The organism is Winogradskyella alexanderae (assembly GCF_020166335.1).
Classification (GTDB): domain Bacteria; phylum Bacteroidota; class Bacteroidia; order Flavobacteriales; family Flavobacteriaceae; genus Winogradskyella; species Winogradskyella alexanderae.
On record NZ_JAIUJR010000008.1, the window covers coordinates 1 to 57,671 of the forward strand.

The following is a 57,671-nucleotide window of genomic DNA, read 5'->3' on the forward strand; positions in this document are numbered from 1 at the left end:
TCCAAATTTATTTTGAAAATATTTTCCAAAACAACCACCGGACAACTTTTCCGGGGCGCAAAGATATAAACTTATTAGACTATTTGGAGAAAAATAATTCAATATTTTTCATATAATTTTCCTTTATGTAGTAAGGTGCTACATAACAAGGACTTATAATGCTACGAATGTAATTATTTCAAGCGCCATTAATTGAACGGGTACGAAAATTGAAGTATATCATTTGAAGATTTATACCAAAAAAACAAAAAGAAAGTCAGTTTACTCGGTCCAAAACTCACTAAAGAAAGAAATCCCAAACTAAACCAAAACGTATTGTAAAATCTCTGAACGGATGATTTGGTGCAGAATAAAAATTAAAACCAGTAAAGGAGGAATTGAAATGTTCGGCAATAAAGAAGATTCTTGTTTGCCTTACTTTTGCATTAACAAAGAAATCTAAACGTGGAAAGCCTCCATATTCAGTCTGGTTTTGCGTATAAAATTCTGCAAGCAAGGGGTCATAACCATTCATGTTATATTTGGTAAAATAATTAAACGAAACACCTGTTTGTAATTTCATAGCCCTATTGAATATTTCGTTTGAGTAGTAGAGTGTGTTTCTTGTAATTAAATTGGGTACATTTAACACATCCTCATCGCTAACCACATTTTGATACATAATTGTATTATCTAGAGCAAATTTTCCGAACTTAATCTCTCTTCGCAACTTTAATCTCAGGTATTGAAGAGATCCGCTAAACTGTACAGGTTTTACAACTCTAACCTTATCCACTACATTTTCTAAATTAAAGTATGTATAGTTATCGATATTAGTTAAATCTAGTGACGCATTCAGATATTTCTCTGATTTTAGCCTAAATGAGAATTGTTGAGAATTGACATTATTGAACTTCTCCAAATTGTACCAATTATAATTGATATAATCAGATTGATACAAAAGAAAATTATAATTAGGTAACCTTGAACTAATATTTAAACCACCTCCGAGATTAATATCCTCATTAATATTAATGGATAAGTTTGCATCTATAAAATTTCCACTAAACTCTTCTGATAAATTTATACCTGCACTTCCCTTAAGCAAAAACTGACCAATTTGTTTGGAATAGCCTGTGTTTGCACTAAGAAAATTTGCCTTGATTCTATTTGGTATCAATTCAGAAGCGGTTAAAACCACACTATCATAACCATAATTAATATCTGTAAAACCTAGATTAAAATCTAACTGCCCTAGTAAATCATTTTGATAAACAAATCCTAGTTCTGTGTAAAAATGTTCGATTGTAACCTTATCTTTTATTTGATTTGAAAATGAATCCCCGAAATATCCGGCTACAGCCGTTTGCTGTGTATAGTCATAAAATTTATCTTCAAATGAAATTGTGTTAGTAAGGCTTAATACATTCGAGTCTAAGGAATCTTTCTTTCTTATTAAATCATAAGCATGTTCTAGGTGAAACCGTTTCCCAACTAAAATATTTTCGGCATTTTCAAAGTTTGGATCAAATACAGATCTATCGATAAACTCTTCGTTGCCCGATTCAAAATTTACAAGGTCCTCATCCCTAAGTCCGCCATTTTCTTGATTTAATAAATCTTGCATTACAATATGACCATAGGATCTATATCTATCATTTTTTGACTTATAGTTAGATGTAAACCTAAAATTACCAGTACTAGTAAGTGCGTTTTGATAATTACCTAAAGATCTCAATCCTTTATATGCAATAGAAAAGTTAAACTGTTTTGATAAATTAACGGTTAGAAAGGCATCTAATAACTGGCCTTGCTGAAATGCAGTTTTATAAGTTAACCGCGTCCATGGTGTTGGCACTTCAAAATACTTTATGTCCTTAACTTCAAAATAATTAAAGTGTCTAGCTCGCGCACCAAACAAAGGGAGCGCACTAGTACTTCTTTGATTGAAAGTTAGGGTGTTATATGCCTGACCGATGTTAGCAAAAGGCATTAAGCCAAAATTATCTTTTTGCAAATAATTGAACTTATAGTATTTATCAATTATTAAAGTGGTATCTACTAATGAGGTATCTAATTCCTTATTGTATTGAAGATACATATCTATAGTTGCGACATTTTTAAAGCCCTTTGCACGTCTTACTGCAGAAGTATCCTCTCCAAAAGGATTATCTGGTCTTTGTGAGTTACCAGTACTAAGTTTTGTCTGTGCTATACTATTAGTAACAAAGAAGAAACCAATGAGAAGTAAAACCAGGTATTTCCGAATCATTATACTAATGAACTACAATTCTTTAACGTGCTGTAAATTTAATTATTTAATTAAAGAGACACCTACTCGTGGTCTTAAATAAAGCACAAAAAAAAGACCGCTATAAAAATAACGGTCTTTTAATATGTAAAGTATTATGTATACTAAATACTAAATCCTCCTGATACACTACCTCCAAAGTTAAAGCCACCATCAGATGCTAAAACTTGATTACATCCATTGATTACGCGGAAGGCACTTCCACCGTCACCATATGAATCATTAAGAGTCATGGTGTAAGATCCTGCTCCTAAGGTTACATTTACCACGATTGTAGTAAAGTCATCAGCCGGATTGTTGTAAGGTCCACCAGAAGCAACCACAGCGCCTGAAGAATCTGTTACCGCCCATGACGTTTCGTCTGGCCAGTTATCAGTATCTATTTCAATTGTTACGTTTCCAGCAGTTGCAGGAGGACATAACAATGCAGCGTTGATTGATACTACCGCAGTTTCTGCTATAGTGTCAATATCAGTAGTTGGAGAGAATTCTAAACGAATCTCTTGGAAATCAAAGGTTAAACCAGCTTCATTAACTGTAACCTGAACAGTAGCTGCGTTAGTACCAGCTTCTATCGTAACAGAGCTCGGCGCTGAGTAAGCAGCCGGATCTGCAGTAGAATTCGCTGTAGTTAAGCTAAATGTTCTGTCCGTACCTACTTTGTTTCCAGTAAAAACATTTACTTCTATGGTCTTACTACCTTCACCTACATCAACAGTCTCAGTGATTTCGTTAACACCGAAAGTAATGTAATTTGGTGTTCGGAGTTCTGCTTCTTCCTCACAACCGTAAGAAAGAACCAGTAACCCGATTATTAATAATTTAAAAATTTTCTTCATTTGAGATAAGTCTTTGATTAATTTTAGTTTTGCGTGTTGATATTAGGATTATCTTGGATTTCCCTTGCAGGAATCTCAAAAGTTAATCTGTTATCGTTCCAAGGAATTGGCTGACCAACAAATGATAAGTGGTTAGCACCTCTCACGATAGTTGCCTGATTTCTCTTCATTGCGAAGTAAGACTTACCTTCACCCCACAACTCCCATCTCGTTTGCATGTAGATCTCGTCTTGTAACGCAGCGCCACTTAATGCATCGATGTAAGAAGTATCAGAAATTCTGTTATCAGCTAACAACTTCAATGTAGTTCTTGCTTGAGCATCTAAACCTTGCTTAGCTTCAGCTTCAGCTTGTAACAAAATCATTTCAGCATGACGCATGTAAACGTAATCTGCTTTTACAAGTGTTGATGTACCAAATGGCACACGGTCTGCATCGTACTGCTTAAATAATGGCTGTAAGTAGTTACTACCAGGTGTAGAGAAGAACTGATCTCTTCTAACGTCATCTGCTCTCATACTTAAATAAAGATCTTCATCCATTACTTTTGTGTCACCTACTGCAGCATAACTATATGAGAAGAAGTCAACTTGTCCCCACCAAGATACTAAACCAACTCCAGAGTTTTCGTTGATGTCTACACCCCACATCCAAGATGGGTTGCTTACCTCATTAAAACCACCTAAGATACCGAAAGTATCAGATGTTGGTGGCATTAATACAGTACCTGACTCAACTCTTGCTTGTTGTGCTAAAGTAGCTACTTCATCCCAACGACTTCTCTGTGCAGCAATAGCATACGCTAATATACCTTTTGCAACAGATTGGTTGATTTGAGATTTAGAAGATCTGTTGTAACCGTCTAATAACTCGATTGCTCTATTTAAATCTGCCTCGATTTGAGCATAAACCTCAGCTTGAGTAGATTTTGGTTGCGAACCTGCAGTGTCTGCTAAATAAATAGGTACACATGGTGCATCTGGTGTATAATCATCTCCAAATAACTGCACTAACATAAAGTATGAGTGTGCTCTAGATGCTAATGTTTGTCCTAATAAACCTCTTACATTAGCTCCTTCTGGATCTGCACCTTCACCACCTAAGGTGTTAATTGCTAAGTTAGCATTTAGTACCTGTCTGTAATAGTACGACCATACCTGGAAGTTATCTCCAAAGGTAAAATCCTGTGTACCTTGCATTTCAGTTATTGATGCTCTATACCAGCCATAAACACTATTAGACAATGCCATGTCACTACATAACATATCACTAAATATGTCATAAGCCTTCTGACCAAAATCATCATGGCCACCAGTACCACCAGAACCACTGGTAAACATTACGGTATAGATACCGTCAATAGAACCAGCTACTAAGTCTGGATTTAGCTCCGCCACATCTGCAATCTGATCTGCAGTTATGAACTGACTCGGCTCTCTTTCTAAGAAATCATCGTTACAGCTCTGGAATCCTAAAACCAACATTCCTAAGCCAATAAATTTTAAAACATTTTTTTTCATATCGCTTTTTTTTAAATTAAAATTTCATTCTTAAACCAACTGTGAAAGAAGATAATGGTGCATAGATATTTCTAGCTGTAAAACCACCTTCTCTAACACGTGGATCATATCCTTGTCTTGAAGAGAATAAGAATAAGTTATCCCCTGACAAGAATAAGTTAACATTATCAATTCCTGTCTTGTCTAAAAACTTGCTTGGTAAATTGTAACCAATATTTAAAGAGTTTAAAGCAAAGTAATCTGAACTAATAATAAATCTATCACTCTCACCAACATCCTGAGGTACAGAACCGTTACCTAATAATGGTACATTGGTTATATCTCCAGGCTGTTGCCATCTGTCTCTAATGTCTGCGTGTAACGAACCACTAGCAGTATTAAATCCTCTTTCGAAGAATTCTCTGTAGTTGTTGTCGTATGCGTAACCACCAAACTGATAGGTAAACTGCGCTGCATACGTAAAGTTATGAATGCTACCTTGTAGTCTAAACGCACCTTGTAAATCAGGAATTACAGACTTACCTGTATAGCGTTGCGTTGCTTCATTAAAGTTCTTAGTTACTTGCTTACGAATATTTGCTGTACTACCGTTTGCATTTAAATACGGTGTAAGTGTGTGATCAGGAATACCCTGCTCATTACCTTCTCCATCAAGGAAAGAGTTATTTACAAGTTCTTCTCCTGGATCTAATGCACCATTATCATTTAAATCATCATAGTACTGGTACCACATTGGGAAACCATCTGCTGGATCTACACCAGCATATTCTCTCATGTAGAAATCGAAAATTGATCTTCCAACTTCTAAACCACGAGTTCCGAAGTTTACGAAATCATTTGGAGCACCATCAAACAGCTCTAATAATTCGTTTTGGTAGTGTGCACCATTTACAGCTACATCTAATTTAAAGTTCTCTTTGTTGAAAATGTGGAAGTTTAAATCGAATTCTAAACCTGTATTTCTTAATTCACCGTCATTTACTAACAAATTGGCAGAACCTGTTGAAGGCGATACCGGAATATTAAAGAATAAATTCTCAGTATCGTTTCTATACCAGTCGATACTACCATCTAAGAAATCACCTAGTGTAAATTCTGTACCAAACTGTAATTGTTTCTTTCTTTCCCAAGTTAAATCCGGATTCTGTCTGTCTCCTAATAAAGAGACTGAAAATGCACCATCCAAGTTATCAACTGAGAACTGATCTACACCACTATAGTAACCTTGAGCAGCAACTACACCAGCCTCATCACCAGCTAGACCAACAGATCCTTTTAGCTTTAAGTATCTAATAAAGTCATTATCAGCTAAGAAATCCTCATTAGACATAATCCAAGCACCACCTACAGACCAGAATGTATCCCACTTGTTGTCTGGATCAGAAAATACTGAAGATCCATCACGACGAATAGAACCTGTTAAGTAGTATTTATCATCAAAGTCATAATTTACCTGTGCGAAGTAAGACTCTAAAGATCTACCTTCTTCATAACCACCCGGTAATGACTGATTTATAATGTATTGTGAAAGCTCTAATGCAAATGGCACAACGGCTTTTTCTTTGTTAGCAAAGATAAACTGGAAACTTTGGTCGTTAATTTCGTGTGCTGCTAGAGCCTCGATAGAGTGCTTACCAAAATCTTTTCTATAACGCACAAGCTGCAGTAAGTTTAATGTTTCAAATGTACTGTTTGTTTGACCTAAAGTACCACCTGCAGATAAACCAGGTCCATAGAACTGGTTTGACATTGTTTTACCAATGTTCCCTCTGTACTGGTAACTAAATGCATTTTCGAATGTAAGTCCTTCAGCTATAGTAAAATCTAAATTGAAGTTACCCAAAAATTCATTTCTATCAGAACCATTAAAATCATAAAGCATATTGCCAAATGGACTAACACCATCAGAAGCTGGTCTACCAGGCACTGCACCACCAAAAGTGATTGCACCATAATCAGGAACAAAGCCTCCTAATCTTTCGTCTGGAATTAAGTTACCATCATTGTCTCTTGCGTAAACACCAAATAATGTCGGTGTTTTATCTATAAATTCAAATACCGCAGATGCACCACCAAGCGTTGTACTGTTTCTTGACTCAGCATATAAGTAAGATACATTCGCACCAACTTTTAACCAATCTTTCACTTGTGAAGATATATTAGTTCTTACAGTATATCTTTTATAAGATGAATTCCGGATGATACCATTGTCATCAAGGAAACCACCAGAAACGAAGTATCTTGTCTTATCGTTACCGCCACCAAATCTCACATTAGCTTCGTAACGCTCACCTTCTCTAATTAATAAATCCTGGAAGTTTGTTGGTGTAAACTTTCTTGAAACGCCAGTGAATTGACCAGTTGCCGGATCAATTAATTGATCACCAGGTGCATTCCACATATTATAACGTACAGGAATAATTCCCGTAGGCGCATCAGAGAATAAATTAGCAGATGCAAAAGCATTTGCCTCATCCATACTAAGACCATTAAGAAGCATTTGCTGGTTTCTTGCACCTTCCCAAATCAACTCAATATTCTCCTCTTGATTTCTAATTAATTCGTAACGCGGAATTAGCTGTGCGTTAACACCAGTTTTAACATCCACCTCGATATAGCTCTCAGCAGAAGATCCTGACTTAGTTGTAATCAATACAACCCCATTAGAACCCCTAGAACCATAAATCGCAGTTGCTGTTGCATCCTTCAGGATTACTGTACTTTTAATATCGGTTGGGTTAATAGCATTCAACGTTTCAGTTGCTGTAATTGGCACACCATCTACTACATATAATGGAGAACGGTTACCACTAATAGAACCAAAACCACGAATACGTACAGCTGACACTGTACCTGGTTGACCCGTTGTATTGATTACCTGAACACCAGATGCCTCACCAGCTAACGACTGTGTTACGTTGGCAAAGTTTTTATCTTCAATGTTCTCGGCATCTACTGTGGTCACAGTACCCGCGAATGCTTTTTTGGTTGTAGTACCATAACCTACTACTACAACTTCTTCTAACGCATTCTCTGAAAGAGCTACGTCATATACGTTGCTTGCACCAACTGTAACTTCAGTTGCGTCCATAGCAACATAGGAGATTACTAATACGTCTCCTACTTTAGCTTGAATAGTATATTTACCATCAAAATCTGTTTGAGTACCTCTCGCCGTACCCTTTACAACTACTGTAGCACCAGGAAGGGGTAAACCATCTGAAGCTGTAGTAACTGTACCTGTGACAGTTTTCTCTTGTGCAAAAGAAAATTGCATCACGAACGCCATAAATAGCGTTAATAACCATGTTAACTTTAATTTCATAAAACAATTATTTGAGTTAGTCTAGTTGCAAACATCTTAATTAAATATTAAATAAACAAGTGTTTTTGCCAAAAAAATGTTAACTCAATTGTGATTCTTTCAATGTTGGTTTCTAAAAGTTTTTAAGGCTTTTTCGAGATATTACTCATTCAATAGATACAGGATTTGTAAAAGGGTTGCGTTAAAATTTTAACTTTGTTGAAACTTTAACATTTTGTCCTTAAAAATTCAATTTTCAAAGTTTGATTTAGAATGTGGTACCGACGAAGCAGGCAGAGGGTGTTTAGCGGGCCCTGTCACGGCAGCAGCCGTTATTCTTCCGCATACCTTTAAAAACCATTTATTAAATGATTCCAAACAGGTTTCCAAAGCGAATCGAACACTTTTAAAATCAGTGATCCAATCGGAGGCTACATGTTATGCTGTAAAACATGTTTACGAATCTGAAATTGATAAGGTAAATATTCTAAATGCGTCAATTAAAGCAATGCACCTTTCCATTTCTCATCTTGAAATGGAACCTCAATATATAATTGTAGACGGTAACAAATTTAAACCCTACAAAAACATACCTTATAATACTATTATAAAAGGAGATAGCAAGTATTTAAGTATTGCTGCCGCATCTGTACTTGCCAAAACCTATAGAGATCTATACATGGAAAAAATCCATGACGAGTTCCCTATGTATAATTGGAAAAAGAATAAAGGCTATCCCACAAAAGAGCACAGAGCAGCAATTAAAAAATATGGAATAACTAAATACCACAGAAAATCTTTCAGATTGTTACCAGAGCAATATCAATTGGAATTCTAACTTATTATATTTGTATCAATTTAATTATCCATTATTTAATGAAACACTTTTGTTTTTCGGTTTTGGTCTGTCTGCTCCTCTTTTCCTGCCAAAACAAGTATAATAAAAACATCAAAGCCTTTCATTTTATCCCAGAGGAATCAAGTCTTGTCCTTAAGATAAATTCGTACAGCGAGTTTAAAAATGCTGTTGAAACGAATGCTATTATAAGTGCTATATATAATAAGGACATAAAACCGATCTTAAAAATTACAGATACACTTGTTTCCACCTCACCTATATATGTATCAATTTTAGAAAATGAATTGAATAAAAACCGTTTTGTTATAATAAGTGAGCGAAGTGATTCTAGCTTAACCTCAGATAGCCTGAATGATAGTCGATTTATTATTGAAGAAGGATTAATTCAAAAAACTAGTGTAGATACACTTCAGTTTTATTTTAGGAATGAAAACAATTTAATTCTAGCCTCAAACGATTCTTCGTTATTAAGCAGTCTTCGTATTAAAAAAGAAATAAGCCCAATAAGTGACTTGTTACAGACGACAAACACTACTGCAACTGCCTCAATGGTAATTGACGTATCAAATCCTGATTATTCCAAATTACTTTTTATCGACAGACCTCAAGAAGGTTATCTGACTGTAGACCTAAATATTAATAGCAAAGGAATAACTCATAATGGTATTCTGATTAATAAAGACTCGATTCCAAATGTGCTCAATAATTTTAGGAATACAATTCCCCAAAGAATCAGCTCGCCACAAATAGCGCCAATGCAGACTAGTGAGTTGACAAGTGTTGCTTTTAACGATTTTCCCCTTCTTGATTTAAATACAAATAATGATTCTAGCCAAGTTTTAAATACTACTGAAACATTTCTTAATTATTGTGATGAAATCGCCAGCGTAGATAATGCCATTATATTGCACAGTCTAGATCCTAATTTATTAATGGAATCCATTGACGGTAAATCTTTTGAAGAATCTTTCAGGGAAATTGCTATTTACAACTTTAAAAACCCAGACTATTTTTCTAGTAAACTTAAGCCATTACTTTCTTATAGCAATGCTTCGTATCTATTCTCTAAGGACAATTTTGTGGTTTTTTCCAACTCTATTGAAACTTTAAAAGAAATAATTTCGGACTATCTAAATGGTAAAACCTTGGCCAAGTATGACGCATTTCAAAATATTGAAAAACAATTGAGTGATGAATCCTCTTTATTTGTCTATAAAAATGAAACAAGTTTATCTAAAATTTTTGCAACTGATGTAAAGGATTACCAAGCCAATGCTGTTCAATATGTTTACGAGAATGGCTTTGCCCATGTAAATGGCGTGATACAGAAATTTGAAAAACAAAACCCTTCTAATACTATTTCCGAATTATTTTCTACTGTTTTAGAAAATCAAATTATTGCAGGACCGCAAACATTAGTAAATCATTTAAATAAAACCCGTGACATTGCTGTACAAGATGTAAACAATAATCTTTATCTCATTTCTAATTCAGGAGGTATCCTGTGGAAGAAAAAATTACAGGACAAGATAATCGGTAATATTGAGCAAATTGATATTTACAAAAACGGCAGGCTTCAACTTGCATTTGCAACATCAAAACGTGTTTATGTTCTCGATAGAAACGGTAATGACGTTGGTCCGTTTCCATTAAAATTCAATGACAAAATAACACAGCCTTTATCTGTTTTTGACTACGACAATAAAAAAAACTATAGATTGTTGGTAACACAATCAGATAATTTGCTTATGTATAATACAAAAGGCAAAAGCGTTGTTGGTTTTAAATACAAGGCTAAAGGCGGTACTATTACAACACAGCCTAAACATTTTAGAATTAATAGCAAAGATTACATTGTTTTTGCTTCGGGAGAAGAATTAAAGATTCTGAGTAGACGTGGCTCACTTCGAATTCCAATTACACAGAAGTTTAGATTTTCTGATAACGCTATTTTCGTGTACAAAAACAAATTTACAACAACCAATACCCTTGGAGAACTCATACAGGTAAATACTAAAGGACAGATTACTAGAACAAATCTAAATCTTACAGAAAACCATAAGATAGATGCAACATCAAGAACGCTTGTTTCATTGGATGACAATAAATTAACCATCAGATCTAAAACGGTAAATTTAGATTTTGGAGACTACACACCTCCAAAGATTTTATATCTAAATGATAAGCTGTACATCACAACCACAGACCTGCAATCTAAAAAGGTTTACCTATTTGATAGTCAAGCGGCACCAATTCCTAATTTTCCGGTATACGGAATATCTAGCGCTATTTTAGCCAAACTAGATAGTGACAAAAAATTAGAATTAATTACGCTTAGTGACGCTAATTCGGTCCTAACTTACAAACTGAATTAGGCCTTAAATGTATATCATTTTTAAATATTGGTAGTTTTAGCTATATTTAACCTGTTATTAATCAACTACATAAAGATTTTATAAAATATCAAAGACAACCAAATCTCAAAGTCCCTGAGTCTGTTAAACGCCAAATTTATTTTGGCGTTTTTTTAGTTATCAACCTTTCGTTTTGTACTATTGTAGCCCTTAAATTATTTCAAAAAAAAATGATAAAACGCCAGAAAGCATCAATCAAAAAGTTCATAATTCATAAGGTTGGCAACAAGTTTAATGACACCAAAAACGCCTTTTCGGATAGCACAGTAACATTTGATGAACCCACCTACAATTTAATATTACCTTACCTTTTAAAACCCTTTGCAAGTGTTTCTGAAAGTTATCGGTTTCACCACCACAGCGACATAGGTTTAAACGAAATTAATACATACAGCGACCAACTTTTTAAAAATGAAGGAGAATTTGTAGAAGTGTCAAAACACATCGTAACCCATCTCTATGAGCAAAGTAACTCCGCACAAATAAAAACTGGAGATGTCTTGATTTGTCATTTTGAAAACATACAATACGAAGACTATTTCACCGATGCTATTGGAATTTATAAAATTGAGAATAAGGCTGAATTTTTTCAAACCTATTTAGAATCAGGGAATTATGATATTCTTGTGCAAAAAGGAATTCAAGCAAAAAAAGTAGATAAAGGGTGTTTGGTATTAAACAGCTCTGATACAGAAGGTAAAATAGTACTTAGCGTAGATAATAATACTTATGACACGCAATACTGGACAAAACACTTTCTAAACATAAAATATCCGGACGATAGTCACCAGCACACTAAAAACTGTATTGAGCTTTGCAGAGCGTTTTCAAAAGAAGTACTCCATCCAAATTTTGGCGGTCAGGAACAAAGTAATTTTTTGTCTAAAACCGTTGATTTCTTTAAGGAAAATGAAATAATACATATCGAATCTTTTAAAGAAGAAGTCTTTGGGGAAGAAGATCAGATACAGCTTTTTGAAAATTACAAGAAAGCCTATGAATCTGAAAATAAAATATTAATCCGAAATCAGTTTGATGTTTCAGAACGCGTTTTGAAAAAACAAAAACAAAAGATCAAAACCGAAATTAGGTTAGATACCAATATTCAAATAAAACTTGACATTGATTCACCCAGTGCTTCAACGGAATACTTAGAAAGAGGTTATGATAGCGATAAAAAAATGCATTATTATAAGGTTTTCTTTAATGCTGAGTCTTAATTAACTCAAGATACCCATATAACCAAAAAAATTATCCAAGACTGACCAATATCAATTTATGTCCCCTTTAGGTTTTGTAAATTAACAAGCGAGGGAAATTTGCCCTGGCAAAATTGTGTTTAACGCATAACCATTTCATTATGAGTCTTATATCAGACAATATTATTCCTGGTCCACGAGGCAGAGTTTTTGGTACAGATGCAGTACATAAGAGTGATTTAGAGTCAATAAAGGAAAGAATCCTTCGTCTAGATGGTGTTAAAGCCGTAACAATAAACACGGATGTTTTTCCAAGAGAATTGACGGTATTTGTTTCTAAACTTCTTAGTGTTGAAGAATTAGAAAATTCTGTAAAAAAAACAGGCTTCCATGCTATACCAACAAAAGACTTTGAGGTATAATTGATTGTGGTTCGGCAACCTTATTTCACACAGTAAATATTAATTTTTTTGTGTTAGGCAAAGTGTGCCTCAAATAAATCAGAAAAATGTTTCAGGATTTTTTCTTTTACCAATTCTTCATTGACAAAATCTTCACCCAATTCAACATTTAATGAGGTCACTGCCTTTCCTTTGATACCACAAGGAATGATATTGTCAAAATAACCTAAATCTGCATTAACATTTAAGGCAAAACCATGCATGGTCACCCACCGACTCGCTCTTACGCCCATAGCGCATATTTTTCGGGCAAAGGGTGTTCCAACATCTAGCCAAACACCTGTCTCCCCTGGACTGCGCTCCGTTTGCAATCCATACTCACCCAAGGTGAGAATAATAACTTCTTCGAGAAATCGTAAGTATTTATGAATATCTGTAAAGAAATTGTCAAGGTCTAAAATTGGATAACCCACAATTTGGCCAGGTCCGTGATAGGTAATATCACCTCCTCTATTAATTTTATAAAAAGTTGCATTTTTAGCTTTTAATTGTTCTTTCGTCAACAACAAATTTGTTAAATCACCACTTTTCCCAAGGGTATAAACATGAGGATGCTCTACAAACAAAAAATGATTATCCGTTTCTAAGCCTGCGTCTTCTCTTCTATTTTTAATTTTAGTATCCAAAATTGATTTAAAGAGACGCTCTTGGTAATCCCATGTCTCCTTAAAATCCTTCAATCCTAAATCCTCTAGCTTAACAACTTTATTCATTAATTTTTTTCTGAATTTTCCTTACTTCGAGGTATAACGCGTAAAAATGAAGTGCAAAGATACGGAATTATCTTTCTGGATTATTAAGTATAACCAGTGCTGCAATGACACCTGGAACCCAACCGCAGAGCCAAAGTAAAAAGACAATAAAAATAGAGCCACAACCTTTATCAAAAACAGCTAGTGGTGGACAAATAATGGAGAGTAAAACACGCCAGATACTCATAATTTCGTTAGAAGATTTGATGTTGAAAAATTCAATAAACAGCTATTAAAATTCTATTGAGTTTGCCTTTATAACATTAACATTTTAAAAGCAATATGAAAAAAAACAAAATTCAAATAGGCAAACTCAATAGAACACCTAACTAACTATTATTTTATGAAACACAGAATATCTTTATTCTGTACATATATGACGCAAAGTAACTTAAGATGTTACACTTTGTAATTTCTTCTATTTTAAAGTCCTTAATTTTTCCGTAGTTTCGTTACATGTACAGGTCTTGCTTATTAATTCTTCTGTTTTGGTGTGGCATTATCAATGCACAATATTCCTTTTCCGGATACATAGATACTGAAGAATGGCAAAATACGGTATACTTATCCATAGTAGAAGATTACCGCAAAATCTCTGGAGTATTTTCTGAACAAATCATTGGGAGAGCTTATGCAGACGCGACAGGGTTTTTTGAGTTTAAAGGAGATATGCTAGATGCCGAAAATAGAATCTATCGGATTCATATTGATAAATGCTCAGAAACACAACGAGATATTAACCATTTTAATGGTCGCTGTGATAACAGTTTAGAACTACTCTTCATTGCTAATAATCATGATATTCTAAATCTTCCCTTATCCTTTGGAAACCAAGTTTTTTGTGACATAGAATCTAGCAATCCTAAGGCAAATGCCTTTGTAAAAATAGATTCGCTTAAAGAGGATATGCGTTTCGCTTATGGAGAATACAGAAGCCAAGCCAATAGAAAACTTAACAATAAAAAGTGGTTTAAAACACTTCAAGATTACGGTAAGAAGTTGAATGAGCCATTGGCAGAATTATATATATACAGTTATATTTCTGACAGAAGTAGTGACCTTCATAATTATTATGTTGAAGATCTTAAAAACAATCCATATTATGACAAATTAAAAATAAGACTTCAAAATACTTATCCTAAAGCACCCTATACAAAACAGTATATCAGCGAAATTGAAGCAGATAAATATATGTTAGCTGCTTTTTCTAACCAAGACAGTTATACTCATAATTATCTAATCTATGGATTGCTTTTTACCTCGATTCTTATAAATTTTTATCTCGTTTCGATTGCCATTAAAACAAGAAAAACAAAAACAAAAACTCTGCGTGAAAAACTATCTAAACAAGAACAGGTAGTATTAGATCATTTGCTTAAAAATAAATCTAATAAAGACATTGCTTCGTCACTATTTTTGAGTGTTAGTACAGTAAAAACACACACAAACAATATTTATAAGAAATTAAATGTGCAGTCAAGAGATGAGGCTAAATCTTTGTTTAACAAATAGTTATAAAATTCAAACTAGGTACTAGTACCATTTTCAAACCATCATTCTTTTATTTAAATTGATATAAAATAGATGTTTGTTCCATAATAACTTCTAAATACTTTGATTATGAAACGAACATTAAAGACCTTTATTCTGGTTGTTTTAAGTGTTGTTTTTTTTAATGCTTCAACAGGTGAGACTCCAACTGTAAATGAAAAAGTTGCTGTTCTTAATTTTGAAACCGAAACAATTGATTATGGTACAATAAAACAGAACTCTAATGGACTGCGTACTTTCAATTTTATCAATACTGGTAGCGCACCATTACTAATAACACGCATAAAAACTAGTTGTGGTTGTACTGTACCAAGTTATTCAAAAACACCTATTCTGCCAGGAGAATCAGGTGAAATCTTAATTAAGTATAGCACAAAACGATTGGGTGCATTTACAAAAACTATTACGGTAATTTCTAATGCCAAAGGGGGCAACAAAATCTTAAAAGTAAAAGGCAAAGTTGTAGCTTTGTAATAACCTCAGTGTCAAATTTATAATGTCATGAACATAAAATTAATTTCAGTTGCAGTTGCCATTGCTATCACAATCTGTTTAAATGCACAACGCTTAAATACCGAAATAATAATTGAGGGTCAAGAGCCTTATTTAGTCGGTCAAGTCGATAAATCCGGATTATTAGGAAAAAACTATCGCTCATGGTTTACTGAAAATTATAATAACTACAAACCAAATGATTCATTGATTAATCTCATTGCTCCTGCACTAAAAGAGATAGAAATTAAAATATTTATGGGTACTTGGTGCGGTGATAGCAGAAGGGATGTGCCGAACTTATATAGAATTTTAGAGGCTTGTAATTTTCCAATGAAAAACTTGCTCACTGTGGCTTTAAGTAATGAGGATCATATGTACAAAAAAAGTCCACAACAGGAAGAAGTTGGTTTAAATATTCATCGAGTTCCCACGATTATATTCTATAAAAACGGGAAGGAAATTAACCGTATTGTAGAATATCCTGTAAAAACCCTAGAAGAGGATATTTTAGAGATTATATCCGGAAATGATTACGAATCAAACTATTATATAGTAACGGAGTTAAACCAAATCCTTAAAAAAGAAGGTACAATAGGACTAAAAGAGAAAACGGATCAACTACTCAAAAAATATAAAGGTCAAGTTTATGATGCGTCCGAATTAAATGCATATGGTAAATTATTACTTGATAATAAGAAAATCGAAGAAGGTATTGCGGTTCTTCAATTTAATACATTGTTACTTCCTGAAGATTCGTATACCTTTCTAGATTTAGCCGATATTCTGAGCGATTTAGAAAAAAATGACGAAGCTATTATAGTACTTGAATCTGGCCTTAAAACACATCCGAATGATGAAGATTTAAAGCAAAAACTGAAAATGCTCAATAATAATTAATTTAAACAAGTGCCTATCGGCTACAAACCCCACAGGCACAATAGTTTCGTCACTCGCAAATAGCTTCTAAGGCATCTTCAATATCACCTGGTGTACTCATTATTTTCATAAAGGTACCCATAGTTAAATCTGGCCAATGTAAAGCGATTCTATATTTACCATGAAGCATTGTAGCTTTTTTACCTTGTAAAATTATTTCGTAAGGAAGTGCAGCCACATGAGCCTCTCCTATTTTAGGCAGAAAGTATGATTCCCCTTCCTCTTTACTTTCAAGGCCCACGCCAAATACAGCAACTTTCTTCTCTGGATATATAAGTTTGTAAACCAGCTTAGTTTTGGCTTTTCTAGCTGTCAAATTATTTTGAATTTTAATAATTCCTGTTTCAAAAGAATCAAATTCTTGTAATACTACAGGATCTGTAAAGTAAGGCATCATTATTTTATAGTGATACTTTTTAAGTTTATCTGCTCTTACAGAACCGCCAAAAGGCGTAAAATCATTTCCCAAGCTGGAGAGAGCAGTTTTTAAATCTTTAGAGAATTTCATATACGTCGTTTTATTCGCTTCATAATTCTCCATAAGATATGCTCTTAGAATATAATCTGGATTGGTGTAAGAAATATTAACATTACCATCTTTTTGTTCTAAACCTACCTTAAAAATTGCTGCTAGAGCGCCTCTATCTTTTACCTGAACTACAGTGAATTTCAAGGCATCATTGGTAAAAGCAATAACTTTTAATGCTGATTTACCTGAAGGATTATAAGATCCCAAGAGCTCAAATCCATTCGCTTTTAAAGCCATCTCGACCTTGTTAGCAACACTTTCAATAGACTCGGCAGATTTACCCACCTTAATATAAGGAGATATGTCCTGTCCAAAAGTGACTGATCCAAAAACTAAAAAGATAAGTAGTCCCAAAATTTGTTTTTTCATTGTACTATATGTTAGATATTAAGTAAAAGCTTGCCTTTTTCAAACAAAAATTTTTCTTTTTATAAAAGGAAATATAAAGAAACATCATCCGTGTGATAAAAAACATGATATTTATCACTACAAACTCATGTTAAAATGACTTCTCATTTGTTTATCTCAACTTAAATAATCTGGTATCAGTAAATTATACCAAAAGATTTCATTCAACTTTTGAAAAAATGTAATTTTGCAATTCAAAAAATTAGAGGATGCAACTTTCAGAACAAGAATTAGTAAGACGAGAAAAGTTAGGCAAATTGAGAGCGATGGGCATTAATCCTTACCCGGCAGATTTATATCCTGTAGATCACACTTCTAAACAGATAAAATCGGAGTATGTAGAAGGCAAGAAGGTTGTAATTGCTGGTCGCCTAATGTCTCGTAGAATTCAAGGTAAAGCTTCTTTTGCAGAATTGCAAGATAGCGAAGGTCGCATACAGGTTTATTTTAATAGGGATGAAATTTGTCCCGGCGAAGACAAGACTCACTATAATGAGGTCTACAAAAAGCTTTTAGACATAGGTGATTTTATAGGTATTGAAGGTGAACTGTTTACGACTAAGGTTGGTGAAAAAACAGTTATGGTTAAAGCGTTTAAAATATTAAGTAAAGCTTTGAAGCCACTACCTTTGCCTAAACAAGATTCAGAAGGTAATGTTTATGACGAGTTTAATGATCCTGAATTGCGTTATCGCCAACGTTATGCAGATTTGGCTGTTAATCCTCATGTAAAAGAAGTATTTGTGAAGCGTACAAAACTTTTTAATGCCATGCGACAGTTTTTTAACGATGCAGGCTATTTTGAGGTAGAAACTCCTATTTTACAACCTATTCCAGGTGGCGCAGCAGCAAGACCATTCGTAACACATCACAATACCTTAGATATACCACTCTACATGAGAATAGCCAATGAGCTCTATCTTAAAAGATTGATTGTAGGCGGTTTTGAAGGTGTTTATGAATTTTCAAAAAACTTCAGAAACGAAGGCATGGACAGAACCCATAATCCTGAGTTCACAGCCATGGAGATCTACGTTGCCTATAAGGACTACAACTGGATGATGGATTTCTGCGAGAAACTCTTAGAACATTGCGCTATCGCCGTTAATGGTACTACCGATGCTACTTTTGGAAAACATCAAATTAGTTTCAAAGCACCATACAAACGCATTACCATGCGCGATTCTATTTTAGAATACACAGGTTTTGATATTGCTGGTAAAACCGAGGATGAAATCCGTCAAGCCTGCAAAGAAATGGAAATTGAGGTCGATAATACAATGGGCAAAGGAAAGCTCATCGACGAAATTTTTGGTGAGAAATGCGAAGGCAACTACATTCAACCGACATTCATCATAGACTATCCCAAAGAAATGAGTCCTCTTTGCAAAGCGCACAGGGAAAATCCTGAACTGACAGAACGTTTTGAGCTCATGGTTTGTGGAAAGGAAATTGCCAATGCGTATTCTGAATTAAATGATCCTATCGATCAGCGTGAGCGATTTGAGCATCAATTAAAGCTTGCTCAAAAGGGTGATGATGAAGCCACAGAATTCATAGATTTTGATTTTTTAAGAGCACTAGAATATGGGATGCCACCAACCTCTGGAATGGGAATTGGCATGGACAGATTAGTTATGTTTTTAACCAACAAACAGAGTATTCAAGAAGTTTTGTTTTTCCCACAAATGAAACCTGAAAAGAAAAAAGTTGAGCTCAGCGACAATGAGAAAGCCATTTTCAATATTCTGAAAGCTGAAAAACGAATGGATTTATCAGAATTAAAGTCACAATCGGGTTTAAGCAATAAAGGTTGGGACAAGGGTATTAAAGGCCTTGGTAAATTAGGTTTAACTAAAGTTGAAAAAACCGAAGAAGGCCTTTTTGTGGAGCTGGTTTAAGATTAAATACAGCGTTAAATATAACAAGGGGTTATCTGCAGATAGTCCCTTTTTTCATTTCTATCATCCAGTGCAGTTATATAAAACTTGCTAATATGTTCAATTTTAGTAAATTGTCCAGACTTTTAGAGCTATATAACCAAAATGAAAAGATTTTCCTTATTGTTCCTTGTCATGTCTCTTATTACTTCATGCGAGAATGACGAACCCATCACTAGCATTGAAGCGCCGTCTGTAGTAGCAGAATTTCGGACAAACCTTTCTGAACTAAATCTATATGTCGATAATTTGAGTGATCTCCAAACAAATCCAAAAGTGCTACCTTATAACCTCAATACACCTTTATTCACAGATTATGCCCACAAACAACGCCTAATTGCTCTACCTGAAAACACTAAGATGGAGTTCAATGGAGATGGTTTACCAATTTTCCCGGATAACACAGTGATAGCAAAAACCTTTTATTACAATCTTGATGAGCGTGACCCTTCTTTAGGGCAACAGATTATTGAAACTCGTGTCCTCATAAAAATTAATGGAAATTGGGAGTCTGGAGACTATGTTTGGAATGAAGACTTAAGCGAAGCTACTTTAGATCCAGATGGCAGAATAGTTCCTATATCCTGGATTGACGAAAATGGAACAGAGCAGACCATTAATTATGAGGTACCCTCTAACACCGATTGCTTTACCTGTCACAGTTCTTACAACAACATGACACCTATTGGTCCTAAACTTAGGTCTTTAAACTTTGAAAGAAATGGCGTTAACCAATTGCAGGAAATCATCGATTTAAATCTTTTAGATGGACTTTCTAATTCTGATACCATAACAAGTCTCCCTAATTGGGAAGATGCCTCAGTTAGTTTAGAAGAAAGAGCGCGTGCTTACATGGATATCAATTGTGCACATTGTCACATACCCGGTGGTTTTTGTGAAGATCAGTCCACCTTGAATCTAGATTTCTCCACACCATTAAGCGAGTCAAATATCATAAACCGCAAGCAAAGTATTAATTTTCGTATATCGGAATTTAATGATGGCTTTAGTATGCCGTTTATTGGAACAACCATTTTACATGATGAAGGCATCTCTCTAATTCAAGAATACTTGGATTCCCTATAAAAAGGAGCGTTAAATAAATATTAAAGTCATTTCTTTAACATAAACATTGCTTCGGTAATGCGTATTTTCATGCGAATTTTTAAAACCGACTAACGTGAAGCATATTAACATTAGACTACTTTTCGTAGCACTAGCTTTTATGGCTTTTTCATGTAAAACCGCAGAAAAAGCAAGTAAAAAATCCAAATCTCCAGATGCCGCAGCCATGGCAAAACCACCAGGAAAAAAGCCTGGAAAAAACGATCCTCAACCCTACGATAAAGTAATTACAAAAGATGCCAAAAGTGACGAAGGTCTTTTTACCATTCACAGTTTAGATGATAAATTTTTCTACGAAATACCAGATTCATTATTCGAAAGAGAAATGCTTATGGTGACACGTATTGCCAAAACAGCGAGCGGCATTGGTTTTGGTGGTGGAAAACAAAACACACAAGTACTACGCTGGCAGAAAAAAGATAAAAAAGTTGTTCTAAGAGTCGTGTCTCACCAAGTTGTTGCGGCAGACTCCTTGCCTGTAAGCGAAGCGGTTGTAAACTCAAATTTTGAACCCGTCTTAGCAACCTTCCCAATTAAGGCTATTGGCAAAGACTCTACCAGCACCGTCATAGATGTTACACCTCTTTTTGAAAAAGATGTTAAAGCGTTAGGCTTCCCTCAGTCTAGACGACAGCAATATAGAATAACAAGATTAGAATCCGATAAGTCGTTTATCGAATCGGTTAAAAGTTACCCTCAAAATATTGAGGCAAGACACGTAAAAACATATGCGGCAGGGCGCCCGCCTTCCAATGCAAGTACAGGAAGTATATCATTAGAAATTAATAACTCCATGATTCTATTGCCTGAAGTACCAATGAAGCGTAGAATGTTTGACCAACGTGTAGGTTGGTTCGCTAGGGGCCAAGTAGATTATGGTCTTGATGCTCAAGAAAGTAAAACAGTGCGCTATTTAGATCGTTGGAGACTAGAAGTAAAAGACGAGGATATCGAAAAATTTAAGCGTGGTGAATTGGTAGAACCCAAAAAACCAATAGTTTATTACATTGATAGGGCTACACCAAAACAATGGCGTAAATACATAAAACAAGGTATTGAGGATTGGCAAGTAGCTTTTGAGGCTGCAGGCTTCAAAAATGCCATTATAGCCAAGGATCCTCCGACACCAGAAGAAGATCCGGAATGGTCTCCAGAAGACGTACGTTATTCTGTTGTAAGATATTTAGCATCTCCTATTCCAAATGCCAATGGACCTCACGTTAGTGATCCAAGATCTGGAGAGATTTTAGAAAGTGATATTAACTGGTACCACAACGTAATGACGTTATTACGCAACTGGTTCTTCGTCCAAACCGCAGCAATCAATCCTGATGCTAGGGGTGTAGAATTCAAGGAAGAAGTAATGGGTAGGTTAATACGTTTTGTATCTTCTCATGAAGTAGGACATACACTTGGCTTACCGCATAACATGGGAAGCAGCGTTGCATACCCTGTTGAGAAACTTCGTGATGCTGAGTTTACCAAAAAATATGGTACTGCGCCTTCTATAATGGACTATGCGCGTTTTAATTATGTGGCGCAACCTGGCGACGAGGGTGTTGCTCTAATGCCTAATATTGGACCTTATGATAAATATTCCATTATGTGGGGCTACAAACCTATTTTGGATGCTGAAACACCTGAGGATGAAAAGAAAACGCTTGATGGTTGGATATTGGAGCGTGCTGATGACCCAATATACCGTTTTGGAAGACAGCAATTTGGTGTTATAGATCCAAGTTCACAAACTGAAGATCTTGGTGATGACGCTGTATTGGCAAGTGAATATGGTATCAAAAACTTAAAGCGTATTGTTCCAAATTTAATTGATTGGACTGCTGAGGATGGTAAAAACTATGATGATTTGGAAACAATGTATGGGCAAGTTTTAGGCCAATTTAATAGATACATGGGACATGTAGCTTCCAATATAGGTGGTGTTTATGAATACTACAAAACCTATGATCAAGACGGTGCAGTTTATACACATGTAGATAGCGATCATCAGAAAAAAGCCATGAAATTTTTACAAGATCAATTGTTTACAACACCAGACTGGATGTTAGATAATAACATCTTTAATAAGATTGAAAGTGCAGGACATATCGAACGCGTAAGAGGTATTCAAACACGCACTTTAAACAATATGATGGATTTTGGCAGAATGCAGCGTCTTTTAGAAAATGAATCGATTAATGGAAGTCAAGCTTACGGACTTTATGACATGATGAAAGATTTACGTCGTGGCTTGTTTAGTGAACTACGCACTGGAAAAAAAATAGATATATATAGACGTAATTTACAACGTGCATACATAGAGCGTATGGAATTCATTATGACCAATGAGCAAACGTCTAATCTTCCACCAGAGTTTAGACGTCTATTTGGAGGAACACAAGTAAATGTGAGCCAATCGGATATTAGGGCCGTTGTAAGAGCTGAACTTAAATCCTTGCGTTCACAATTGCGAAATGCGCGCGGTGGCGATGCTATGAGTAGAATTCATATTGCTGATGCGTTGGAACGCGTCAATAATATTTTAGACCCGAAATAATAATAACATAAGAATTTAAAAAAAGGCTTCAATAAATTTGAAGCCTTTTTTTATTAAAGTACCACCTCCACGGCATTATTACAATTATCAAACTGAATAAGATTACTGTAACTAAATCCTTCCATTCAAAAAAACCAAACTCTTAATAATTTTTTTGTAATAATTATTTGTTAAAACCCATTTGAAGTTTAAACCTATTCTCTTTCACTTAGTCAAAGCGATATAACTTAAAACAATAAGATAATGAGAAATTTAGTAGTAATTGCACTGGCTATTCTAACAATGAGTGCCACTGCTCAGGACCGCAAACAAGATCGTAAAGGCCAACAGCATAGAAATGAAATAGTGAAAGATATGACGCCACAAGAAGTGGCCAATCTTAAAACCAAAAAACTTACATTAAAATTAGATTTAACAGATAAACAACAAAGACAAGTTGAATCAATTCTTTTAGAGCAGGCGGTTGATAGACAAAAGAAAAGAGAGGCGCATCAAAATAAAGAGGAGAAAGAAAAACCATCTAAAGAGGAATTTCTTAAAATGCAAAATGAAAGGTTAGATAATCAGATTGAAATGAAGAGAAAGATGAAGGATATTCTAACAGAAGAGCAATATGCTAAGTTTGAAAAAATGAAACCCAGAAAGCAACATAGAAAGGGTAAACGAGCAACTAAAAAATAAATCAAAATTCGATTTTGCTTTAAAAAGTATCGCTTAGGCGATACTTTTTTAATTAATTAAATAAAATTGTTATTTTAGGCTTCAATAATTAAATAATCCAATATGAAAAAAGTAATTGCGCTTTGCTTTTTTGCTTTAGCTCTATTTTTAGGTTCACAGACAATATCAGCACAAACCAGTATTATTGAAGTGAATAAAAAAGCCTCTGAAAGAACAGAAGAACTTAGAAAGTTTATAAAATTTGATGATAATCAAAGGAATCAAGTCTATGCCGCATATCAAGAGTATATGCAAGCTACCCTAGACTTAAAACAGGTTTCTGTTGTTGAAGAGGGTGTAAAAGAAAAAATAAACAAACTGCTAGACGATAAAATCAGAACTATTCTTACTGAAGAACAGTATGTTCGTTTTAAAGAATTCACAAAAGATTAATCAATTGTATTAAAGAAAAAAGCTTCGCATTAGCGAGGCTTTTTTTATAAAGTCTTTGCGATCTCTTCAACCGCAGCAATAGTTTCATTTAAATCCTGATAGGTCAGCGCATCCGTTATAAACCAGCTTTCAAATGCACTTGGTGCTATATAGATACCTCTATCTAACATACCATGAAAAAACGCCTTAAATGTGTCATTGTTACCTTTTGCGGCTGTATTAAAGTCAATAACTCTTTCTTCAGAAAAATGAACCGATATCATACTGCCTATTCGATTAACAGTATGTGTTACATTATTCTTATTTAATGCTTCTGTGATACCGGTATGTAGGTATTTGGTTTTTTCCTCTAAACGACTCATTAAGCCTTTATCTTCATTTATAGCTTTGAGCATAGCATAACCCGCTGCCATAGCCAATGGATTACCACTTAATGTTCCGGCTTGATAAACAGGTCCGTTTGGTGCCAATACATCCATAATTTCATTTCTTGAGGCAAAGGCTCCAACAGGTAATCCACCTCCAACAACTTTACCAAAACATACAATATCTGCATAAACATCTTTTAATTCCTGAACACCTCCTTTGGCTAATCTAAAACCAGTCATAACTTCATCAAAAATCAGGAGAATACCATCGCTATCACATATACTTCTTAATCCTTCCAAGAATCCTTTCACAGGAGGTATACAACCCATATTTCCTGCTACCGGCTCAACTATTATTGCGGCAATTTGATTCGGGTTGGCATCAACAATTTCTTGTACACTAGATAGGTCGTTATAATTTGCCAGTAAGGTATCCTTTGCAGTACCCTGGGTTACACCTGGACTATTTGGTGTACCGAAAGTAACTGCACCACTACCTGCTGCAATTAAAAAGGAATCACTGTGTCCATGATAGCAACCAGCAAACTTTATGATCTTATCTTTTTTGGTGAAACCACGTGCTAATCTTATGGCACTCATACATGCTTCAGTACCAGAATTTACAAACCTGATTTTATCTATATTAGGCACCATTGAAACTGCCAACTTAGCAATTTTTGTTTCTAACTCCGTAGGCATTCCAAATGATGTACCTTCCTTCGTTTTATCTATAACTGCTTCAACCACAGGAGGGTAAGCATGCCCCAACAACATTGGTCCCCAAGAATTTATATAGTCAATAAAGCGATTACCATCCTCATCGTAAACGTACGCTCCCTTTGCCGATTTTGCAAATATTGGTGTACCTCCTACAGCATTAAATGCTCGCACGGGAGAGTTTACACCACCAGGAATAACTGTCTTTGCCTCTTTAAATAAGGCACTACTTCTTTGATATAACATATATTAATTTGGAATCTTTAGCTCTTGGCCAATTGCCAAGTCATTTGAATTTAAATTATTCATTTCTTTAATCGCCTCCACAGTTGTATTATAACGTTTAGAAAGCGAATAAAGGGTGTCACCCTTTTCTACAATATGAAAGGATATACCACTATTAACTCTTACTCTATTTGGCTCTTTACCATTAAGTATTTCATCATCATATTTATACAATTCATAGCGTTCAATAAGGCTTATTAATTTTTGAGGATAACGCTTATCTGTTGCATAACCTGCCGCCCTTAGTCCTTTTGCCCATCCTTTGTAATCGTCTGGCCTTAGTTCAAATAGTTTAGCATAGCGTTTTCTGCCTGTTAAAAACTGAGAGTGATCTCTGTATGACAATTCTGGTTGGTCATATTTTCGAAAACATTCTTGAGACCTGTCATCATCATGATATATCTTTGCGCCTTTCCAACCATGGCATTTAATCCCAAAATGGTTATTGGCTTCAACAGCCAATCTGCCCCTACCCGAACCAGATTCTAATATTCCCTGAGCAAGAGTAATACTCGCAGGTATCTTTGAAGTAACCATTTGACTTTTCGCAATGCTCGCATATCTGGAAATGTAAGCATCAACAGAACTAATAGGCTCCGAAACAGTTCTTACTTCTTTTTCAGATTCATCTTTTGACACTGTAACTTCAACAGTTTTGTCTTTATCATGCTTCTTTTTTGTCACAATACCCTTTTTTGGTCCGCAACTAAACATCATCGCTATAACTATGCAAACAATTAAGTTATTTGAAATTTTCATAGTTCTATTAAGGGCAAATTCTTATCCTTTAGCTTTAGGTTCATTCCTTCTATGCCTTGCAATCCACCGGTATGAATTGCAAGAATTTTAGAATCCTTTGTAAAGTAATTTTTTTGGATTAAATCAATTATCCCAAACATCATTTTTCCAGTGTAAATTGGGTCTAAAGGAATTCCAAAATCATTTTTAAATTTATTTATAAACGTCACTAATTCTGGCTTTATTTTTCCATAACCGCCAAAATGATAATCCGTTATTAAATTCCAATTTTTTTGTTTTGCAAATTTACGAATATCTCTTTTTAAAAAATCACCTTTTAAGGCTGGAAATCCCAATATTTTTTGATGTGGTTTAGAGGCGTTAATCAATCCCGAAATTGTTCCTCCGGTACCTACGCAAACACAAATAAAATCGAATTGCGAGTCTGAATAATTTAAAATTTCCTGGCATCCTTTTACCGCTAATTGATTGGTGCCTCCTTCAGGAATCAAATAAAAGTCTCCAAATTTAGCTTTTAGATTGGAAAGAAAAGACATATTGTACTTGTTTCTATAGTCTTTTCTAGTGGTAAACATAAACTCCATACCACATGATTTGGCAAATTTTAAAGTAGGATTTGAATTTACTTTGTTGTAAAGTTCCTCTCCTCGAATTACACCAATAGATTTAAATCCTTTGTTCTTTGCAGCATAGGCTACGGCCGCAATATGATTAGAATAAGCACCACCAAAGGTTAAAAGTATTTCTTTGCCTTGATATCTAGCCTCTTCTAAATTATACTTAAGTTTTCTAAATTTATTGCCCGATACAAATGGGTGCAACTCGTCTTCGCGTTTAATAAAAAGGCCAACTTTTCCCCCTGTAATTATTGGTAACTCCTGAATTCTTGAAATTTCAATTTCTTTCATTATAAATCAAAAGTAATTTATAAAACCCCAAATTCTTCGTTTTTTTAAATAGTATAAATTTGCCTCATTCGTATATGCTTCCTTTTCAAATGAAATGGCCCTATACGCACCATGCCAATTTTTTGTTTTATAAAATCGAATTACAAATTCTAAAACATATATTGCGTAAAACGGAATTACAAGAAGCTCTAACTGCTGTCTTAAATGTATTTTTTCATGGTTAAGCAAAACATCATCTGTAATAAGTTTTTTCGACTTTAATATTAAAAAAGGAAATAGAGCAATACCTGTATAACCTTTAGGGACTATATATTTTGAAATTAGAATCACGATTTATAGGCTTCAAAAATCACACCAAATTACGTTATCTTTGTATATGATGAAGAAATATGTCCCAATTGAAGAAGGTGATTTTTATTATACACCGGAAGGCTACCGCTGTTTTACTGAACAATACCTTTTAAAAAGAGGATATTGTTGCGAAAGTGGTTGTCGCCACTGCCCATATGGCTTTAATAAAGACGCTCTAAAAACCAAGTGATGCAAGCAACAAAATTGTCATTTAAGGATCAAATTTTGGAAGGTATTCCGGATGCACTTCCTACTCCAAAACCTTATGATTTAAATATAAACCATGCTCCAAAACGAAAGGCTATCTTGTCTGAGGTTGAAAAAAAACTAGCATTGAAGAATGCTTTGCGCTATTTTGATAAAAAACATCATTCAGCACTACTCCCTGAATTTAAAGCTGAGCTTGAAACATATGGTCGCATATACATGTACAGGTTTAGACCTGACTATGAAATGTATGCACGACCAATCGAAGTATATCCGGCTAAATCAAAACAGGCAGCAGGAATTATGCTAATGATTCAGAATAATTTAGATTATGCTGTAGCACAACACCCTCACGAACTTATTACTTATGGTGGCAATGGTGCTGTTTTTCAAAATTGGGCGCAATATAGATTAACCATGAAATATTTGGCCGAGATGAATGATGAGCAAACACTGGTTATATACTCAGGCCATCCAATGGGACTTTTTCCTTCTCATAAAAATGCACCTCGCGTTGTGGTCACCAACGGGATGATGATACCTAATTATTCCAAACCAGATGATTGGGAGAAATATAATGCACTTGGTGTAACCCAATATGGCCAAATGACTGCTGGGAGCTATATGTATATTGGACCACAAGGTATCGTGCATGGCACTACCATTACGGTTTTAAATGGTTTTAGAAAAATCGGGAAAGCTCCAAAAGGACATTTGTTCGTGACTTCAGGCCTTGGAGGTATGTCTGGAGCACAACCTAAAGCGGGAAACATAGCTGGATGCATCACGGTATGCGCTGAAGTTAATCCTAAAATTACACAAGTACGCCTTGATCAAGGTTGGGTAGATGAAAAAATAACCAACTTAGATGTACTTGTGGCTCGTGTGAAGAAGGCGAAACTTGAAAAAGAAACTGTGTCTTTAGCCTATCTTGGCAACGTTGTTGATGTTTGGGAAAAATTTTATGAAGAAGACATTCATATTGATTTAGGCAGTGACCAAACCTCATTACATAACCCATGGGCAGGTGGTTATTATCCTGTAGGGCTAAGTTTCGAGAAAGCTAACCAGATGATGGCGAGTGAACCAAATGTATTTAAAGAAAAAGTCCAAGAAGCACTTAGAAGGCATGCAGAAGCAATAAACCGACATACATCAAGAGGTACTTATTTTTTCGATTATGGCAATGCCTTTTTGTTAGAAGCCGCTAGAGCAGGAGCTGATGTTTTATCGGACAGCAAAGAAATAGGAAAGGAATTTAAATACCCTAGCTATGTTCAAGATATAATGGGACCTATGTGCTTTGATTATGGCTTTGGACCATTTCGTTGGGTTTGTGCTAGTGGCAAGCCAGAGGATTTAGCAAAAACAGATGAAATAGCCCGTAATGTATTGGAGGAAATTATGAAGAATTCTCCAAAGGAAATTCAGCAACAGATGGCAGATAATATCAAATGGATTAAAGGTGCTCAAGAAAACAAACTTGTAGTCGGTTCGCAAGCACGAATCCTTTATGCCGATGCAGAGGGCAGGATAAAAATTGCAGAGGCATTTAATAAGGCCATCGAAATCGGTGAAATTGGCGAAGTAATATTGGGGCGTGACCATCATGATGTTTCAGGAACAGATTCACCATACCGCGAAACAAGTAATATATATGACGGCTCGCGTTTTACCTCAGATATGGCTATTCAAAATGTCATTGGTGATAGCTTTAGGGGCGCAACTTGGGTAAGTATTCACAATGGCGGCGGCGTTGGTTGGGGCGAGGTAATTAATGGTGGATTTGGTATGATTCTTGATGGTACTAAAGAAGCATCACAACGTTTAAAACAAATGTTATTTTGGGATGTTAACAATGGTATTTCCAGAAGAAGTTGGGCACGAAATGAAGGCGCCATTTTTGCTATAAAACGTGCTATGGAAGCAGAACCCAATCTCAAAATTACACTACCAAATATTGTTGATGATGGATTATTTGAAAACATGTAAAAAAAGCGATATGAAAAATTTAAAAAAATTTCACGAACACTCTCCATTACGAAATGTCGTGAGTAAAAGACTAGCAAGATTTATCCCAATTCTAGTTTTTGCATTAGTTTTATCCTCTTGTAGCACAGTAAGAGTTGCTGCAGACTATGACCGAGAGGCTAATTTTGATCAATACAAAACCTTCGCCTTTTTTAAGCCAGGTATTGATAAAGCAGAAATAAGCGATATTGACAAACGAAGAATTTTAAGAGCCATTGAAAGCGAAATGATGGCCAAAGGATACACCAAATCCGAAAATCCAGATGTGCTTATAAGTATGTTTACAAAATCCAACAAAAGAGTAGACGTATTTAATAACGCCTGGGGTGGCTGGGGCTGGGGTGGCTTCGGCGCCTGGGGCTGGGGCTGGGGTCCTGGTTGGGGTTGGGGACCTGGTTGGGGCTGGGGAGGCAACCAAGTTTCCACAAGAACTGAAGGGATGCTGTACATTGACATCATTGATAATGCACAGAAAGAACTGATTTGGCAGGGCTCAGGTACCGGATTTTTGGAAACCAGAAACATAGAAAAGAAAGAAGCAAGAATTAAGGAATTTGTTCAAAAAACCTTAGAACAATTTCCTCCTGAACTTTAGGGAAAATGATTTATAAATAAGGCACCATTATTTGGTGCTTTTTTTTTGCAGTATTTGTTCTTTAGGGTATTTCATTAAATAATATATCTTTGCCGACTTTTAAGCACATCAACTATGATACTCGGTCAAACCACAAGAAAGAATTTTACCCAAAATCCAAAAAATGATATACTGTCTGGATTAACAGTGGCACTAGCATTAGTACCTGAAGCGGTTGCTTTTGCCTTTGTTGCAGGTGTCGATCCATTAGTGGGTTTATATGGGGCTTTTATGATGGGAATTGTAACGGCTTTATTTGGCGGCAGACCAGGTATGATATCTGGTGCAACAGGTGCCATGGCTGTTGTAATGGTGCACTTAATTCAAAAAGGTAATGAGGTTGGGGTAAATCTAGAAACACCAATTGAAAATTTGGGATTACAATGGTTATTTATAACCCTATTATTTGTAGGCGGTATTCAAATACTAGCAGGAATCTTTAAATTGGGTAAGTTTGTTAGGCTAATTCCTCATCCTGTAATGATGGGTTTTGTAAACGGATTGGCCATAGTAATATTTTTATCTCAACTGGGTCTTTTTCCCAATGCCGTACCCAAAGATATATCGTTTTTAAATAGTACCTCTGAGTGGTTCGGAGCACTCTTCTCAAATATACCATTCTGGAAAATGATGGGCTTCATAGGTCTAACAATGGCTATAATGTACGGTCTGCCTAAACTCACTAAAAAAATTCCTGCAGCCTTAATTGCTATTATTGTCGTGGCGTGCATAACCATTTTTGGAAATATAGAAATGAGCACTGTTGGTAGCTTCATAAGAGAAGGTGGTGGCGATGGACTGCAAGGTAGTTTACCAACATTTCAAGATCAGATTTTTGGACTTTTCGGTACCTTATCAGGCCACTGGGATTTGATAGTATCAACTGCATTTATTTTGGCATCTGTAGGATTAATTGAGTCTCTTATGACATTAAATCTTGTTGATGAAATAACGGAAACCAGAGGGAACGGTAATAGAGAATGTATTGCTCAAGGTAGTGCCAATATCCTAAATGGTTTATTCGGTGGTATGGGTGGTTGTGCTATGATTGGTCAATCTATTATAAATGTAGATTCTGGAGGACGTGGTAGATTATCGGGTGCTGTAGCTGCAATTGCTTTACTGTGCTTTGTGCTTTTTGGCGCACCATTAATTGAACAAATTCCAATTGCTGCCTTGGTAGGAGTTATGTTTATGGTTGTTATAGGAACATTTGCATGGAGTAGTTTTAGAATTCTGAGAAAAATACCAATTTCTGATGCAATAGTCTTAATTGCAGTATCTGCTATTACTGTTTGGAAGGATCTAGCCATTGCGGTAATTGCAGGTGTTATAATTTCGGCATTGGTATTTGCATGGAAAAACGCTACTATGATCAGAGCGCGCAAACGTATACAGTCTAATGGCACTAAAACTTATGAAATTTGGGGACCTTTATTTTTTGGCTCAATTCAAAATTTTAACGCAAAGTTTGATGTGAAAAATGATCCTGATAATGTTGAAATCGATTTTGTTGAATCTCGTATAAGCGATCATTCAGCATTAGAGGCCATTTTCAATCTTGTTAACAAATATAAAGCAGCAGGAAAGAACATTAAACTAAAACACCTCAGTCAGGATTGCAAGGTACTTTTACGTAAGGGAAGTCCGATATTCGAAGAAGTGATTGTAGAGGCTATTGACGATCCACGTTACTATTTGGCAGAGGATCCTGAAAAATTTACAGAACCTCTATCCTCTTATAATATTAAGGGCGATTAATAATTTAGTAATTCTTCAATTTTTGCCTTCACTTTTCCAGTTGAAGGAATCATAGTTTGCTCTAACGTAGAATTTAACGGAATTGCCGGCATATTCTCACTTCCTATTACCATTACTGGAGCATCTAAAAACTTAAAACATTCTTCTTGTATCTTTCCTGCCAAGGCTCTGGCAAAGCTATTATTTGACGGCTCCTCGGTTACCACTAAGCATTTACCTGTTTTCTTGACGGACTTCATAATTGTTCCTTCATCCAAAGGAAACAAGGTTCTTAAATCAATTATTTCAATTTGATCTCTCATATCTAATTCACCAGAAGCATTGTAAGCCCAGTGCACACCCATGCCGTAAGCAATAATCGTCAGTGTCTCTGCATCTTCTTGCTTCCAAATTTCTTGTAACACCCAAGCTTGTCCTAACGGTAGTATGTAATCTTCAGAAGGTTCAATCGATGTTGCAGTTTGTGTTCCTGGCACTTTTGACCAGTATAAGCCTTTATGCTCTAAAATTACCACTGGATTGGGATCGTAATAAGCGGCTTTCATTAAGCCTTTTAAATCAGCTCCATTACTTGGATAAACTATCTTAATTCCTCTAATATTGCTTAATACACTTTCAACTGAAGATGAATGATATGGTCCTCCGCTACCATATGCTCCAATAGGTACTCGTAGAATCATACTTACTGGCCATTTGCCATTAGACAAATAACAGCTTCGACTTACTTCTGTAAATAATTGGTTTAGGCCTGGCCAAATATAATCCGCAAACTGAACTTCAACAATTGGTTTTAAGCCTACGGCACTCATCCCAACAGTTGAACCTACAATAAATGCCTCTTGTATAGGTGTATTAAAAACTCTATCGTCTCCAAATTTTTGTGCTAAGGTTGCTGCTTCTCTAAAAACCCCTCCTAATCTACCGCCAACATCTTGGCCATACAAAAGACACTCCTTGTGGGCCTTCATCAGTTCTTCTACAGCAAACAAAGCACAATCAACCATTACTACTCGTTCTGCTCCCTCAGGTTCTCTAGTTCCTACCTCATCAGTTATGGGTGTTGGTACAAAGTCATACGTAAATAAATCTTCCCGTTTAGGATCTTCCGCTTCAAGAGCACGCTCAAAATCGGCTTTTACTTTATCATATGCCTGGTTTTCAATATGCTCAATTTCTTCTATAGTAAAGCCTGCGTCCAACATCTGCTGTTTAATCACAGGATAGGGATCCCTAGATTTTGCTTCTTCTAAATCATCACGATACCATTCCATTCTGACTCCAGAGGTATGATGATTTAACAACGGTACTTTTGCATGTACTAAAATAGGCCGTCTTTCTCTTCTAATGGTCGAAATAACTTTTTCAATAGTCTTATAACTCTCAATAAAATTAGCACCGTCAATACTGATAGCATCTAATCCATAAAAACCCTGTGCATATTCAAAAGCATCTTGGGCTCTAGTTTCCTGCGCATTTGCAGAGATATCCCAACCATTATCTTGTACCAGGTATAGAATTGGCATTTGCTTCAAGGCTGCCATTTGAAATGCTTCTGCAATTTCTCCTTCTGTTACTGAAGCATCACCTAAAGAACAAACTACAATTGGATTTTCGATAGACTTATCATTTAATCCTTGTTGTTCCTTATACTGCATTCCCATAGCTACACCTGTTGCCGGAATAGCTTGCATACCTGTTGCTGAGGACTGATGTGGTATTTTTGGTTTATCGTCATCTCGTAAACTAGGATGTGAGTAATACGTGCGACCACCAGAAAAAGGATCGTCTTTTTTTGCTAAAAGTTGCAACATTAAATCATATGGTGTACAGCCGAAAGCAAGCAACATAGCGTCATCTCTATAATATGGAAATGCATAGTCTTGTGGTAACAATTGCAATCCAAGTGCTATTTGGACTGCTTCGTGTCCTCTCGAAGTTGCATGTACATATTTTGAGACTTGTTTAAAATTTGCTTCATATAATTCAGCCATTGCTTTGGCTGTGCAGAGTTTTGTAAATCCTTTTTTTAGAATATCCTTTTTCATCTAAGCGAGTTCGTTTTCAACTTTTTTCATCCATCCGAAAGTATCTTCTACTAGACCTGTTTTTATTGCATTTAAAGTATCGTTAACCTTAACAGCTACTGGGCTTTCGGTTGAAACTCGAATAGTATTACCTTCCATACCAATTTCTTCAATATAGGCTATTCCAACAGCAGTACCTGTGCCAAAAGCTTCTTCTAGAGTTCCATTTTCCGAAGCTTCTTTTATTTCTTGAATAGTTATTTTTCTTTCGGTAACCTTAAAGCCCATATCTCTTAATAAATCAATAACACTTGCCCGTGTAATACCATGTAACACTGAACCATCTAACTCGGGAGTTATAAATTCACCATTGATTTTAAAAAAGATATTCATCGTACCAACTTCTTGTATATATTGATGCTCTTCTGCATCTAGCCATAAAACCTGATCATAGCCCTTTGCTTTTGCTAATTCAGTTGGTCTAATTGCTGCGGCATAATTACCAGCGGCCTTTGCTTCTCCTGTACCGCCTTGTGCTGCTCTTATAAAGTAATTCTCAGCCCATAATTTTATATGCTTACTGAAAAACGGACCTGCGGGCGAAGCCATAATTATAAATTTATAATGTGTTGCCGCACGCATTCCAATAAATGGTTCGTCAGCATACATGAACGGCCTCAAATATAATGCGCTCCCTTGTTGTGGCGGTATCCAATTTCTTTCTAAACTTACCAATTCTCTTAGTCCTTCTACAAATAATTCTTCTGGAAACATTGGCATACCCATTCTATCTGCACTTTTGTTCATCCTAGAAGCATTTTGTATTGGTCTAAACAGCATTGGTGTGCCTTTAGGATCTTTGTATGCCTTCATTCCTTCAAAAATTGCTTGTCCATAGTGCAATGCCATAGCCGCTGGGTGTGTAGGTATAGGCCTAAGTGGTTCAATCCTAGGATTTACCCAATTTCCATTTTCGTAATCGCAGACAAACATGTAATCTGTAAATGTTGTACCTAACGGAATATTGTCGAAATCTAAAGCATCTACCTTAGATTTTTCAACTTTAGTGATTGGAATGTTATAACTCATAGTTCTGGCTTTTCAACATCCTGAAACAAGGTCAGGATAAAATTATTTTTATATTGTCCTATTGATATCAAATTGTTCGAAGTAATCTGCAACGCGGCGCACAAAACTTCCACCCAAGAAACCGTCTACAACACGATGGTCAAACGAAAGTGATAAGTACATCATACTTCTAATTGTAATTTCATCGCCTTTATCTGTTTCTATTACCTCAGGTCGCTTTTTTATTATGCCCAAAGCAAGAATAGCAACTTCTGGCTGATTAATTATTGGTGTTCCCATTACACTACCAAAGGTTCCAACATTGGAAATGGTAAACGTACTTCCTTTAATATCATCGGCCTGTAAACTATTTTCACGTGCTTTATTAGCAAGAGCATTAACATCCTTTGCGAGCTCAAGTAAGTTCTTGGTGTCAGCATTTTTTACAACAGGTACAATTAGGTTACCACTAGGTAAGGCTGTTGCCATACCAATATTTATAGCCTCTTTAACAATAATATTATTACCATCTACTGAAGCGTTAATATTTGGAAAATCTTTAACAGCTTTTGCAACAGCCTCCACAAATAATGGTGTAAACGTTAGCTTTTCATCGTATTTATCCTGAAATGCTTTTTTGTTTTTATTTCGCCAATTTACCATGTTGGTAAGATCTGCCTCTACATAAGCCGTGACATGAGGCGATGTATGTTTTGAATACACCATATGATCTGCAATCATCTGGCGCATTCTGTCCATTTCGATTATTTTACCCGCGCCTTTATCAAAAGAGAGTTGTGGGATTCTATATGCTGTGGGGTCTTGGGTAATAGGTTGCGCAAATTTATAAGGTCTACCATTATCAATATATCGGAATACATCGCTTTTGCGCAATCTCCCCTCTTTTCCCGTTGCCGGGATTCTAGCCAATTCCTCGTAACTAATATGATGCTTTTTGGCTATTGAAATTATTAGAGGCGAAAAGAATGTATTAGAATTTGAAACACTGAATTTCTCGGTAGACTGTGGTATATCAATTTTTGGTTTGTTACCAGCGTTTTTTTGTTTAGGCTTTTCAGACTCCGTTTTAAGTGTTTGACGCTGGGACTTAGATTTGGTTTTAACAACTTCACCGTTACTTTCAATAATAGCGATAGTTTCGCCTATTTTGATAACCTCGTTAGCCTCAAACAAAATATCTTCTACAATACCTGAAACATTAGAAGGCACTTCAGAGTCAACTTTATCTGTCGCAACCTCAAGTAGCATTTCATCCTCTTCAATAGTATCGCCTACATTCTTAAACCAAGTGATTATAGCTGCCTCGGTTATACTTTCACCCAACTTGGGCATTTTAAATTCAATCTTAGCCAATTTGAACACATTTTAAGCCAGTATCAAAGATACGTAATAACAGTATTTCCTTGTGTTAAAAACTTTTAATTTGATTATAAACAGAATAATATTCTTAGAATAATAATTTTACAGGTGTTTTATTCTTCATATTTTTATGTTTTGATGCAAACACAAAATATATTTCTTATGGGATACAGCTTAGACAAAATAGATACTCAAATACTTAGCATTCTTCAAAAGAACAGTAACCGCACCACTAAAAGCATTGCAGATGAGTTAGGTATGACAACTTCACCTGTTTTTGAACGTATTAAAAAGTTGGAAAAAGAAGGTTATATCAAGAAGTATGTAGCCATACTGGATAATAAAAAAATAGGCCTAAAACTTACCGTATTCATTGGAATTACACTTCAAGGACACACGCGAAGCTATCTCGAGAAATTCGTAACTGAAATAAATAATTTCCCCGAAGTCATTGAATGCCATCGCGTAAGTGGAAATTTTGATTACCTACTAAAGCTTGTTGTTGAGGATATTGAAGCTTATGAGCATTTTATTATTTCAAAATTGACGCTTTTGCCATACCTAGGGAATGTACAAAGCTTAATTACACTCTCAACAGGCAAAGAAACAAATGAGATTGATTTAAGTATAATCTAATTACTTTTTATTGAAGGTTTCACGAAGGGTCTTATACACATCGTCCTGAACTTTCATTTGCTCAGGTACTTCTTTTAGTGGCACAACTTCTCTTAATGTTTCGTGACATTCTTTGGGTAATTGCTGATACAATTCAGTTCCTTTAGTTTTCCATTCAATCATTTCATCATTGACCTCACGTACAATTTTTGCCGGATTACCTATCACTAAACTGCGCTTTGGAATTACGGTCTCCGCTTTTACTAATGCCATGGCACCAACTATTGATTCCTCTCCAATTACAGCATCATCCATTATCACCGAATTCATTCCTATTAAACAGTTCCTCCCGAGATTAGCACCATGGATAATGGCTCCATGTCCAACATGAGCATTTTCATGTAGGGTTATTGATTTTCCTGGAAACATATGTATGGTACAATTTTCCTGAACATTTACCCCATCTTCAACAATTATTTGCCCCCAATCCCCTCGAATGGCTGCTCCAGGACCTATATAACAGTTCTTTCCAATAATTACATTGCCCGTAACAGCCGCTAAAGGATGAACAAAACTACTTTCGTGCACTACTGGGATATAACCTTGAAAGCTGTAAATCATTATTTAAATCGTTTAAGTGTTTCTTTAGTAAAATCACTTAAAACCAATCGTCCACTAATAGATGCACGTTCGGCTAGTAAACTATCCCAGTTTTCAGTTCCTTTCCAGAACATGGATTTCATTTCTTTCATGGCTTCCGTGTTGTAATTGCACAAATTCTCAGCAAATATTTTTACAGCTTCGTCCAACTCTTCAGTAGATTGATACACCTGCGTAAACAAACCTTTCTCTTTAGCCCAGTCAGCAGGATAAAAAGTATTGGCATCAATAGCAATTTGGGACATTCCACTTAATCCTAATTTTCGTTCTACAGCTGGGCCAACTACAAAAGGGCCAATCCCAACATTCAATTCGCTTAACTTAATTGCCGCATATTTTGTTGCCATACAATAATCTGTTGCTGAGGCTAGACCAACACCGCCACCAACAGTTTTACCTTGTATACGGCCAATAATAAATTTGGGACATTTACGCATTGCGTTAATTACATTAGCAAAACCAGAAAAGAACACCTTTCCTGTTGCTTCATCATTAATATTTATGAGTTCATTAAAACTAGCTCCTGCACAAAACGTCCTATCACCACCACTTTTGAGTACTATGACTTTTACAGATTCATTTTTACCAGCATCAGTGATTGTTTTTGCTAATTCTGCTAAAATATCTCCTGGTAATGAATTATGTGCAGGATGATAAAACTCAATATATCCTACTTCGTTTTCAATTGTTAGTTTAACGTATGGCTTATTATCTGACATAACTATATTAATCCAAATTGTTCAAAATGATGATTAAAGTGTTTTCTATGGAATAAATTCCATTCGTAACGGTTAAGCTCTCCAAATACTAGATTCTTTAATTTAGCCTCTGGATGCTCCTTGTAGTATTCTACAAAATTATCATATGCCTCAATTAATTTTATTTTTGCAGCTTCCAGATTCTCATGCTTTGAAGATTTTATTTCGTCTTCCAAACGTAATGGTGCCGCAAAATTCTTTGGCATCGGTTCATAATTGTATAAGGTATTATGAACTTTTTCTAGAATTTTCTCTGGTGTTTGTATTTCGAAATTTTGAATTTCTCCAGATGAGATTCTCACTGAATACTCCAGATGTTCCAGCATCTGCTGTGCTGTCATTTTGCCCCAAAGTGGCTTTGATTCCGCAGTAAGCTTGCTTAAATATTTTGTTATTGATTCTTTATTAATCTCAACAAATGTTTCCTGCTTTTTTTGAACCATTGTTAGAATGGTAGCAACAGCGACTAAAGGCGTATCCTTATCCGATTTTTGACTTTCAGGTCTGCTTTCAAAATTTGCATCAAATACCTCTACATGCCATTTTACTATTCCACTTGGATGTTCAGCTGAGACGACATCACGATCTACTTTTTCCTTACAAGTGAGGCGCACATAAATAGTGTCATTGTGATACAATGGACGTAAAAATCTAATGCTGTCCAATCCATAATTTGCTGCTACTGGACCTTTATTTGGATAGACAAATAAGCCTGCTGCCGCAGAAATTATAAAATATCCATGAGCCGTGCGCTTTTCAAAAATACTCCCATCTAATGAGGTTGTATCCGTATGTGCATAGAAATGATCCCAAGTGAGATTTGCAAAATTAATTATGTCTGAATCTGTAATGGTTCGTTTATGGGTTTTTAAGGACATTCCTGGCTGAATGTCTTCCCAATGATATTTAAATGGGTGTTGTTCTGCCTCTTTATACTTAGCATTCTGCTGATATATTCCCGTAATTTCAGTAATTGTTGTAGGTGTACCTTGAATTGCTGTGCGTTGCAAATAATGCTTTATACCGCGCATGCCTCCCATTTCTTCGCCTCCACCTGCACGACCAGGACCACCATGCACCAAATAAGGTAATGGTGAACCATGTCCTGTGCTCTCTTTAGCACTTTCTCTATTTAAAACTAAAATCCTTCCATGATGACTTGCCGCATTAACTACATAATCTTTAGCAATTTTGTCATCATAAGTAACGATAGATGACACCAAAGATCCTTTGCCCATTTGAGCCAAAATTACAGCTTCATCTAGAGATTTATAAGGCATTATGGTACTGACTGGACCAAATGCTTCGCGTTCATGAATTACGGTATTTTCAAACGGATGATCTGCCCTTAAAAGAATTGGACTTATAAATGCACCTTTTTCGGCATCGGCACCAATCGTTTCTATTTTATCCAAATTACCGTACACTATTTGCGCTTCTTTGGCTAAATCGGAAACCGAATCCTTAACTGCCTTTACTTGTTGATGACTAATTAAAGAGCCCATCCGTACTTCTTTTAATCTTGGGTCTCCAATAGTAACTCTATCAAGGGCTTTTCCTAATGCTATTTGAACGTCTTCAACCAAATTCTCTGGCACTATAATTCTGCGAATAGCAGTACATTTTTGTCCTGCTTTTACAGTCATTTCCTTACGGACTTCCTTAACAAAAAGATCAAACTCGGGCGTTCCCGGCACAGCATCCTCTCCCAAAATAGAAGCATTTAATGAGTCTGCTTCTGTCGTAAACGGGACAGACTCTTCAATTAATCGAGGATGTGCCTTTAACAATCTTCCTGTTGATGCAGAACCAGTAAATGTGACCACATCTTGAGATTCTACAGTATCTAATATATTTCGAATTGTTCCATTGATAATCTGCAAAGCACCCTCCGGTAAAATATCCGATTCTATTATTGTCCTTGCCACTGCTTCAGCCAAATACGAAGATGATGGTGCAGGAAGAACAACAGCCGGAACACCAGCCATCCAATTCACCGCGCATTTTTCCAACATTCCCCAAACTGGGAAGTTAAAGGCATTAATATGAACAGCCACTCCTTTCTTAGGAACCATAATATGATGCGCCATAAAACGCCCACCTCGTGACAAATCTATTGGATCTCCTTCTACATGAAATGGTTGATTGGGGAATAACTTACGTAATGACGCATTGGCAAATAAATTACCAAAACCGCCTTCTATATCAATCCAACTATCAACTTTTGTCGCACCTGTCCTATAACTTAGTTCGTAGAAAGAATCTTTACGTTTGGAAAGATATAAAGCCAATTTTTTGAGCATATTACCGCGCTCCTGAAAGGTCATTTTGCGAAGTTTTTCACCTCCTTTAATCCTTCCATATTGAAGAATATCAGGTATATCTAAGCCTTCAATAGCAACTGAAGCAAAAGCCTCTCCAGTAACTGCATCTAAGACTGGTAAGCCTTCTTCAGTACCTGTTGTCCATTGGCCTTGGACATAATGTTGAATTTTCTTCATTTTAAACACGTTCTAAAATTGTCGCATAACCTTGACCCACTCCAATACACATGGTAACCAAGGCATATTTCTTTTCTTGCTCATGTAACTCTAAAGCCGCAGAGTATGCTATCCTTGCACCAGTCACTCCTAATGGATGGCCAATGGCTATTGACCCTCCATTTGGGTTTAACCTTGAATCATTGTCAGCTAATCCCCAAACTCTTGTGCACGCTAATGCTTGAGCTGCAAAAGCTTCATTAAGTTCTATTATATCCATATCATCCATTGTTAAACCAGCCTTGTCGAGTGCTTTATTCGATGCCTGTACAGGACCAATACCCATGATTCTAGGTTCAACACCTACAACTGCGGAACTCACAATTTTGGCAATGGGTTTTAAGTTATATTTTTCAACAGCATCATCTGAAGCAATTATTGTAGCGACTGCTCCATCATTTAATCCTGATGAATTCCCAGCCGTTACACTTCCACCTTCCTTTTTGAATGCTGGTCTGAGTTTTCCCAAGACTTCTTTTGTAGTATTTGGTTTTACAAATTCGTCCTTAGAAAATATTATAGGATCTTTTTTACGTTGTGGAATTTCAACATTCACAATTTCTTTTGCCAATCTCCCATTTTCTTGTGCTTTAGAAGCTTTCATTTGGCTCCAATAGGCAAAATTATCCTGATCTTCCCTTGAAATTTTATATTTTTCTACCAGATTCTCAGCCGTAACTCCCATACCATCTGTACCATACATTTGATGCATTTTTGGATTAACAAAACGCCATCCGAATGTAGAATCATACATTTTTGAATCGCCACCAAATGCGCTTGACGGTTTTGCTATCACATATGGTCCGCGAGTCATATTTTCTACTCCTCCGGAAATGAACAGATCACCATCTCCAGCCTTAATAGCACGATTCGCATGGATTATTGCAGATAATCCTGAACTACATAAGCGATTTACAGTTTCGCCAGGAACCGTAAATGGCAATCCTGCTAACAATGAAGCCATTCTAGCTACATTGCGGTTATCTTCTCCAGCCTGATTAGCACAACCCATTATAACATCGTCATAAGCTTCTTTAGGAATATTTGGATTTCGCTTTACCACTTCAGAAATTACTATCGCAGCTAAATCATCTGTTCTAACCGAAGATAAGGTACCCTTATAATTAGCTATTGGGGTTCTAATCCCGTCAATTATATATGCTTCTTTCATTATTTATTCTTCCCAATCTTTTTGAGTTCTATATACTATCCCTTTAAACAAAGCGACCAATTCGTCCTCACGTTTTACTTCAATAACATTGAAACCCAACTTATTTTTTACCTTTTCAATCACAGACTCTGCTACAAGGTAATCTCCTTTCTTCAAGGCTTCAATATGGTTAATACTAGATTCTATACTAACTGCATATTTACCGTGGGTATTAGCTGCATATCCACATGCAATATCAGCTAATGCATAACTCACACCTCCGTGAGCTTTACCCATACTATTGAGCATGTCTTCTCTCACAGTCATCCCTACCTTACATCGTCCAATTTCACACTCCAAAATTTCCACTCCCATCCATGTACTGAACGGATCTTGACTAAGCATTTTGTATGGTATTTTTTCGCCTTGCATTAAAAGAATGTTTTATTTTCTCTAAGCATTTTGCGTAATATTGGGCTACATCGATATCTATCCTCGTGATACTCATTATAGAGATTATCCAACATTTCTACACACCATTCTATTCCTTTTTCGTCTGCCCAAGCTAACAGTCCTTTGGGATAATTGACTCCTTTAGTCATGGCATTATCAATATCTTCTGCTGATGCGATATTCAAGAACAAAGCATCTGCTGCTTCATTAATCAGCATGACCAAAATACGGTTGAATATTATAGTGGCTAATTCTACATTTTTGATTGGTTCTGGCTTACTAGCTCCATCACTATAATCAAAGTAACCTTTACCCGATTTTCTACCTAAATAACCCGCCTCAGAAAATCTTTTTTGAGTAAAAGAAGGTTTGTATCTCGGATCATAATAGAATGCCTCAAATACAGATTCTGTCACCGTATAATTAATATCATTACCAATAAAATCCATAAGTTCAAAAGGTCCCATTCTGAATCCACCAACGGACTTCAAACTATAATCTATTGTTATAAAATCAGCTATACCTTCTTCATAGATACGAAGTGCCTCACCATAAAAGGGTCGAGCTACTCTGTTTACAATAAAACCAGGTGTATCTTTCGCTACTGCAATAGTTTTGCCCCAATTTGTTATAATATCTGTTGTTTTGGTCAATATTTCATTAGAGGTTTGTACAGCAGGAATCACCTCAACCAACTTCATCAATGGTGCTGGATTAAAGAAATGAATCCCAATGCAACGTTCAGGTTTATCTAATGCAGAAGCAATGGACGCGATTGATAAGCTAGAGGTATTTGATGCGATAATACAATCCTCTGAAACATAGGTTTCAAGATGTTCAAAAACAGTTCTTTTAATTTCTAAATTTTCTACAATGGCTTCAATTGTAAGATCGGAATCTGCCAAGTCGCCCAAATTATTAGTGTAGTCAATATTGGCTTGTATTCTAGTCTTTTCAGTATCATCGATTCGGCCTTTCTCGATAAGACGGGAAAGAATTTTTTCTAATGAATTTTTAGCTTTTTCTAAAGCTTCATTATTAGTATCGTAAAGTTTAACAGCACATCCAGCAGTAGCGGCAACCTGAGCGATACCACTTCCCATTGTTCCAGAACCAATTATTCCTACATTCATAACTTAACTTAAAATGGTAAGTTTTTAACATCCACATTGCCACCAGACAATATAATTCCTACCTTCTTATTTTTAAACTCTTCTTTGTTCTTCAATAGTGCCGCAAAAGGCACTGCACATGAGGGCTCAATTATAATTTTCATCCGTTCCCATATTAGTTGCATTGCCTGGATAATCTCGTCCTCCTCGACTCTAATTATCTTATCAACATATTTTTGTATAATCGGAAAATTTCTATCTCCTAAGTGAGTCCTGAGGCCATCTGCAACAGTATTAAAGGTTTTGTTCGTTTCAATCTTTCCTGAAATCATAGATCTGTAAGCGTCATCAACCTCCATAGGTTCTCCACCAATAACCTTGCAATTTGTAGCAAAATTATGAACCGCCAATGCCGTTCCTGCAATTAAACCACCTCCGCCAATAGGAGCTAAAACCACATCTAAATCTGGATGATCCTCCAGTAATTCCATCGCAACAGTACTATTCCCATAAATCACCTCATCTTGGTTTGAAGGATGTAAAAAAGAAGCTCCTTTCTCATTTTGTATTTTTTCTGCAGTTGCCTCACGAGCCTGTGGTGTTGACTCACACTCAATAATTTCACCTTCATAGGTTTTTACACCATCCTTTTTAACCTGAGGTGCATTTTTAGGCATAACAATATAAGCTTTTACACCCAATTTTTGAGCCGCCAAGGACACTGCCTGTGCAAAATTACCAGAAGAATGTGTTACTACTCCTTTTTGTCGCTCCTCATCAGATAAAGACAAAATCGCATTTGCTGCTCCTCTCATCTTGAACGCTCCCATTTTCTGGAAGTTTTCACACTTAAAAAATAATTTCGCCCCACTTAAGTCATCTAACAATTGTGATGTTAACACAGGTGTGCGATGAATATAGGGCTGAATACGCTCCTTAACTGCTATAAGTGTTTCTTTATTCAATTAGCCGCCTTTAAAGTTAGGATTACGTTTTTCTATAAACGCAGCCACACCTTCAGCATAGTCTTCACTTTGAGCCGCTTCAATTTGATATTTTGATTCCATTGCCAATTGGTCTTCTAGGGAATTACCCATGGATGCATTGAGAAGTCCTTTGATCATTCCCAAGGCTTTAGTTGGCATATTTGCAAGTTTTACAGATAACTGGGTTACTGTATCCTCAAAAGATTCTGCAGGCACACATTTATATATCATTCCTATTTTCTCAGCCTCAATTGCACTAACCTTATCTCCTAACATTGCTAAAGCCGATGCTTTTTGAAATCCAATTAATCGTGGCAAGAAAAAAGTACCTGCACTATCCGGTACTAGACCAATTAAACTAAATGCTTGAATAAAACTAACTTTTTCATGGGCTACGACAATATCACAAGCTAAAGCAATATTAGCACCAGCACCAGCAGCCACACCATTTATAGCTCCTAAAACTGGCTTTTTTATATTCCTGATTTTAAGAATAATTGGATTGTAGTGTTCCTCTAATATTTTTTTAAATCCAGGATTTAAATCAGGGTCTGTAACCTCTTTCAAATCTTGTCCAGCACAAAACGCTTTACCCTTACCTGTTAAAACCATGGCCCTCACGCCTGGATTAGAAGCACAATCATCTAAAACTTTTTGCAGATTTAGTGCCATTTCACGATTGAAACTATTAAATACTTCAGGTCGATTAAGAGCAATGGTCGCTACTTTATCTACTATTTCTAATTCAATAAAATTCATTATTTAGGTAATTGAAAGTAAGGATTATAAATCAAACCAATAATATTATTCCAAGGATCTTTGACCGAACACACCATTAATTCACCTCCCACATTCATAGGCTCTTCATGGCTTACGGCTCCCAAACTTAAAAAACGTTTATACTCCTCATGAATATCTTCGACTCCCCAATATACATATACACTATCACCTTTAATTGACGGTTCCTCTTGCAGCCCCAATTCATAACCTTCAACATTAAAACCCACATAGTAAGGCTCATCAAAATAAGGTTTCACTTTGAACGCCTTTGTGTACCATGCTTTTGCCTTGTCTAAATTATCTACTTTATATATTGTCGTTCTTAAACCTAACATTATTTAAGGCATTTAAAATAATCGAATGGTTCTTGGCAGTCATCACATTGAAATTGGGCCTTACAAGCTGTGGAGCCAAATTGACTTACCATCCTTGTGTTTGTAGATTTACATTGCGGGCATTTAACTATACGCTTTCCGTGTAGCAATACATCCTTATCTGCTTCCGGTTCTAAAGGCGCAGCTATTCCATAGTCTTCCAATGCTTTCCTTCCTTTTGGAGTTATCCAATCTGTTGTCCATGCTGGAGCTAATACGAGTTCAACTTCAGACGTAAATCCGTGTTTGGATAGTGCTCTTTTTATATCATCACCAATAACATCCATTGCCGGGCAACCACTGTACGTTGGCGTAATTTTAACCTTAACATGTTTATCTTCCAAAACGGCATAGCGTACAACACCCATCTCTAATATTGAAAGCACAGGTATCTCTGGATCGGAAACCTTTTCGAGTATGGAAAATAATTCTTCATCAATATGTACACCTTGCACAACTGTCATATTACCAGGTCATGTTTGGATATGTTCTTTGCATGTATTGCATTTCGCTCAGGATATAACCCATGTACTCAGTATGCAACCCGTGTTTGCCACCTTTTTGAAACCACTTTGACTCAGGAATTTCAAGTCTGGCATCCTCTAAAATTTTATTAATTCTTGAATAATAAATATTCTTTAGTTTTTTAACATCTACACCAATTCCCTCTGCAATCATGGCTTCATCGGATTCTGTCGTATGAAATAGTTCATCCGTATAACGCCACAAATCATTAACTGCGTTCTGCATACGCTTTTTACTTTCATCTGTTCCATCGCCTAAGCGTTTAATCCAATCTGATGAAAAACGCTGATGATAACTGACTTCTTTAATGGCTTTATGCGCGATCGCTGACAGGTTTACGTCCTTACTTTTTTGAAGTTGTTCTAAAAACAAGTAATGGTATACATCAAATAAAAACTGCCTTGTAATGGTAAATGCAAAATCAGTATTTGGTTGCTCTACTAATAGAACATTAGTGTATTCCCTTTCGGTTCTTAAAAATGCTATTGAATCTTCAGTGGCATTTTCACCTTTTATTTTGGCAGCATATTGAAAATAACTTCGTGTTTGGCCAAAAAGATCGAGAGCGATGTTGGTACACGCAATATCCGTTTCTAAACTTGGGCCATGGCCACATAATTCACCCAATCTTTGCCCTAGAATAAGGGGGTTATCTGCAATACCCAGTATGTAATTATATAAATCCTTTTTCTCCATTACATATGCTTTATTTCATCAGGTATGTCATAGAAAGTTGGATGCCTGTACACCTTATCTTGAGCAGGCTCAAACAACTCAGCATTGTGCTCTGGATTAGATGCAGTTATATGCTTTGACTCTACAACCCAAATACTAACACCTTCATTGCGTCTGGTGTATACGTCTCGAGCGTTTTCTAATGCCATCTCAGCGTCGGCAGCATGTAAACTACCGAAGTGACGATGTTCTAATCCATTTTTGCTTCTAACGAAGACTTCCCAAAGTGGCCAATCTTTACTCATCAGACTGCTTGTTTTGATTTATATTCTTTTTGCTTATCTGCGTAGGCTACGGCAGCATCTCTTACCCATTCACCATTTTCCCAAGCTGATACTCTGGCGTTCATACGTTCTTTGTTCATAGGGCCATGACCTTTAACCACCTGCCAAAACTCATCCCAATCAATAGGACCAAAGTCATATGATTTTCGTTTGTCGTTCCATTTTAAGTCATCATCAGGAATAGTCAAACCAATTAATTCTGCTTGAGGCACTGTCTGGTCAACAAACTGTTGACGTAATTCGTCATTTGTTTTGCGCTTCAATTTCCATTTCATTGATTGCGCTGTATGCACAGACTCAGCATCAGTTGGCCCGAACATCATAAGTGAGGGCCACCACCAACGATTTAAAGCGTCTTGGGCCATTTCTTTTTGTTCAGGCGTTCCGTTGGCTAAGGTCATCATAATTTCGTAACCTTGTCTTTGGTGAAAACTTTCTTCCTTGCAAACACGTATCATAGCTCTTGCGTAAGGTCCAAAAGACGTATTACATAATGGTACTTGATTTATTATTGCTGCGCCATCAACCAACCAGCCGATAGCACCTATATCTGCCCAGGTTATTGTAGGGTAGTTAAAAATACTTGAGTATTTGGCCTTACCAGTATGTAATTGATCATAGAGTTCTTCTCTTGAAACCCCTAATGTTTCGCAGGCGCTGTAAAGGTATAAACCATGACCTGCTTCGTCCTGGACTTTTGCAAGTAAAGCAACTTTGCGTCTTAACGAAGGTGCTCTTGTTATCCAGTTTCCTTCGGGTAGCATCCCTACTATTTCAGAATGTGCATGCTGAGAAATCTGTCTGATGTGTGTTTGACGATATTTCTCTGGCATCCAATCCTTGGGCTCAATCTTTTCGTCACGAGCAATACGCGCTTCAAATTGTGCTTCTAAATTCTTAATTTGATCTTCACTCATTTTAAAATGGTTTTTAATCTATTTTCCTTTTTCAATCTTAAACATCAAAATCAACAACTACTTTCTGAGTTGTTGGCACTGCCTGGCAACTTAGAACAAGGTTCTGCGCTATCTCATCTTCCTCCAAAGCATAATTGATTTTCATCTCTACATCACCCTCTTTTACTTGACACTTGCATGTACTGCAAACACCTCCTTTACATGCAAATGGTAAATCCGCTCCTGCATTTAGTGCTGCGTCTAGAATATTATCAAAGTCCTTTGTCATAGTGAAAAGAAACTCCTTTCCACCATCTATAATAGTTACTTCTATACCTTCGACATTTTGTTTTGCTAATCGTTCCTGACGTTTAATATCTTCTTCCGTAAGACCAGTCACGAACAATTCAAAATGGACGAGATCTTTAGGTAAACCGGCTTTTATTAAATACTCACTTACATAATTCACCATTTTTTCCGGGCCACATAGAAAAACCTCGCTCGTGTCAGGTATATCAATAAAAACCTTGGTCAACACAGCCATTTTTTCATCGTCAAACCTACCATTAAACAGATCTATATCACGTTTTTCTTGTGTTAGGAAATAATAGATTTCAAGTCTTCCAAAGTACGTGTTTCTTAGCTGCTCAAGTTCTTCTTTAAAGATAATGGATTTTGCGGTTTTATTTACATAAAAAAGTTTACAGGTTGAGTTAATTTCATTTTTGAGATGTGTTTTAATCATGGAAATTACTGGTGTAATTCCACTACCGGCAGCGAAAAAAAGATAGTTTTTAGTGGCCTCTTTGTTAACTTCAACACCAAAAGTGCCACTTGGCGCCATTACATCAATCTCTTGTCCAGCCTCTAATGCTTCATTAATAAAAGTAGAAAACTTACCGCCAGGTATTTGCTTCACTGCAACTTGCCATTTATTTTCCACTGGGCTTGAACACAAGGAATAAGAACGACGAACATCTTCACCATCAATCATAGCTCTGAGGGTTAAATGTTGGCCTTGACAATAAGCAAATTCAGGCTTTAATTCCGAAGGAACATCGAATGTTACTACCGAACAGTCATCTGTTTCTTTATAAATGTCTTTTACCTTAAGTTTATAAAACTGAGCCATGCTTTTAATTATTTAACTAACAACTGTTAGTTAGTAAGCAAAGTTAAAAAAATATATCTAAACTATTTGTTAATTCCGTTGAGCAAAATCAGGCTCAGATTTTCGGAAAGTTCTCCTAGATTTATATCTTCTTTTTTCGGTATCCATAAATATAACGAGCGCAATGTTGTAAGAATTGAAAACATCATCACATCTGGTTTTACCGCAATAAGTTCGCCACTGCGTATTCCTTCTTCTAATATGTGTTTAAAATCATTTTCGTAGTCTGAACGTAACTTTATGTAATAAGACATCTGTTCTTCCAAGTGCATCCAATCATTATTTAAGGATGCCATACCATATATATTTTGGCTTGAGAGCCTAACATGTAATGTAATTATTTGCTTCAACTTATCAATAGCACCAATTTCTGATTTCTTAATTTCTAGCATTTCGGTGGTAAATTGTTCTGCGAGCGATATTATAATGGCTTCAAGAATGTCTTGTTTGGAATTGATATGATTATAGAGACTTGCCGCCTTTATATCCATTGACTTGGCAATATCTCTCATAGTAACTGCGCTGTAACCTTTCTCCTTGAAAAGTTTTGCGGCCACTCTAATGATCTCTTCTTTTCGTGTTTCTGTTTTCATTGAGACACTTACATTTTAAAGCCTAAAAATATTCTAATATTTCTCTAATGTATTGAACATTTAATAATTTAGCGACAAAAATTGCATGGCACTAACCTATGAGTCTAATCCTTTAATCGATAGGCTACCACCTCATTTAAAGCAGTTTATTAAGCCTCAAAACTACGAGTCCTATTCGCCAATAAATCAAGCGGTTTGGCGATATGTGATGCGCAAAAATATATCATATCTCTCAAAAGTAGCTCATGAATCTTATTTAAAAGGCCTTGATATGACTGGTATTTCTGTCGATAGTATTCCAAGTATGTATGGTATGAATCGGATTTTAAAAGAAATTGGTTGGGCCGCGGTAGCAGTAGATGGTTTTATTCCTCCTAATGCGTTCATGGAATTTCAAGCATACAAAATCCTTGTAATAGCCTCAGATATTAGACAACTCGAGAATATAGAATATACACCTGCGCCAGATATTATCCATGAGGCAGCTGGGCACGCACCCATAATCGCTAATCCGGATTATGCTGAATACCTGAGACGTTTTGGTGAAATAGGTTCAAAGGCCATCTTATCTGCTCACGATAATGACATGTACGAAGCAGTGAGGAAATTATCAATTTTAAAAGAGGCGTCTTCTAGTACTGAAGAAGAAATCCTTGAAGCGGAAGACGCTGTGAATCTCCTCCAGTCCAAGAAAGTAGAACTTTCTGAAATGGCTCAAATACGTAATTTACACTGGTGGACTGTAGAATATGGACTAATTGGCACACCTGAAAATCCAAAGCTTTATGGTGCCGGACTTCTGTCTTCGATTGGCGAAAGTAAATGGTGCCTCTCAGAAGCTGTTAAAAAAATTCCTTATTCTATTACAGCTGCTGAAACTGAATTTGATATTACAAAACCACAACCTCAACTATTTGTAACACCAGACTTTTCTTATTTAATGCAGGTCTTAGAGGAATTTGCAAATAATATGGCACTAAGAAAAGGAGGTTGGAGAGGTCTTCAAAAATTAATCGATTCGCAAAAAATCGGGACCATAGAATTAAATACTGGGCTTCAGATTTCAGGAAAATTTACTGAAATGATACGAGATGAGGACAACAATGTCGTTTTCTTTAAAACAGATGGGCCAACAGCTTTGGCCAATCGTGAAAAAGAACTTATTGGTCACGGCGTGGCTAATTACCCTAATGGTTTTAGCTCACCCATTGGCAAGCTTAAAGGGATAAACCTAGCTATAGAAGATATGGGGCCAAGAGATCTCAAGGCTTACAATTTTTATGATGGAAAGCGCATCGCTTTTGAATATGAAAGTGGAATAACCGTTGACGGAATGAATATAACTGGATTACGTAATATTAATGGAAAATTAATTCTCATTCAGTTTGAAGATTGTACGGTTAAGTATAATGATGAAGTTTTATTTTCACCACAAGATGGTGCTTTTGATTTAGCTATAGGGTCCTCGATTATTTCAGCTTATGCAGGTAGTGCAGACTTCAGATCTTTTGAGAATCTGTACAACGTATCCAATTACATCACACAATCTCCAAAAAAAGATTCCGATACTATAAAACTTGAGCAACTTTATGAATCAGTTCGGGATCTAAGACATTCTAAAAATAACCTGGACGAATCCAAACTTCTAGAAATAATAAGTCTATTGAAAACTAAGTTTCCACAGGAATGGCTACTCCCATTGGAACTGCACGAAATTTCAATAAAAAATAATCTAGAAGAAGTGAGGGATATAACAAATGAAATCTTACAGTCTTACATGGAAAATAATCCAAAAATAGCACATTTAATAACTGACGGAATTAAAATAATTAAGGAGCAGACCTCTTAAGCATCATCACTATGTAACATTTGATACTTTTAAGGTTTCAAACTTTTCACAAATTTGTAAAAAGTTTTACTATGGGGTTTTTTAATATTTTAAGTGGTAAGTCGGCCGAAGAGCTAATGGAATATATCGAAAAAGGAGCTGTTTTACTTGACGTAAGATCAGACCGCGAATACTTTTTAGACCATATACAATCTGCTGTACATATTCCAATTAATGAATTAGAATACAGAGTTGATGAAATAAAAAAATCGAATAAACCTATTATTGTTTATTGTGCAAGTGGAATGCGCTCTGCTAATGCCACCAGATTCCTGAAACAAAATGGTATAGATGCAATTAATGGTGGTGGTATTTCTACGGTAAGAAAATCACTATTTAAGTAATTGCTCTCAATTTAAAATTTAAAATCAATCGAATTAAAAGCTTCTATAGATTTAATGGGTTTTTCCTCATATTTAAGTATCCAACCTAAAGAATTTGTTAGAATATAAAATTTTGAAAGTTCACTTATCAGCCTATTCTTGGCATTAGATTTCAAGTCTGAAGCATTGACCTTTTTTAATAATGAATTATTAACGATTTCCTTTATTTTATTATAATCGCTCGCCTCAAATTCGTTGAGAAAGTCTGCTTGAATATCGTAATACTCTAAATTTGGGTTAATATTTATCTCTTCTTCTGGAATATTGGTAATCTTTAGTGTTTTATTTTCCCCATCTACATTAAATTCAATTTCGCTCAAATCATAACTAACAGAGACCTCCGCATTTACAATAACTATAGCTTGTTTTTTTGCTTCGAGCAAATCCCCAAAATAGGTTTGTGAATTTTCATAAGTGAATACCTCGCTGAAATGGCCTTCAGTAACAACAAGTTTACCTACATTCTTAATCTGTTCCTGGATTAATACTGTATTTTCTTTGATAGTAATATTTTGTTCTTGTTCATCTCCACAATACTTGAAAGCAAACAAGACTAACAAGGTAATTACTACTCCAAATAAGATTTTACGCATAAGCGAATTTAAAAAATTAAGCGCATTTTAGTATCGAGTTAATGAGCATCCTTTCGTCAATCATGCATTTTATCTTTCATTTTTAACATTTTACCTATTTAATCAAATAAGAAATTAAATTTCATTTGTGATACTCTTTTGATGTACTATATTTAATTCATGCTATACTTTCCTCAAGTCTCACAATAGCTATAACTAAATCAATTAAGTAATTAATCCATGCTTAGAGTATTTATTGTGATACTTTTTTTGGCCACTTCACAAATTGGGAATTGCCAGCGGTCAAGCCTTATTAAAAATGTAAACTTTCGTGCTAAAGATTTAATACACGAATTAAATCATAATGGTGACACTTTAAAGTTAGAAAGCGATAAAACTATTTATCAAGTTGATATTTATAATAGTTTTTATGAAAAAAAACTTGCTGTTAATAGATATAAAAGTAATATTCCGATAAATGATCTACCAGAAGGGAGATATGTTGTAGAGGCCAAGTTAAGTGACAGGCACATAATTATGACCTTAATACGTAATGAAACAGCCAAAGAGGCCCTAGCACTTTCTGATGCAAAACTCGAAGATTTAAGATTAACAGCAATAGAAACTCAGGAAATGTCAAAAGCTGCTTCGATGACAATGCCGGTCATAGGCATTGAAGAATCAGAACAAATTATCGAAGAAGAAACAGTAAAGATTGACGAACAACTGCAACTTACAACGATAGCATTGGCCGAAGAGGCGCCAGAGACTATTGCCCCTGAGAAGACTGAAAAAGTAAACTATAGAAATTACAGTCCTGCCGACCTCTTAAATACTAGATTAAAAAAACCTTCTGAACGTTCCAACAAATATTTTTGGGTGGAGTTGGAGGTAAACAACGGCAATAGCTCTTCAAAAACAAAAAAACTCGTTCATGCGGATTTAATTGCTGGTCTAATTTTACACAACAAGACCGAAATAAAGACAGCCAAAGGAAGGAATAACAAGCTAACGATTTGGGAAGTCTTCGATACAAAGGCGTTTATGATACAACAAAGGCAAAACAGAAATTTTGTAACAAGTGTTAAGACATCAGATTGTTTTAATCCTATTCCTTATTATGCAACACGTGCATCTAGTGCTTCGAGGTAATGTGGTGTTCTACAAAATGAATTAAAGTCTTTTGTTTGTGTTGTAAGCAAATTTGAAGTTAAACTATTACAACTATTTAGCGTAGCCAAATTCAATTAATACGTTTCTAATTTGGTAAATATGTAGTTAATATGTGATGATATCTCTGTATTTGATTTAATTAATGCCTGCTAATGTTGTAAATTGAAACCTAAAATTTAAGTATGTCTATTAAAAAAATTCTTTTCCAAACGTTTATTTTATGTCTAATTGCATGGTCGTGTTCAAATCCAAAAAATGAATCGGCTACAATGCTTATATATGGTGGTACCATTTACACGGTCGATTCACTTAAAACAGTTGAGGCTGTTGCAACAAAAGACAATAAAATAGTATTTGCCGGCAGTTTGGAAGATGCCCAAGCATTCAAGACAAATGAAACTGAATTAGTCGATTTACAGGGTAAAACCATGACTCCAGGTTTAATAGAAGGTCATGGCCACTTTATGGGTTTAGGCTACAATGAGCTCAATCTAGACTTAATAAACACTACCAGCTACCAAGCTATTATTGATGCGGTTGCAGAACGTGTTAAAACCGCAAAACCAGGAGAGTGGATAACAGGCCGAGGTTGGCATCAAAGCAAATGGGATAGTATGCCAGCAGAAACAGTTCTCGGATTTCAAACACACCATCTATTGAGTGCGGTTTCACCAGACAATCCCGTTTATTTAAGACATGCAAGTGGTCACGCAGGTTTTGCAAATGAAAAAGCAATGGAAATTGCTGGATTAATTAATTTATCTATTGATGGTGTTAAAGATTATAAAGTTGAAGGCGGTGAGGTTTTGGTCGATGCTTCTGGAAAACCAACTGGAGTTTTTAATGAGCGTGCCCAAACTCTAATCACGCAACATATACCTGAGCGAACACAAGAGACAGATATAAAAGCTTTTGAACTTGCCGTAAAGGCTTGTCATGAAAATGGAATAACAAGTTTTCATGATGCTGGAATACCAAGGGAAACCATTGAATTGTATAACAATATGAAGGCCGAAGGAAAAATGACGACCAGAATATATGCCATGTTAACAGGATGGGATGAAGACCTACTGAACGAATGGTTTGAAAAAGGTATAATGGTTGATGATGACAATCTTTTTACAATACGATCGGTAAAACTAAACTGTGATGGTGCGCTAGGATCAAGAGGTGCTTGGTTACTAGAACCTTACACCGACCGGCCAGGCCATTTTGGCCATGAAACACTTCCTATGGAATTTGTCAAAGAAACAGCACTTAATGGACTGAAATATGGTTTTCAGGTTTGCTCGCATGCCATTGGTGATAGAGCTAACAGGGAAATACTAGATAGATATGAGCTAGCACTTAACGATATTCCTGACGCCACAACAGATCACAGATTTAGAATAGAACATGCTCAACATTTGCACCCAGATGACATTCCAAGATTTGCAGAATTAAAAGTAATACCTGCCATGCAGGCTGTTCATATGTCTTCCGATAGACCATGGGCAATCGATCGTTTAGGTGAAAAACGCATTAAAGAAGGTGCTTATATGTGGCAAACCTTGTTGCAGAGCGGTGTTCCGATCGTCAATGGAACAGATGTCCCTGTAGAACCCATAAATCCTATTGCGAGTTTTTATGCCAGTGTGAGCAGAAAAACGCTTAAAGGTACGCCTGAAGGCGGCTATGAGCCGGACCAAAAAATGACACGAGAACAAGCTTTAAAATCCTATACCCTGGATGCTGCTTATGGTGCATTTGAAGAAGATATAAAAGGATCTATTACCGTAGGGAAATTAGCAGATTTCACCATTTACGACCAAGATTTGATGACTGTTGAGGAAAATAAAATTTTAGATACAGAAGTAGTGATGACCATTTTTGATGGAAAGGTAGTATATGAATCAAAAAAATAAAAAACACTAGTTTCCCTTCTTGATGAAGTTCTAATTAATGTTTTTACTGAATGATTAATAGCGTTACAAAAATAAGGGGCCGTCTAAACTTTGTTATTACCTAATAGTTAAGAAAGTGTTACCATACAAAGGATTAATTATGCGCTCACTATTTATAAATTTCCTATTATGAAATAGGGTTATTAAAATTTGGTGTTCATGCATTTCACTATAAATATTTTATAGTTCATTAGTGATAATAATTGTGTTTTCTTAGCCAATCCTTAAATGCTTTTCATCTAATAAATTGACCACTATTTTCACTTAAACTATTTAAATAGGTCAAACATCTGAGTATTAATTCAAAAATTGATTTTATAAATAGCTTTACGCTATATCAAAATCCCTCGCTTTAAAGGCGATTGATGTGCCCTCAACATACCTGCTTATGAAAACTACTTGGCTTACCCTTGTTTTTTTGGCTTTGACAGTTTCAACTTATGGTCAGAAGTCAACTTTAATCCAAAATGTAAATTACAGAGCGCAAGAATTGCATCATACTCTTAATGAAAGTGGTGACAGTTTAAAACTTGCTGCAAATCGTAAAATACATTCGGTCACAATATTCAACTCTAATTTTGAAAGACAATTTTCTGTAAATAAAAACGCAATATCTATTCCTTTACAAGAAATACCAGTGGGTAGATATACGACGGAAGTTAAATTAAATGGCAAACTTATTATAATCACACTTCTTAGAGATCAACCAATACTTACAAAAAGAAGTTACGCATCATCTAATGTAAACCAAAGTGAATCTTTTGAATCTTCTGAAGGATTAAATAGAGCTGCTGGAAAAACTCTGGATAAGCCTACTAATAAAAATATTGTTAGCTATTGGATTGTAAGCAAAATACAGAATGGCAATAGCTCCAGACTAATACGGCGTGCAGGAGATATTAATGTTGTTAAAGAACTAATCGAACAAAATAAGCTAGACACACAGACACGAATAGGTAAATTTAACGAACTAACTGTTTGGGAAATTTACGACAAAAGCGAATTTATGAAACTTAAGCGTATTAACCCTGATTACGCCAGTGTAACACATTCTAGTTCATTCAATGTCAACCCTTATTATAAAACGGCAAGGGATTTAAATTATAATCCTTAGTTTTTCTTTAGCTCAAGTTTTTCCGCAAAATAGTCGCAAAAATCTTTCATTGTTGCCGTCATCTTTTCGTCTTGTGTTGCCCTCATAAAGGTATCACTCATGGTAACCAGTGTTTGGTGAAAAAATAACTTCATTTCGTCTACAGGCATGTCCTTGGTCCATAAATCTATCTTCAAAGTTTCTT

53 protein-coding genes (1 of these 53 running past the window's edge) are annotated in these 57,671 nt (G+C 35.8%); 22 read left to right on the plus strand and 31 right to left on the minus strand.

The window, feature by feature from the left end:
• Positions 1 to 280: 280 nt before the first annotated feature.
• From LBU54_RS11665 to LBU54_RS11680, 4 genes are all read right to left on the minus strand, one after another.
• Positions 281 to 2,251: a putative porin gene (locus LBU54_RS11665; protein WP_224529777.1), complete on the minus strand. Its 1,971-nt coding sequence runs from the start codon at positions 2,249 to 2,251 to the stop codon at positions 281 to 283.
• 143 nt (positions 2,252 to 2,394) lie between these two features.
• Positions 2,395 to 3,129 carry a hypothetical protein gene (locus LBU54_RS11670; protein ID WP_224529779.1) on the minus strand — a complete coding sequence of 245 codons (735 nt, stop codon included), beginning with the start codon at positions 3,127 to 3,129 and terminating at the stop codon, positions 2,395 to 2,397.
• A 23-nt stretch (positions 3,130 to 3,152) separates the two neighbouring features.
• Positions 3,153 to 4,649: a RagB/SusD family nutrient uptake outer membrane protein gene (locus LBU54_RS11675; protein ID WP_224529780.1), complete on the minus strand. Its 1,497-nt coding sequence runs from the start codon at positions 4,647 to 4,649 to the stop codon at positions 3,153 to 3,155.
• 16 nt (positions 4,650 to 4,665) lie between these two features.
• On the minus strand, positions 4,666 to 7,974 hold the full coding sequence (locus tag LBU54_RS11680) for a SusC/RagA family TonB-linked outer membrane protein (protein ID WP_224529783.1): 3,309 nt from the start codon (positions 7,972 to 7,974) through the stop codon (positions 4,666 to 4,668).
• Positions 7,975 to 8,188: 214 nt separating this feature from the next.
• On the opposite strand from LBU54_RS11680, the gene LBU54_RS11685 reads away from it, so the two are divergent.
• The 4 genes from LBU54_RS11685 (at position 8,189) to LBU54_RS11700 (ending at position 12,847) form a co-directional block, all read left to right on the plus strand.
• The gene (locus tag LBU54_RS11685) at positions 8,189 to 8,791 is read left to right on the plus strand and encodes a ribonuclease HII (protein WP_224529808.1); all 603 of its coding nucleotides are present in this window, start codon (positions 8,189 to 8,191) and stop codon (positions 8,789 to 8,791) included.
• A 38-nt stretch (positions 8,792 to 8,829) separates the two neighbouring features.
• The gene (locus tag LBU54_RS11690; protein ID WP_224529811.1) at positions 8,830 to 11,187 is read left to right on the plus strand and encodes a hypothetical protein; all 2,358 of its coding nucleotides are present in this window, start codon (positions 8,830 to 8,832) and stop codon (positions 11,185 to 11,187) included.
• A 209-nt stretch (positions 11,188 to 11,396) separates the two neighbouring features.
• Positions 11,397 to 12,446 (plus strand): nucleoid-associated protein, encoded by a 1,050-nt coding sequence (locus LBU54_RS11695; protein WP_224529813.1) that lies wholly within the window; start codon positions 11,397 to 11,399, stop codon positions 12,444 to 12,446.
• Positions 12,447 to 12,586: 140 nt separating this feature from the next.
• On the plus strand, positions 12,587 to 12,847 hold the full coding sequence (locus LBU54_RS11700; protein WP_224529816.1) for a heavy-metal-associated domain-containing protein: 261 nt from the start codon (positions 12,587 to 12,589) through the stop codon (positions 12,845 to 12,847).
• 53 nt (positions 12,848 to 12,900) lie between these two features.
• Here LBU54_RS11700 and lipB read toward each other — a convergent pair whose 3' ends face one another.
• Complete coding sequence (gene lipB / locus LBU54_RS11705) at positions 12,901 to 13,599, minus strand: lipoyl(octanoyl) transferase LipB (RefSeq protein WP_224529819.1); 699 nt, start codon at positions 13,597 to 13,599, stop codon at positions 12,901 to 12,903.
• A 67-nt stretch (positions 13,600 to 13,666) separates the two neighbouring features.
• On the minus strand, positions 13,667 to 13,825 hold the full coding sequence (locus LBU54_RS11710; protein WP_224529821.1) for a YqaE/Pmp3 family membrane protein: 159 nt from the start codon (positions 13,823 to 13,825) through the stop codon (positions 13,667 to 13,669).
• Between the two features lie 269 nt (positions 13,826 to 14,094).
• Between LBU54_RS11710 and LBU54_RS11715 the strand changes: the two genes are divergently transcribed.
• From LBU54_RS11715 to LBU54_RS11725, 3 genes are all read left to right on the plus strand, one after another.
• On the plus strand, positions 14,095 to 15,150 hold the full coding sequence (locus tag LBU54_RS11715; protein WP_224529823.1) for a response regulator transcription factor: 1,056 nt from the start codon (positions 14,095 to 14,097) through the stop codon (positions 15,148 to 15,150).
• Between the two features lie 108 nt (positions 15,151 to 15,258).
• Positions 15,259 to 15,663 (plus strand): DUF1573 domain-containing protein, encoded by a 405-nt coding sequence (locus tag LBU54_RS11720; protein ID WP_224529826.1) that lies wholly within the window; start codon positions 15,259 to 15,261, stop codon positions 15,661 to 15,663.
• A gap of 27 nt (positions 15,664 to 15,690) precedes the next feature.
• Positions 15,691 to 16,581 carry a thioredoxin family protein gene (locus LBU54_RS11725; RefSeq protein ID WP_224529829.1) on the plus strand — a complete coding sequence of 297 codons (891 nt, stop codon included), beginning with the start codon at positions 15,691 to 15,693 and terminating at the stop codon, positions 16,579 to 16,581.
• 49 nt (positions 16,582 to 16,630) lie between these two features.
• Here LBU54_RS11725 and LBU54_RS11730 read toward each other — a convergent pair whose 3' ends face one another.
• Positions 16,631 to 17,518, minus strand: coding sequence for a hypothetical protein (locus LBU54_RS11730; RefSeq protein WP_224529832.1), 888 nt, complete (start codon positions 17,516 to 17,518; stop codon positions 16,631 to 16,633).
• A gap of 248 nt (positions 17,519 to 17,766) precedes the next feature.
• Here LBU54_RS11730 and lysS point away from each other — a divergent pair, with 248 nt between their 5' ends.
• The 5 genes from lysS (at position 17,767) to LBU54_RS11755 (ending at position 24,289) form a co-directional block, all read left to right on the plus strand.
• Complete coding sequence (gene lysS, locus LBU54_RS11735; RefSeq protein ID WP_224529835.1) at positions 17,767 to 19,458, plus strand: lysine--tRNA ligase; 1,692 nt, start codon at positions 17,767 to 17,769, stop codon at positions 19,456 to 19,458.
• A 144-nt stretch (positions 19,459 to 19,602) separates the two neighbouring features.
• Positions 19,603 to 20,583, plus strand: coding sequence for a hypothetical protein (locus tag LBU54_RS11740; RefSeq protein WP_224529838.1), 981 nt, complete (start codon positions 19,603 to 19,605; stop codon positions 20,581 to 20,583).
• Between the two features lie 139 nt (positions 20,584 to 20,722).
• The gene (locus LBU54_RS11745; protein WP_224530325.1) at positions 20,723 to 23,176 is read left to right on the plus strand and encodes a zinc-dependent metalloprotease; all 2,454 of its coding nucleotides are present in this window, start codon (positions 20,723 to 20,725) and stop codon (positions 23,174 to 23,176) included.
• Positions 23,177 to 23,419: 243 nt separating this feature from the next.
• Entirely contained in the window at positions 23,420 to 23,857 is a 438-nt protein-coding gene (locus LBU54_RS11750) for a hypothetical protein (protein WP_224529841.1), read from the plus strand.
• A 102-nt stretch (positions 23,858 to 23,959) separates the two neighbouring features.
• Positions 23,960 to 24,289: a hypothetical protein gene (locus LBU54_RS11755; protein ID WP_224529844.1), complete on the plus strand. Its 330-nt coding sequence runs from the start codon at positions 23,960 to 23,962 to the stop codon at positions 24,287 to 24,289.
• 44 nt (positions 24,290 to 24,333) lie between these two features.
• Here the strand turns inward: LBU54_RS11755 and hemL are convergent, their stop codons facing one another.
• From hemL to LBU54_RS11775, 4 genes are all read right to left on the minus strand, one after another.
• A complete protein-coding gene (gene hemL, locus LBU54_RS11760) occupies positions 24,334 to 25,620 on the minus strand; it encodes a glutamate-1-semialdehyde 2,1-aminomutase (protein WP_224529847.1) in 1,287 nt (428 codons plus the stop codon).
• 3 nt (positions 25,621 to 25,623) lie between these two features.
• Positions 25,624 to 26,343: a glucosaminidase domain-containing protein gene (locus tag LBU54_RS11765; protein ID WP_394370858.1), complete on the minus strand. Its 720-nt coding sequence runs from the start codon at positions 26,341 to 26,343 to the stop codon at positions 25,624 to 25,626.
• 71 nt (positions 26,344 to 26,414) lie between these two features.
• Positions 26,415 to 27,326 (minus strand): 1-aminocyclopropane-1-carboxylate deaminase/D-cysteine desulfhydrase, encoded by a 912-nt coding sequence (locus tag LBU54_RS11770; protein WP_224529851.1) that lies wholly within the window; start codon positions 27,324 to 27,326, stop codon positions 26,415 to 26,417.
• 6 nt (positions 27,327 to 27,332) lie between these two features.
• Positions 27,333 to 27,656: a hypothetical protein gene (locus LBU54_RS11775; RefSeq protein WP_224529866.1), complete on the minus strand. Its 324-nt coding sequence runs from the start codon at positions 27,654 to 27,656 to the stop codon at positions 27,333 to 27,335.
• A 49-nt stretch (positions 27,657 to 27,705) separates the two neighbouring features.
• Here LBU54_RS11775 and LBU54_RS11780 point away from each other — a divergent pair, with 49 nt between their 5' ends.
• From LBU54_RS11780 to LBU54_RS11795, 4 genes are all read left to right on the plus strand, one after another.
• On the plus strand, positions 27,706 to 27,867 hold the full coding sequence (locus LBU54_RS11780) for a DUF5522 domain-containing protein (protein WP_224530330.1): 162 nt from the start codon (positions 27,706 to 27,708) through the stop codon (positions 27,865 to 27,867).
• A 14-nt stretch (positions 27,868 to 27,881) separates the two neighbouring features.
• The gene (locus LBU54_RS11785; protein ID WP_224530331.1) at positions 27,882 to 29,876 is read left to right on the plus strand and encodes a urocanate hydratase; all 1,995 of its coding nucleotides are present in this window, start codon (positions 27,882 to 27,884) and stop codon (positions 29,874 to 29,876) included.
• 10 nt (positions 29,877 to 29,886) lie between these two features.
• The gene (locus LBU54_RS11790) at positions 29,887 to 30,510 is read left to right on the plus strand and encodes a DUF4136 domain-containing protein (protein WP_224529868.1); all 624 of its coding nucleotides are present in this window, start codon (positions 29,887 to 29,889) and stop codon (positions 30,508 to 30,510) included.
• 114 nt (positions 30,511 to 30,624) lie between these two features.
• Positions 30,625 to 32,310, plus strand: coding sequence for a SulP family inorganic anion transporter (locus LBU54_RS11795; RefSeq protein ID WP_224529872.1), 1,686 nt, complete (start codon positions 30,625 to 30,627; stop codon positions 32,308 to 32,310).
• Here LBU54_RS11795 and LBU54_RS11800 read toward each other — a convergent pair.
• Genes LBU54_RS11800 through LBU54_RS11810 form a run of 3 tightly spaced genes read right to left on the minus strand, consistent with a single transcriptional unit; the run spans position 32,307 to position 36,776 of the window.
• Positions 32,307 to 34,355, minus strand: a complete 2,049-nt coding sequence (locus LBU54_RS11800) for an alpha-ketoacid dehydrogenase subunit alpha/beta (RefSeq protein ID WP_224529874.1) — start codon at positions 34,353 to 34,355, stop codon at positions 32,307 to 32,309. The genes LBU54_RS11795 and LBU54_RS11800 overlap by 4 nt on opposite strands.
• Positions 34,356 to 35,423 carry a branched-chain amino acid aminotransferase gene (locus tag LBU54_RS11805; protein WP_224529891.1) on the minus strand — a complete coding sequence of 356 codons (1,068 nt, stop codon included), beginning with the start codon at positions 35,421 to 35,423 and terminating at the stop codon, positions 34,356 to 34,358.
• A 48-nt stretch (positions 35,424 to 35,471) separates the two neighbouring features.
• Complete coding sequence (locus LBU54_RS11810) at positions 35,472 to 36,776, minus strand: dihydrolipoamide acetyltransferase family protein (protein ID WP_394370859.1); 1,305 nt, start codon at positions 36,774 to 36,776, stop codon at positions 35,472 to 35,474.
• A gap of 168 nt (positions 36,777 to 36,944) precedes the next feature.
• Here LBU54_RS11810 and LBU54_RS11815 point away from each other — a divergent pair, with 168 nt between their 5' ends.
• Positions 36,945 to 37,418: an Lrp/AsnC family transcriptional regulator gene (locus LBU54_RS11815; protein WP_224529893.1), complete on the plus strand. Its 474-nt coding sequence runs from the start codon at positions 36,945 to 36,947 to the stop codon at positions 37,416 to 37,418.
• On the opposite strand, the gene LBU54_RS11820 is transcribed toward LBU54_RS11815, so the two are convergent.
• From LBU54_RS11820 to LBU54_RS11890, 15 genes are all read right to left on the minus strand, one after another.
• Positions 37,419 to 38,018 carry an acyltransferase gene (locus LBU54_RS11820; RefSeq protein ID WP_224529894.1) on the minus strand — a complete coding sequence of 200 codons (600 nt, stop codon included), beginning with the start codon at positions 38,016 to 38,018 and terminating at the stop codon, positions 37,419 to 37,421.
• Positions 38,018 to 38,776 carry an enoyl-CoA hydratase/isomerase family protein gene (locus LBU54_RS11825; protein WP_224529896.1) on the minus strand — a complete coding sequence of 253 codons (759 nt, stop codon included), beginning with the start codon at positions 38,774 to 38,776 and terminating at the stop codon, positions 38,018 to 38,020. Before LBU54_RS11825 ends, LBU54_RS11820 begins: the two co-directional genes overlap by 1 nt.
• Positions 38,777 to 38,778: 2 nt before the next feature.
• On the minus strand, positions 38,779 to 41,316 hold the full coding sequence (gene paaZ / locus LBU54_RS11830) for a phenylacetic acid degradation bifunctional protein PaaZ (protein ID WP_224529898.1): 2,538 nt from the start codon (positions 41,314 to 41,316) through the stop codon (positions 38,779 to 38,781).
• A 1-nt stretch (position 41,317) separates the two neighbouring features.
• Entirely contained in the window at positions 41,318 to 42,526 is a 1,209-nt protein-coding gene (gene pcaF, locus LBU54_RS11835; RefSeq protein ID WP_224529900.1) for a 3-oxoadipyl-CoA thiolase, read from the minus strand.
• A gap of 3 nt (positions 42,527 to 42,529) precedes the next feature.
• Positions 42,530 to 42,937, minus strand: a complete 408-nt coding sequence (locus LBU54_RS11840; RefSeq protein ID WP_224529908.1) for a PaaI family thioesterase — start codon at positions 42,935 to 42,937, stop codon at positions 42,530 to 42,532.
• On the minus strand, positions 42,937 to 44,091 hold the full coding sequence (locus LBU54_RS11845; protein WP_224529921.1) for a 3-hydroxyacyl-CoA dehydrogenase NAD-binding domain-containing protein: 1,155 nt from the start codon (positions 44,089 to 44,091) through the stop codon (positions 42,937 to 42,939). Before LBU54_RS11845 ends, LBU54_RS11840 begins: the two co-directional genes overlap by 1 nt.
• A gap of 8 nt (positions 44,092 to 44,099) precedes the next feature.
• On the minus strand, positions 44,100 to 45,035 hold the full coding sequence (locus LBU54_RS11850; protein WP_224529923.1) for a pyridoxal-phosphate dependent enzyme: 936 nt from the start codon (positions 45,033 to 45,035) through the stop codon (positions 44,100 to 44,102).
• On the minus strand, positions 45,036 to 45,815 hold the full coding sequence (locus LBU54_RS11855; protein ID WP_224529926.1) for an enoyl-CoA hydratase-related protein: 780 nt from the start codon (positions 45,813 to 45,815) through the stop codon (positions 45,036 to 45,038).
• A complete protein-coding gene (locus tag LBU54_RS11860; protein WP_224529928.1) occupies positions 45,815 to 46,171 on the minus strand; it encodes a VOC family protein in 357 nt (118 codons plus the stop codon). The genes LBU54_RS11855 and LBU54_RS11860 overlap by 1 nt, the downstream gene beginning before the upstream one ends.
• On the minus strand, positions 46,171 to 46,674 hold the full coding sequence (gene paaD / locus LBU54_RS11865; RefSeq protein WP_224529929.1) for a 1,2-phenylacetyl-CoA epoxidase subunit PaaD: 504 nt from the start codon (positions 46,672 to 46,674) through the stop codon (positions 46,171 to 46,173). The genes LBU54_RS11860 and paaD overlap by 1 nt, the downstream gene beginning before the upstream one ends.
• A gap of 1 nt (position 46,675) precedes the next feature.
• Positions 46,676 to 47,431, minus strand: coding sequence for a 1,2-phenylacetyl-CoA epoxidase subunit PaaC (gene paaC / locus LBU54_RS11870; RefSeq protein ID WP_224529932.1), 756 nt, complete (start codon positions 47,429 to 47,431; stop codon positions 46,676 to 46,678).
• A complete protein-coding gene (paaB, locus tag LBU54_RS11875) occupies positions 47,431 to 47,715 on the minus strand; it encodes a 1,2-phenylacetyl-CoA epoxidase subunit PaaB (RefSeq protein ID WP_224529934.1) in 285 nt (94 codons plus the stop codon). The genes paaC and paaB overlap by 1 nt, the downstream gene beginning before the upstream one ends.
• Positions 47,715 to 48,671 carry a 1,2-phenylacetyl-CoA epoxidase subunit PaaA gene (gene paaA / locus LBU54_RS11880; protein WP_224529936.1) on the minus strand — a complete coding sequence of 319 codons (957 nt, stop codon included), beginning with the start codon at positions 48,669 to 48,671 and terminating at the stop codon, positions 47,715 to 47,717. Before paaA ends, paaB begins: the two co-directional genes overlap by 1 nt.
• A 37-nt stretch (positions 48,672 to 48,708) precedes the next feature.
• Positions 48,709 to 49,782, minus strand: coding sequence for a 2Fe-2S iron-sulfur cluster-binding protein (locus LBU54_RS11885; RefSeq protein ID WP_224529937.1), 1,074 nt, complete (start codon positions 49,780 to 49,782; stop codon positions 48,709 to 48,711).
• A gap of 62 nt (positions 49,783 to 49,844) precedes the next feature.
• Entirely contained in the window at positions 49,845 to 50,414 is a 570-nt protein-coding gene (locus LBU54_RS11890; protein ID WP_224529948.1) for a TetR/AcrR family transcriptional regulator, read from the minus strand.
• 85 nt (positions 50,415 to 50,499) lie between these two features.
• Between LBU54_RS11890 and LBU54_RS11895 the strand changes: the two genes are divergently transcribed.
• Together LBU54_RS11895 and LBU54_RS11900 are read left to right on the plus strand one after the other, a co-directional pair.
• Positions 50,500 to 52,263: an aromatic amino acid hydroxylase gene (locus tag LBU54_RS11895; protein WP_224529950.1), complete on the plus strand. Its 1,764-nt coding sequence runs from the start codon at positions 50,500 to 50,502 to the stop codon at positions 52,261 to 52,263.
• A gap of 71 nt (positions 52,264 to 52,334) precedes the next feature.
• On the plus strand, positions 52,335 to 52,646 hold the full coding sequence (locus LBU54_RS11900) for a rhodanese-like domain-containing protein (RefSeq protein ID WP_224529951.1): 312 nt from the start codon (positions 52,335 to 52,337) through the stop codon (positions 52,644 to 52,646).
• An 11-nt stretch (positions 52,647 to 52,657) separates the two neighbouring features.
• On the opposite strand, the gene LBU54_RS11905 is transcribed toward LBU54_RS11900, so the two are convergent.
• Positions 52,658 to 53,278: a DUF4230 domain-containing protein gene (locus LBU54_RS11905; protein WP_224529953.1), complete on the minus strand. Its 621-nt coding sequence runs from the start codon at positions 53,276 to 53,278 to the stop codon at positions 52,658 to 52,660.
• 219 nt (positions 53,279 to 53,497) lie between these two features.
• Between LBU54_RS11905 and LBU54_RS11910 the strand changes: the two genes are divergently transcribed.
• The 3 genes from LBU54_RS11910 (at position 53,498) to LBU54_RS11920 (ending at position 57,487) form a co-directional block, all read left to right on the plus strand.
• Positions 53,498 to 54,409, plus strand: coding sequence for a hypothetical protein (locus LBU54_RS11910; protein ID WP_224529955.1), 912 nt, complete (start codon positions 53,498 to 53,500; stop codon positions 54,407 to 54,409).
• A gap of 203 nt (positions 54,410 to 54,612) precedes the next feature.
• The gene (locus LBU54_RS11915) at positions 54,613 to 56,334 is read left to right on the plus strand and encodes an amidohydrolase (RefSeq protein WP_224529958.1); all 1,722 of its coding nucleotides are present in this window, start codon (positions 54,613 to 54,615) and stop codon (positions 56,332 to 56,334) included.
• A 427-nt stretch (positions 56,335 to 56,761) separates the two neighbouring features.
• Positions 56,762 to 57,487 carry a hypothetical protein gene (locus tag LBU54_RS11920; RefSeq protein WP_224529959.1) on the plus strand — a complete coding sequence of 242 codons (726 nt, stop codon included), beginning with the start codon at positions 56,762 to 56,764 and terminating at the stop codon, positions 57,485 to 57,487.
• Here LBU54_RS11920 and gldC read toward each other — a convergent pair.
• A protein-coding gene (gene gldC, locus LBU54_RS11925) for a gliding motility protein GldC (protein ID WP_224529962.1) crosses the window boundary here: on the minus strand, positions 57,484 to 57,671 show its 3' portion. It continues 151 nt past the right edge of the window; 188 of the gene's 339 nt are visible here — the last part of the coding sequence; its start codon lies beyond the right edge, outside the window; its stop codon occupies positions 57,484 to 57,486. The genes LBU54_RS11920 and gldC overlap by 4 nt on opposite strands.

What these genes read in the sequence shown, in the direction of transcription:
- LBU54_RS11755 (WP_224529844.1), top strand. Translation starts at nt 23,960, where the DNA reads ATGAAAAAAGTAATTGCGCTTTGCTTTTTTGCTTTAGCTCTATTTTTA.
- LBU54_RS11820 (WP_224529894.1), bottom strand. Translation starts at nt 38,018, where the DNA reads ATGATTTACAGCTTTCAAGGTTATATCCCAGTAGTGCACGAAAGTAGT.
- LBU54_RS11695 (WP_224529813.1), top strand. Translation starts at nt 11,397, where the DNA reads ATGATAAAACGCCAGAAAGCATCAATCAAAAAGTTCATAATTCATAAG.
- pcaF (WP_224529900.1), bottom strand. Translation starts at nt 42,526, where the DNA reads ATGAAAGAAGCATATATAATTGACGGGATTAGAACCCCAATAGCTAAT.
- paaC (WP_224529932.1), bottom strand. Translation starts at nt 47,431, where the DNA reads ATGGAGAAAAAGGATTTATATAATTACATACTGGGTATTGCAGATAAC.
- LBU54_RS11720 (WP_224529826.1), top strand. Translation starts at nt 15,259, where the DNA reads ATGAAACGAACATTAAAGACCTTTATTCTGGTTGTTTTAAGTGTTGTT.
- LBU54_RS11855 (WP_224529926.1), bottom strand. Translation starts at nt 45,815, where the DNA reads ATGAATTTTATTGAATTAGAAATAGTAGATAAAGTAGCGACCATTGCT.
- LBU54_RS11680 (WP_224529783.1), bottom strand. Translation starts at nt 7,974, where the DNA reads ATGAAATTAAAGTTAACATGGTTATTAACGCTATTTATGGCGTTCGTG.
- paaZ (WP_224529898.1), bottom strand. Translation starts at nt 41,316, where the DNA reads ATGAAGAAAATTCAACATTATGTCCAAGGCCAATGGACAACAGGTACT.
- LBU54_RS11750 (WP_224529841.1), top strand. Translation starts at nt 23,420, where the DNA reads ATGAGAAATTTAGTAGTAATTGCACTGGCTATTCTAACAATGAGTGCC.
- LBU54_RS11710 (WP_224529821.1), bottom strand. Translation starts at nt 13,825, where the DNA reads ATGAGTATCTGGCGTGTTTTACTCTCCATTATTTGTCCACCACTAGCT.
- LBU54_RS11730 (WP_224529832.1), bottom strand. Translation starts at nt 17,518, where the DNA reads ATGAAAAAACAAATTTTGGGACTACTTATCTTTTTAGTTTTTGGATCA.
- LBU54_RS11885 (WP_224529937.1), bottom strand. Translation starts at nt 49,782, where the DNA reads ATGGCTCAGTTTTATAAACTTAAGGTAAAAGACATTTATAAAGAAACA.
- LBU54_RS11860 (WP_224529928.1), bottom strand. Translation starts at nt 46,171, where the DNA reads ATGTTAGGTTTAAGAACGACAATATATAAAGTAGATAATTTAGACAAG.
- LBU54_RS11845 (WP_224529921.1), bottom strand. Translation starts at nt 44,091, where the DNA reads ATGAATGTAGGAATAATTGGTTCTGGAACAATGGGAAGTGGTATCGCT.
- LBU54_RS11780 (WP_224530330.1), top strand. Translation starts at nt 27,706, where the DNA reads ATGAAGAAATATGTCCCAATTGAAGAAGGTGATTTTTATTATACACCG.
- LBU54_RS11795 (WP_224529872.1), top strand. Translation starts at nt 30,625, where the DNA reads ATGATACTCGGTCAAACCACAAGAAAGAATTTTACCCAAAATCCAAAA.
- LBU54_RS11740 (WP_224529838.1), top strand. Translation starts at nt 19,603, where the DNA reads ATGAAAAGATTTTCCTTATTGTTCCTTGTCATGTCTCTTATTACTTCA.
- LBU54_RS11805 (WP_224529891.1), bottom strand. Translation starts at nt 35,423, where the DNA reads ATGAGTTATAACATTCCAATCACTAAAGTTGAAAAATCTAAGGTAGAT.
- lipB (WP_224529819.1), bottom strand. Translation starts at nt 13,599, where the DNA reads ATGAATAAAGTTGTTAAGCTAGAGGATTTAGGATTGAAGGATTTTAAG.
- LBU54_RS11900 (WP_224529951.1), top strand. Translation starts at nt 52,335, where the DNA reads ATGGGGTTTTTTAATATTTTAAGTGGTAAGTCGGCCGAAGAGCTAATG.
- LBU54_RS11670 (WP_224529779.1), bottom strand. Translation starts at nt 3,129, where the DNA reads ATGAAGAAAATTTTTAAATTATTAATAATCGGGTTACTGGTTCTTTCT.
- paaA (WP_224529936.1), bottom strand. Translation starts at nt 48,671, where the DNA reads ATGAGTGAAGATCAAATTAAGAATTTAGAAGCACAATTTGAAGCGCGT.
- LBU54_RS11800 (WP_224529874.1), bottom strand. Translation starts at nt 34,355, where the DNA reads ATGAAAAAGGATATTCTAAAAAAAGGATTTACAAAACTCTGCACAGCC.
- LBU54_RS11690 (WP_224529811.1), top strand. Translation starts at nt 8,830, where the DNA reads ATGAAACACTTTTGTTTTTCGGTTTTGGTCTGTCTGCTCCTCTTTTCC.
- LBU54_RS11715 (WP_224529823.1), top strand. Translation starts at nt 14,095, where the DNA reads ATGTACAGGTCTTGCTTATTAATTCTTCTGTTTTGGTGTGGCATTATC.
- LBU54_RS11920 (WP_224529959.1), top strand. Translation starts at nt 56,762, where the DNA reads ATGAAAACTACTTGGCTTACCCTTGTTTTTTTGGCTTTGACAGTTTCA.
- LBU54_RS11770 (WP_224529851.1), bottom strand. Translation starts at nt 27,326, where the DNA reads ATGAAAGAAATTGAAATTTCAAGAATTCAGGAGTTACCAATAATTACA.
- paaB (WP_224529934.1), bottom strand. Translation starts at nt 47,715, where the DNA reads ATGAGTAAAGATTGGCCACTTTGGGAAGTCTTCGTTAGAAGCAAAAAT.
- LBU54_RS11905 (WP_224529953.1), bottom strand. Translation starts at nt 53,278, where the DNA reads ATGCGTAAAATCTTATTTGGAGTAGTAATTACCTTGTTAGTCTTGTTT.
- paaD (WP_224529929.1), bottom strand. Translation starts at nt 46,674, where the DNA reads ATGACAGTTGTGCAAGGTGTACATATTGATGAAGAATTATTTTCCATA.
- hemL (WP_224529847.1), bottom strand. Translation starts at nt 25,620, where the DNA reads ATGTTATATCAAAGAAGTAGTGCCTTATTTAAAGAGGCAAAGACAGTT.
- LBU54_RS11890 (WP_224529948.1), bottom strand. Translation starts at nt 50,414, where the DNA reads ATGAAAACAGAAACACGAAAAGAAGAGATCATTAGAGTGGCCGCAAAA.
- LBU54_RS11895 (WP_224529950.1), top strand. Translation starts at nt 50,500, where the DNA reads ATGGCACTAACCTATGAGTCTAATCCTTTAATCGATAGGCTACCACCT.
- LBU54_RS11665 (WP_224529777.1), bottom strand. Translation starts at nt 2,251, where the DNA reads ATGATTCGGAAATACCTGGTTTTACTTCTCATTGGTTTCTTCTTTGTT.
- LBU54_RS11675 (WP_224529780.1), bottom strand. Translation starts at nt 4,649, where the DNA reads ATGAAAAAAAATGTTTTAAAATTTATTGGCTTAGGAATGTTGGTTTTA.
- LBU54_RS11840 (WP_224529908.1), bottom strand. Translation starts at nt 42,937, where the DNA reads ATGCAAGGCGAAAAAATACCATACAAAATGCTTAGTCAAGATCCGTTC.
- LBU54_RS11725 (WP_224529829.1), top strand. Translation starts at nt 15,691, where the DNA reads ATGAACATAAAATTAATTTCAGTTGCAGTTGCCATTGCTATCACAATC.
- LBU54_RS11915 (WP_224529958.1), top strand. Translation starts at nt 54,613, where the DNA reads ATGTCTATTAAAAAAATTCTTTTCCAAACGTTTATTTTATGTCTAATT.
- LBU54_RS11700 (WP_224529816.1), top strand. Translation starts at nt 12,587, where the DNA reads ATGAGTCTTATATCAGACAATATTATTCCTGGTCCACGAGGCAGAGTT.
- LBU54_RS11825 (WP_224529896.1), bottom strand. Translation starts at nt 38,776, where the DNA reads ATGTCAGATAATAAGCCATACGTTAAACTAACAATTGAAAACGAAGTA.
- lysS (WP_224529835.1), top strand. Translation starts at nt 17,767, where the DNA reads ATGCAACTTTCAGAACAAGAATTAGTAAGACGAGAAAAGTTAGGCAAA.
- LBU54_RS11815 (WP_224529893.1), top strand. Translation starts at nt 36,945, where the DNA reads ATGGGATACAGCTTAGACAAAATAGATACTCAAATACTTAGCATTCTT.
- LBU54_RS11745 (WP_224530325.1), top strand. Translation starts at nt 20,723, where the DNA reads ATGGCTTTTTCATGTAAAACCGCAGAAAAAGCAAGTAAAAAATCCAAA.
- LBU54_RS11910 (WP_224529955.1), top strand. Translation starts at nt 53,498, where the DNA reads ATGCTTAGAGTATTTATTGTGATACTTTTTTTGGCCACTTCACAAATT.
- LBU54_RS11790 (WP_224529868.1), top strand. Translation starts at nt 29,887, where the DNA reads ATGAAAAATTTAAAAAAATTTCACGAACACTCTCCATTACGAAATGTC.